The organism is Flagellimonas lutimaris, assembly GCF_003581615.1.
GTDB lineage: Bacteria > Bacteroidota > Bacteroidia > Flavobacteriales > Flavobacteriaceae > Flagellimonas > Flagellimonas lutimaris.
In genome coordinates this window covers 420,427-478,097 of the sequence record NZ_QXFH01000077.1, presented here as the reverse complement: position 1 = coordinate 478,097, position 57,671 = coordinate 420,427, and the positions used below count along the sequence as shown (strand labels likewise).

At 39.2% G+C, this 57,671-nt stretch carries 50 protein-coding genes and 1 tRNA gene (2 of these 51 only partly in view); 18 read left to right on the top strand and 33 right to left on the bottom strand.

Going from position 1 to position 57,671, the window contains the following annotated elements; translation table 11 throughout:
• Positions 1 to 1,016, bottom strand: partial view of a YfhO family protein gene (locus D2V08_RS16325; protein WP_119609478.1) — the start only. Its footprint begins 1,417 nt before the window's first position; only the first 1,016 of its 2,433 coding nucleotides appear in the window; it begins with the start codon at positions 1,014 to 1,016; its stop codon lies beyond the left edge, outside the window.
• Positions 1,017 to 1,040: 24 nt separating this feature from the next.
• Positions 1,041 to 1,301: a DUF4834 family protein gene (locus D2V08_RS16320; RefSeq protein WP_119609476.1), complete on the bottom strand. Its 261-nt coding sequence runs from the start codon at positions 1,299 to 1,301 to the stop codon at positions 1,041 to 1,043.
• Between the two features lie 87 nt (positions 1,302 to 1,388).
• On the opposite strand from D2V08_RS16320, the gene D2V08_RS16315 reads away from it, so the two are divergent.
• The 4 genes from D2V08_RS16315 to D2V08_RS16305 all read left to right on the top strand — a co-directional run bounded on the left by D2V08_RS16315 (position 1,389) and on the right by D2V08_RS16305 (position 4,452).
• Positions 1,389 to 2,351 carry a transporter gene (locus D2V08_RS16315; RefSeq protein WP_119609474.1) on the top strand — a complete coding sequence of 321 codons (963 nt, stop codon included), beginning with the start codon at positions 1,389 to 1,391 and terminating at the stop codon, positions 2,349 to 2,351.
• Positions 2,352 to 2,438: 87 nt separating this feature from the next.
• Positions 2,439 to 3,557, top strand: a complete 1,119-nt coding sequence (locus D2V08_RS16310; protein ID WP_119609472.1) for a GTP cyclohydrolase — start codon at positions 2,439 to 2,441, stop codon at positions 3,555 to 3,557.
• Positions 3,558 to 3,717: 160 nt separating this feature from the next.
• On the top strand, positions 3,718 to 3,894 hold the full coding sequence (locus D2V08_RS17420) for a hypothetical protein (RefSeq protein ID WP_182835580.1): 177 nt from the start codon (positions 3,718 to 3,720) through the stop codon (positions 3,892 to 3,894).
• 198 nt (positions 3,895 to 4,092) lie between these two features.
• Positions 4,093 to 4,452, top strand: a complete 360-nt coding sequence (locus D2V08_RS16305; protein WP_119609470.1) for a RidA family protein — start codon at positions 4,093 to 4,095, stop codon at positions 4,450 to 4,452.
• Positions 4,453 to 4,744: 292 nt separating this feature from the next.
• On the opposite strand, the gene capB is transcribed toward D2V08_RS16305, so the two are convergent.
• The 3 genes from capB to D2V08_RS16285 form a co-directional block, all read right to left on the bottom strand.
• Positions 4,745 to 6,004 carry a cysteate-C-fatty acyltransferase gene (capB, locus tag D2V08_RS16295; protein ID WP_119609466.1) on the bottom strand — a complete coding sequence of 420 codons (1,260 nt, stop codon included), beginning with the start codon at positions 6,002 to 6,004 and terminating at the stop codon, positions 4,745 to 4,747.
• 126 nt (positions 6,005 to 6,130) lie between these two features.
• A complete protein-coding gene (gene capA, locus D2V08_RS16290; RefSeq protein ID WP_119609464.1) occupies positions 6,131 to 7,171 on the bottom strand; it encodes a cysteate synthase in 1,041 nt (346 codons plus the stop codon).
• Positions 7,172 to 7,242: 71 nt separating this feature from the next.
• On the bottom strand, positions 7,243 to 9,381 hold the full coding sequence (locus D2V08_RS16285; protein ID WP_119609462.1) for a S9 family peptidase: 2,139 nt from the start codon (positions 9,379 to 9,381) through the stop codon (positions 7,243 to 7,245).
• Between the two features lie 60 nt (positions 9,382 to 9,441).
• Here D2V08_RS16285 and D2V08_RS16280 point away from each other — a divergent pair, with 60 nt between their 5' ends.
• Positions 9,442 to 9,768 carry a YbaB/EbfC family nucleoid-associated protein gene (locus D2V08_RS16280; RefSeq protein ID WP_119609460.1) on the top strand — a complete coding sequence of 109 codons (327 nt, stop codon included), beginning with the start codon at positions 9,442 to 9,444 and terminating at the stop codon, positions 9,766 to 9,768.
• 64 nt (positions 9,769 to 9,832) lie between these two features.
• Here D2V08_RS16280 and D2V08_RS16275 read toward each other — a convergent pair whose 3' ends face one another.
• Positions 9,833 to 10,858: a threonine aldolase family protein gene (locus D2V08_RS16275; RefSeq protein WP_119609458.1), complete on the bottom strand. Its 1,026-nt coding sequence runs from the start codon at positions 10,856 to 10,858 to the stop codon at positions 9,833 to 9,835.
• An 8-nt stretch (positions 10,859 to 10,866) separates the two neighbouring features.
• Positions 10,867 to 13,269, bottom strand: a complete 2,403-nt coding sequence (locus D2V08_RS16270; RefSeq protein WP_119609456.1) for a zinc-dependent metalloprotease — start codon at positions 13,267 to 13,269, stop codon at positions 10,867 to 10,869.
• Positions 13,270 to 13,494: 225 nt separating this feature from the next.
• Between D2V08_RS16270 and prfB the strand changes: the two genes are divergently transcribed.
• The 5 genes from prfB to fumC all read left to right on the top strand — a co-directional run bounded on the left by prfB (position 13,495) and on the right by fumC (position 19,971).
• Positions 13,495 to 14,596 (top strand): peptide chain release factor 2 gene (gene prfB / locus D2V08_RS16265; protein ID WP_119609454.1). Its coding sequence is split into 2 segments (ribosomal slippage): positions 13,495 to 13,557 and positions 13,559 to 14,596, totalling 1,101 coding nucleotides; the frame shifts between segments, so codons are not numbered across the junction.
• Between the two features lie 10 nt (positions 14,597 to 14,606).
• Entirely contained in the window at positions 14,607 to 14,948 is a 342-nt protein-coding gene (gene arsC / locus D2V08_RS16260; protein WP_119609452.1) for an arsenate reductase (glutaredoxin), read from the top strand.
• Between the two features lie 68 nt (positions 14,949 to 15,016).
• On the top strand, positions 15,017 to 15,502 hold the full coding sequence (locus D2V08_RS16255) for a hypothetical protein (RefSeq protein ID WP_119609450.1): 486 nt from the start codon (positions 15,017 to 15,019) through the stop codon (positions 15,500 to 15,502).
• Positions 15,503 to 15,603: 101 nt separating this feature from the next.
• Positions 15,604 to 18,084 carry a TonB-dependent receptor gene (locus tag D2V08_RS16250; RefSeq protein ID WP_119609448.1) on the top strand — a complete coding sequence of 827 codons (2,481 nt, stop codon included), beginning with the start codon at positions 15,604 to 15,606 and terminating at the stop codon, positions 18,082 to 18,084.
• Positions 18,085 to 18,573: 489 nt separating this feature from the next.
• Positions 18,574 to 19,971, top strand: a complete 1,398-nt coding sequence (gene fumC / locus D2V08_RS16245; protein ID WP_119609446.1) for a class II fumarate hydratase — start codon at positions 18,574 to 18,576, stop codon at positions 19,969 to 19,971.
• 77 nt (positions 19,972 to 20,048) lie between these two features.
• On the opposite strand, the gene D2V08_RS16240 is transcribed toward fumC, so the two are convergent.
• Complete coding sequence (locus D2V08_RS16240; protein ID WP_119609444.1) at positions 20,049 to 20,939, bottom strand: DUF8428 domain-containing protein; 891 nt, start codon at positions 20,937 to 20,939, stop codon at positions 20,049 to 20,051.
• A 169-nt stretch (positions 20,940 to 21,108) separates the two neighbouring features.
• Here D2V08_RS16240 and D2V08_RS16235 point away from each other — a divergent pair, with 169 nt between their 5' ends.
• Both D2V08_RS16235 and D2V08_RS16230 read left to right on the top strand, forming a co-directional pair.
• Positions 21,109 to 21,903 carry an MBL fold metallo-hydrolase gene (locus D2V08_RS16235; RefSeq protein WP_119609442.1) on the top strand — a complete coding sequence of 265 codons (795 nt, stop codon included), beginning with the start codon at positions 21,109 to 21,111 and terminating at the stop codon, positions 21,901 to 21,903.
• A 65-nt stretch (positions 21,904 to 21,968) separates the two neighbouring features.
• Positions 21,969 to 22,655 carry a hypothetical protein gene (locus D2V08_RS16230; RefSeq protein WP_119609440.1) on the top strand — a complete coding sequence of 229 codons (687 nt, stop codon included), beginning with the start codon at positions 21,969 to 21,971 and terminating at the stop codon, positions 22,653 to 22,655.
• Positions 22,656 to 22,666: 11 nt separating this feature from the next.
• Here the strand turns inward: D2V08_RS16230 and ettA are convergent, their stop codons facing one another.
• From ettA to D2V08_RS16215, 3 genes are all read right to left on the bottom strand, one after another.
• Positions 22,667 to 24,358: an energy-dependent translational throttle protein EttA gene (gene ettA, locus D2V08_RS16225; RefSeq protein WP_119609438.1), complete on the bottom strand. Its 1,692-nt coding sequence runs from the start codon at positions 24,356 to 24,358 to the stop codon at positions 22,667 to 22,669.
• Between the two features lie 33 nt (positions 24,359 to 24,391).
• Positions 24,392 to 24,574 carry a CAL67264 family membrane protein gene (locus D2V08_RS17415; protein ID WP_041801594.1) on the bottom strand — a complete coding sequence of 61 codons (183 nt, stop codon included), beginning with the start codon at positions 24,572 to 24,574 and terminating at the stop codon, positions 24,392 to 24,394.
• Positions 24,575 to 24,640: 66 nt separating this feature from the next.
• The gene (locus D2V08_RS16215; RefSeq protein ID WP_119609436.1) at positions 24,641 to 25,624 is read right to left on the bottom strand and encodes a Gfo/Idh/MocA family protein; all 984 of its coding nucleotides are present in this window, start codon (positions 25,622 to 25,624) and stop codon (positions 24,641 to 24,643) included.
• A gap of 62 nt (positions 25,625 to 25,686) precedes the next feature.
• On the opposite strand from D2V08_RS16215, the gene D2V08_RS16210 reads away from it, so the two are divergent.
• On the top strand, positions 25,687 to 27,315 hold the full coding sequence (locus tag D2V08_RS16210; RefSeq protein WP_119609434.1) for an acyl-CoA carboxylase subunit beta: 1,629 nt from the start codon (positions 25,687 to 25,689) through the stop codon (positions 27,313 to 27,315).
• A 3-nt stretch (positions 27,316 to 27,318) separates the two neighbouring features.
• On the opposite strand, the gene D2V08_RS16205 is transcribed toward D2V08_RS16210, so the two are convergent.
• From D2V08_RS16205 to menC, 5 genes are read right to left on the bottom strand one after another with little or no spacing between them, the layout of a single operon-like run.
• Positions 27,319 to 29,052: a tetratricopeptide repeat protein gene (locus tag D2V08_RS16205; RefSeq protein WP_119609432.1), complete on the bottom strand. Its 1,734-nt coding sequence runs from the start codon at positions 29,050 to 29,052 to the stop codon at positions 27,319 to 27,321.
• A 45-nt stretch (positions 29,053 to 29,097) separates the two neighbouring features.
• Positions 29,098 to 30,444 (bottom strand): M24 family metallopeptidase, encoded by a 1,347-nt coding sequence (locus tag D2V08_RS16200; RefSeq protein WP_119609430.1) that lies wholly within the window; start codon positions 30,442 to 30,444, stop codon positions 29,098 to 29,100.
• A 32-nt stretch (positions 30,445 to 30,476) separates the two neighbouring features.
• Positions 30,477 to 31,550 (bottom strand): AMP-binding protein, encoded by a 1,074-nt coding sequence (locus D2V08_RS16195; protein WP_119609428.1) that lies wholly within the window; start codon positions 31,548 to 31,550, stop codon positions 30,477 to 30,479.
• A complete protein-coding gene (locus D2V08_RS16190) occupies positions 31,528 to 32,466 on the bottom strand; it encodes a CPBP family intramembrane glutamic endopeptidase (protein WP_119609426.1) in 939 nt (312 codons plus the stop codon). Before D2V08_RS16190 ends, D2V08_RS16195 begins: the two co-directional genes overlap by 23 nt.
• Entirely contained in the window at positions 32,457 to 33,509 is a 1,053-nt protein-coding gene (gene menC / locus D2V08_RS16185) for an o-succinylbenzoate synthase (protein WP_119609424.1), read from the bottom strand. Before menC ends, D2V08_RS16190 begins: the two co-directional genes overlap by 10 nt.
• Positions 33,510 to 33,554: 45 nt before the next feature.
• Between menC and D2V08_RS16180 the strand changes: the two genes are divergently transcribed.
• Positions 33,555 to 34,349, top strand: a complete 795-nt coding sequence (locus D2V08_RS16180; RefSeq protein ID WP_119609422.1) for an SDR family oxidoreductase — start codon at positions 33,555 to 33,557, stop codon at positions 34,347 to 34,349.
• 2 nt (positions 34,350 to 34,351) lie between these two features.
• Here D2V08_RS16180 and D2V08_RS16175 read toward each other — a convergent pair whose 3' ends face one another.
• From D2V08_RS16175 to D2V08_RS16135, 9 genes are all read right to left on the bottom strand, one after another.
• The gene (locus D2V08_RS16175) at positions 34,352 to 36,313 is read right to left on the bottom strand and encodes a sensor histidine kinase (RefSeq protein ID WP_119609420.1); all 1,962 of its coding nucleotides are present in this window, start codon (positions 36,311 to 36,313) and stop codon (positions 34,352 to 34,354) included.
• A 532-nt stretch (positions 36,314 to 36,845) separates the two neighbouring features.
• Positions 36,846 to 37,601 (bottom strand): LytR/AlgR family response regulator transcription factor, encoded by a 756-nt coding sequence (locus tag D2V08_RS16170; RefSeq protein WP_119609418.1) that lies wholly within the window; start codon positions 37,599 to 37,601, stop codon positions 36,846 to 36,848.
• A 33-nt stretch (positions 37,602 to 37,634) separates the two neighbouring features.
• A complete protein-coding gene (gene menA / locus D2V08_RS16165; protein ID WP_119609416.1) occupies positions 37,635 to 38,543 on the bottom strand; it encodes a 1,4-dihydroxy-2-naphthoate octaprenyltransferase in 909 nt (302 codons plus the stop codon).
• A gap of 2 nt (positions 38,544 to 38,545) precedes the next feature.
• Positions 38,546 to 39,145: an SPOR domain-containing protein gene (locus tag D2V08_RS16160; RefSeq protein ID WP_119609414.1), complete on the bottom strand. Its 600-nt coding sequence runs from the start codon at positions 39,143 to 39,145 to the stop codon at positions 38,546 to 38,548.
• Positions 39,146 to 39,295: 150 nt separating this feature from the next.
• Positions 39,296 to 40,126: a CvfB family protein gene (locus D2V08_RS16155; RefSeq protein ID WP_119609412.1), complete on the bottom strand. Its 831-nt coding sequence runs from the start codon at positions 40,124 to 40,126 to the stop codon at positions 39,296 to 39,298.
• A gap of 81 nt (positions 40,127 to 40,207) precedes the next feature.
• Positions 40,208 to 40,549, bottom strand: coding sequence for a DUF2853 family protein (locus D2V08_RS16150; RefSeq protein ID WP_119609410.1), 342 nt, complete (start codon positions 40,547 to 40,549; stop codon positions 40,208 to 40,210).
• Positions 40,550 to 40,588: 39 nt separating this feature from the next.
• Positions 40,589 to 42,328, bottom strand: a complete 1,740-nt coding sequence (gene menD / locus D2V08_RS16145) for a 2-succinyl-5-enolpyruvyl-6-hydroxy-3-cyclohexene-1-carboxylic-acid synthase (RefSeq protein WP_119609408.1) — start codon at positions 42,326 to 42,328, stop codon at positions 40,589 to 40,591.
• Positions 42,329 to 42,383: 55 nt separating this feature from the next.
• Positions 42,384 to 43,445, bottom strand: a complete 1,062-nt coding sequence (locus D2V08_RS16140; RefSeq protein WP_245980609.1) for a chorismate-binding protein — start codon at positions 43,443 to 43,445, stop codon at positions 42,384 to 42,386.
• Complete coding sequence (locus D2V08_RS16135; RefSeq protein ID WP_119609406.1) at positions 43,426 to 43,848, bottom strand: PaaI family thioesterase; 423 nt, start codon at positions 43,846 to 43,848, stop codon at positions 43,426 to 43,428. Before D2V08_RS16135 ends, D2V08_RS16140 begins: the two co-directional genes overlap by 20 nt.
• Before the next feature lie 62 nt (positions 43,849 to 43,910).
• On the opposite strand from D2V08_RS16135, the gene D2V08_RS16130 reads away from it, so the two are divergent.
• Complete coding sequence (locus tag D2V08_RS16130; protein ID WP_119609404.1) at positions 43,911 to 44,555, top strand: alpha/beta hydrolase; 645 nt, start codon at positions 43,911 to 43,913, stop codon at positions 44,553 to 44,555.
• Between the two features lie 7 nt (positions 44,556 to 44,562).
• Here D2V08_RS16130 and D2V08_RS16125 read toward each other — a convergent pair whose 3' ends face one another.
• Both D2V08_RS16125 and D2V08_RS16120 read right to left on the bottom strand, forming a co-directional pair.
• Positions 44,563 to 45,489, bottom strand: a complete 927-nt coding sequence (locus D2V08_RS16125; protein WP_119609402.1) for a hypothetical protein — start codon at positions 45,487 to 45,489, stop codon at positions 44,563 to 44,565.
• 77 nt (positions 45,490 to 45,566) lie between these two features.
• Positions 45,567 to 46,823 carry an NAD(P)/FAD-dependent oxidoreductase gene (locus tag D2V08_RS16120; RefSeq protein ID WP_119609689.1) on the bottom strand — a complete coding sequence of 419 codons (1,257 nt, stop codon included), beginning with the start codon at positions 46,821 to 46,823 and terminating at the stop codon, positions 45,567 to 45,569.
• 133 nt (positions 46,824 to 46,956) lie between these two features.
• Here D2V08_RS16120 and D2V08_RS16115 point away from each other — a divergent pair, with 133 nt between their 5' ends.
• Entirely contained in the window at positions 46,957 to 48,513 is a 1,557-nt protein-coding gene (locus tag D2V08_RS16115) for a M28 family peptidase (RefSeq protein ID WP_119609400.1), read from the top strand.
• Between the two features lie 54 nt (positions 48,514 to 48,567).
• On the opposite strand, the gene D2V08_RS16110 is transcribed toward D2V08_RS16115, so the two are convergent.
• The 3 genes from D2V08_RS16110 to D2V08_RS16100 all read right to left on the bottom strand — a co-directional run bounded on the left by D2V08_RS16110 (position 48,568) and on the right by D2V08_RS16100 (position 51,077).
• Positions 48,568 to 48,834, bottom strand: a complete 267-nt coding sequence (locus D2V08_RS16110) for a hypothetical protein (protein ID WP_119609398.1) — start codon at positions 48,832 to 48,834, stop codon at positions 48,568 to 48,570.
• An 18-nt stretch (positions 48,835 to 48,852) separates the two neighbouring features.
• Positions 48,853 to 50,808, bottom strand: a complete 1,956-nt coding sequence (locus D2V08_RS16105; RefSeq protein ID WP_147374170.1) for a hypothetical protein — start codon at positions 50,806 to 50,808, stop codon at positions 48,853 to 48,855.
• Between the two features lie 193 nt (positions 50,809 to 51,001).
• Positions 51,002 to 51,077: transfer RNA gene (locus D2V08_RS16100), tRNA-His, on the bottom strand.
• Between the two features lie 387 nt (positions 51,078 to 51,464).
• Here D2V08_RS16100 and D2V08_RS16095 point away from each other — a divergent pair.
• Positions 51,465 to 53,435: an ATP-binding protein gene (locus D2V08_RS16095; RefSeq protein WP_245980608.1), complete on the top strand. Its 1,971-nt coding sequence runs from the start codon at positions 51,465 to 51,467 to the stop codon at positions 53,433 to 53,435.
• Here D2V08_RS16095 and bshB1 read toward each other — a convergent pair whose 3' ends face one another.
• The 3 genes from bshB1 to D2V08_RS16080 are packed head-to-tail and all read right to left on the bottom strand — an operon-like array spanning position 53,436 to position 56,779.
• The gene (bshB1, locus tag D2V08_RS16090; RefSeq protein WP_119609392.1) at positions 53,436 to 54,158 is read right to left on the bottom strand and encodes a bacillithiol biosynthesis deacetylase BshB1; all 723 of its coding nucleotides are present in this window, start codon (positions 54,156 to 54,158) and stop codon (positions 53,436 to 53,438) included.
• Between the two features lie 6 nt (positions 54,159 to 54,164).
• Positions 54,165 to 55,334 carry a trans-sulfuration enzyme family protein gene (locus tag D2V08_RS16085; protein WP_119609390.1) on the bottom strand — a complete coding sequence of 390 codons (1,170 nt, stop codon included), beginning with the start codon at positions 55,332 to 55,334 and terminating at the stop codon, positions 54,165 to 54,167.
• 35 nt (positions 55,335 to 55,369) lie between these two features.
• Positions 55,370 to 56,779, bottom strand: coding sequence for an MATE family efflux transporter (locus tag D2V08_RS16080; RefSeq protein ID WP_119609388.1), 1,410 nt, complete (start codon positions 56,777 to 56,779; stop codon positions 55,370 to 55,372).
• A 235-nt stretch (positions 56,780 to 57,014) separates the two neighbouring features.
• Between D2V08_RS16080 and D2V08_RS16075 the strand changes: the two genes are divergently transcribed.
• Positions 57,015 to 57,671: the 5' portion of a M14 family metallopeptidase gene (locus tag D2V08_RS16075; RefSeq protein ID WP_119609688.1), read on the top strand. Its footprint extends 639 nt past the window's final position; 657 of the gene's 1,296 nt are visible here — the first part of the coding sequence; its start codon is at positions 57,015 to 57,017; its stop codon lies beyond the right edge, outside the window.

Sequence of the window (57,671 nt, the reverse complement as noted above, 5' to 3'; positions counted from 1 at the left end):
TGGTCTCCCCAATACAGAGGCAAACTGCTTGAAAACTCTATAGCCTTGGTCGGTGTTAATCCTTGATTGGTTAAATATTCATATGCTTTGGAATCCTTGCCTAAATCTTCACCGCCCGAACCACCGAACAAACGTGGCGCAAACAGGTTCAACGATTCGGCGATTCCGTAGCTGTATTGGGTAATGTAATCATAGTCCAAACCTGTGGAAACCGCTTTATCACTTCCATCAGGGTTTACGGTGATTTCCGATTTTCCACGAGTACTCCAATCAGCGTACTCCTTAGTCGCCATTAAGCTTGTGGCATTGGTAAAAATGGACAGCACTACGGCCAAAATCAAAATTCCGACCGAAGCAAAAAAGTGTTTCAGTTCTTTTTCCTTAATGGCATAAATCAGGTACACCAAGCCCATCACTAGTACCAAAAGCATAAAATAATATGTCATTTGGTAGTGGTTGGCGCTAATTTCCAGCGCCATCGCCAAAGCGGTCAGTATAAATCCTAAAATGTATTTTTTTCGAAAAACGAGCACTATCCCTCCCAAAACCATCGGGATATAGCCCAAAGCGTGTGCTTTAGCGTTGTGTCCCACCCCAAGAATAATAATCAGGTAGGTGGAGAACCCGAAGGCCAACGCTCCCAACGCGGCCAACCGAAAATCAACCTTAAGGCATAGCAATAGTATATAAAACCCTATAAAATAGAGAAAAAGATAATCTGCAGGTCTGGGTAAAAACCGAATCAAACGGTCCAATTCCTTTACATAGTTATGCGGATAATTGGCCCCTAATTGATAGGTAGGCATTCCACCAAAAGCGCTGTTGGTCCAATACGATTCCTCGCCTGTAACATCCTTATAAGAATCGCGTTCATGAGCCATTCCCTTGTACTGGGCAATGTCCGACTGATAAATGGCTTTTCCTTGCAAAACTGGGTAAAAGTAGACCAACGAAGCAAGGATAAACAAACCGATAACACTAATATGGGTGATAATGGCTTTTGGAGAAAGATTCATGGATAGGTTTTGATTCCGCAAATATTAATCAATTTCCTCAAAATCTATGTATTCTCCAACTTTTTTTGAGGGATTGGATTTTCGGAACGGTTTTTTGGTAATTGTGGTCTCCCCTTCCTTCTTTTGTGCGTTATCAAAATCTTGAGGGTTTCCGAACTGTTGCCCAAAACGCTCGCTTGTTTTTTTAACTGCATAATTCAAGAGCTTCGGCGCCAACCACTTCAAAAGTAATTTGAGGCCGTAGTATACTAATATGACAATTAAAATCGTTTGTAATAAAACCATATAACCTTAGTTATTGTATCAAATTTACACTGTTAGTCCCGTAAACTCATCAAACGTATCTTAAAATAGTATTAAAAACCCAGTTATATGGACATTTCCATGATCAAAAAGTTATTATTTCTTTTCGTTCTAACCCCAACATTTATTTTAGCCCAATATACCGATGTTATTAATTCCAACCGACCTGGACGTGCGGCCAGTGCCTACGCGGTGGGCAAAAATGTGGTACAGGCCGAAATTGGAATGTTGTACGAACAGCAGGACAATGCCGATTTAAACTCGGACTCCAACATTTTTGGAGCCGATTATGCTTTTAGATACGGTTTACTTTTTGAAGAATTGGAAGTTATTGCCGAAGGTTCCTTTATTACACAAAACATTACGTATCCCGATTTAGGAATTGAGGGCAAACTGACCAATTTTTCCAGAAACCGAGTCGGTTTAAAATATTTGTTTTTTGATCCCTATAAGGACCCTGAGCGAAGCAAGCCGAACTTATACAGTTGGAGAGCCAACAATGTATTCCAATGGAAAAATTTGATACCTGCCATCTCCGTATATGGAGGAGCCAATTTTGTTCTTGGAGATAATCCATTTTACCCTGGTGAACCCACCATCTCCTACCGAGGGGGCATCCAAACACAAAGTAGACTCTCCCCTAGGTTTGTTTTGATTTCCAACATAGCCTACGACCGGATTACCACTGATTTTCCAGAATGGCGCTATGCCCTATCCGTTACCCATGCTTTTCGTGATCCACGATGGAGCGTTTTCTTTGAAGGTCAGGGAATTTCTGGTGACCGCTATTCCGACATCATTCTACGAACCGGTGTGGCACGCTTGATCAATCCGAATTTTCAGGCAGATTTTCATTTAGGCTCCGGGTTTAAAAACGACCCATCCCGTATTTTTGTGGTGCTTGGCTTTTCTTACCGTTTGGATTTTCATAAGGATGAACTTATCCCCATCAATGAGCAACAATCGGGCATGAACGGAAAAATTAAAAAGAACGCCAACAAGCGTAAATCAAAAAAACGGAAAAAAAATTAAGGTACACGAGGAGATTTTTATCTTTTAGTCAAACTTCATTTTTCTACTGCAAGTAATATTCCTAATATTGGGCATTAATTTGCAACTATGGTTTCCGTTAAACAAGTTCAGTCCAAATCCGACCTTAAGCGTTTCGTAAAATTCCCTTTTTCGCTCTATAAAGATTCCCCGTATTGGGTGCCTCCCATCATCAAAGATGAAATGGCTTCTTTTGACAAGGATGAAAACCCCGTTTTTAAAACAGCAGAGGCGCAATTCTTTTTGGCCTACAAGGACGGTAAAATCGTGGGGCGCGTGGCTGCCATTATCAATTGGTTGGAAGTTAAAGAACAAGGCCTAAAAAAAATGCGTTTTGGTTGGTTCGATTTTGTAGACGATCTTGAAGTATCCAAAGCCTTGTTGGACAAAGTCCAAGAAATAGGTATGGAAAACCAATTGGAATATATGGAAGGTCCTGTGGGCTTTTCCAATTTAGACAAAGTAGGTGTACTTATCGAGGGTTTTGATCATATTGGAAGTATGATAACTTGGTACAATCACCCCTATTACCAGTCACATTACGAAAAACATAGTTTCACCAAGGAAAAGGAATACCTTGAAAGTAAATTTCCAGCTGCCAATGCAGATCCAAAATTGTTTGCCAAGGCGAACTTGTTGATCAAAAAACGCTATGGTCTCCGAGAAATGAATTTTGAAAAGAGTGCTGACATTATGCCTTGGGTGGATAAAATGTTCGACCTCTTTAATGAGTCCTATGCCAAGCTATCTTCTTTTGTAAAGATAACCGATATCCAAAAAGAATATTTCAAGAAAAAATATATCAGTTTTATAAATCCGGAGTACATCAAATTTGTAGTGGATTCGGATGATAATTTGGTGGCTTTTGCCATTGTTATGCCTTCTTTTTCAGAAGCATTACAAAAAGCAAAAGGCAAATTGTTCCCATTTGGAATTTTCCATTTGCTTAATGCCCGAAAAAATAGCAAGGATGCCATTTTCTACTTGATCGGTATTCATCCAAAATATCAAAACAAAGGGGTGACCTCCATTATTTTTAACGAGTTCCACCATACCTTTAAAAAACGTGGGGTGGTCAATTGTATTAGAACTCCCGAACTAGAGGATAATCTTGCCATACATCAAATGTGGAAGCATTTTGACCCCAAGGTTATAAAGCGTAGGCGCACTTATGTAAAGAGTTTATGAATACTAAAGGGTTGAAGTTTACCTGTTGTTCAAAACCAAACATGCTCACCCGTGTTTAAATAAGCAATCATCATATATCTAAATATATAATTCTTGCCATTCCTTATTTATTTACTGATTTTCATTAATTTACTTCAAATAATCCAGAAAATTATTCAAAATGGCAGAGAATAAAGATGACAAAAGTACATGGGCAATTGGAGGAGGTATCCTTTTGGGACTTGGCGTAGGTTTCTTTTTTCTTGGTTCTGGCGCCGTTTTGGCATTTGTAGGCTCCATGATTGCCGGGCTGGGCATTGGGCTTATCATTACTTCCATCCTATCCAGTAGAAAATAACTTTCTTTTCAAATATACCGCCTTGTTCATCCAATAAAACCGCCATAACTATTTTTAACAAATACCATTATGAAAAAACCAATCAACCTCATGAGCAAATTATTCTTAATTATAATAGCACTCTGCTCGCTCACTTTTACTTCTATAAGTTGTAAACAGCAGTAGAAAGAAGAATCCAAAGAAGTTGAAGATGAAATTATGGTTGAAGCAGAACAACCTGAATATTTTTTGCTGCGACCAGAAATCGAAACAGCTTATGGATACTCGCATGCCGTAAAAATTGGTAACGACATCAAAATTTCTGGAGCTGTAAGTATGGATGATGAAGGTAATCCTATAGCTTTAGGTGATTTAGCTCAACAAATAAAAAATTGTTATATGGATTTGGAAAAAATACTGACTCATTTTGGGTGCACGTTTGATGATGTAGTGGTCGAAAATATTTTCACCACCGATATGCCTACTTTCCTAGAGCATTCTGTATATCGAAATGAAATCTATACCAAACAATTCCCAACAGGTTCATGGTTAGGTGTTAAAGAATTGGCTTTGCCATAGTTAATGATAGAAATTGAATTGGAAGTCCATAAATTGGAATAAACCTGCTCTGTACTTGTCCAATTCGAATTTTGAGAGTAGACATATTCATGGACATCCAAATCAAATCGTCTTTAGGGAATATATTAGTGATATTCTGAATAAGGCAGAAGATACGAGATTCCAAATAGCATCGAAACTACAAAAAGATGGTGTACAACATTGATTGTGTCATTGTTCATGCAATAATTGCATAAGATGCCAATAAAGCTTTTTAACTATCCCTTTACCAAAAAATAATTAATGTTTTGTTCTACTCTCCCATTGCCGCAGCCACAGCAGCAGACAATCTTTTATAGGTGCCGTTTTCCAATCGTTCCCTAATTGCGGAGAATGCATCCAAAGTTTCAGCAATATCCTCCATAGTATGTGTTGCCGTCGGAATTAAACGTAGTAGTATCAATCCTTTCGGGATTACAGGATATACTACAATGGAACAGAAAATTCCGTGATTTTCGCGTAAATCCTTTACCAAGGCCATTGCTTCGGGAATACTACCATTCAAATAAACAGGCGTTACACAACTCGTTGTGGTTCCTATATCAAAACCTCTTTCCTTTAGTCCATTTTGAAGCGCGTCCACGTTCTCCCAAAGCTTAGCTTTAAGTTCGGGCATGGTGCGTAGCATATCAAGTCGCTTAAGTGCTCCTTTTACGTATACCATCGGCAAAGACTTGGCGAACATTTGAGAACGGAGGTTGTACTTCAAATATTCGATAATTTCTTTATCAGCAGCTACAAATGCTCCAATACCTGCCATTGATTTGGCAAAAGTGGCCAAATACACATCAATTTCGTCTTGCACGCCTTGCTCCTCTCCTGCTCCTGCACCTGTTTTACCAAGTGTTCCAAATCCGTGAGCATCATCTACCAAAAGTCTAAACTGGAATTTCTTTTTAAGGTCTACGATTTCTTTCAAGATTCCTTGCTCTCCACGCATACCAAAAACACCCTCGGAAATCACTAATATTCCTCCTCCAGTTTCATTGGCCAGTTTAGTGGCGCGCTCCAAGTTTTTTTCCAAACTTTCGGGGTCGTTGTGCTTAAAGGTAAAACGTTTACCCATGTGCAGGCGAACACCGTCGATAATACAGGCATGACAATCTACGTCGTAAACAATAATATCATCTTTTGCTACCAAAGCGTCTATTACGGACATAAATCCTTGGTATCCAAAATTTAATAAATAAGCGGCATCTTTATTAACGAACTCTGCCAGTTCGTTCTGTAATTGTTCGTGGAAATCGGTGTGACCACTCATCATTCGAGCTCCCATTGGATAGGCAGCTCCGTGCTCCAATGCGGCTTCTCCATCCACTTTTTTGATTTCAGGTAGGTTGGCGAGCCCAAGATAGTCATTGATACTCCACGTTATTACGTCTTTCCCTTGAAACTTCATTCTGTTGGAAATAGGTCCTTCCAGTTTTGGAAAAACAAAATAACCCTCAGCTTGTGAGGCCCATTTTCCTAAAGGCCCTTTGTTCTCAATGATTCTATCGAATAAATCTCTCATCTACCTTAAATTTAATTCAAATGCAAAAGTATAGATTTTTATGAACCTTGCATAACGAAATATGTACATAAAAAAAAAACGACAATGAAAAACATTGCCGTTCTTGAGGTGTTATAGGGTATTGGTTTATTTAATATAATTGATTTCTTCAGGTACTTCAGCATCCTGAATGTCGAAAAAGCCTTGGTTTTCCATCCATTCGTTGCTGTATACTTTACTCATGTACCTTGAACCGTGGTCTGGGAATACCACAACAACATTACTATCTTCTGTAAACTCCCCTTCCGTGTTCAATTGATACAATGCCTGAGTAGCTGCACCACTGGTGTAACCAGCAAAAATACCTTCGGTATGGGCCAATTTACGAGCCATATGGGCACTTTCGCCATCAGTTACTTTGATATATCTGTCGATACTATTGAAATCGGTAGCGTCTGGGATTAAGTTTTTACCTAATCCTTCAATTCGGTATGGATATACCTCATTGTGATCAAACTCTCCGGTTTCGTGATATTTTTTCAATACAGAACCATAAGCATCAACACCCAATACTTTAATGTTTGGGTTTTGCTCTTTAAGATAACGAGCAATACCTGATATAGTTCCTCCTGTTCCACTACAAGCTACCAAATGGGTAATCTGACCATTGGTCTGCTCCCAGATTTCTGGTCCGGTACTGGAATAGTGAGCATCAATATTGAGCTCGTTAAAATATTGGTTGATGTAAATGGAGTTAGGTGTTTCGCTATGCAATTGTTTGGCCACTTCATAATAAGAACGTGGGTCATCTGCACTGACATGGGCCGGACAAACATAAACTTTGGCTCCCATGGAACGTAACATATCTATCTTGTCTGGGGATGATTTTGAACTTACAGCCAAAATACATTTGTATCCCTTAACAATACTCACCATGGCAAGGCTAAAGCCTGTATTGCCAGATGTGGTCTCAATAATGGTACTACCCGGCTTAAGAATACCTTTACGCTCGGCTTCCTCAATAATATGAATTGCAATTCTGTCTTTTGAGGAATGTCCAGGGTTAAAGCATTCCAGTTTAGCATAGAAATTTCCAGTAAGTGGGGCGGTAATTCTGTTTAGCTCAACTAAGGGGGTATTTCCAATTAGGTCTAGGATATTGCTGTGCGCATTTATCTGTTTCTTCATAACTGGTATTAGGTAGGAAAATTTCTTACGCAAATAAGAAAATTATTCCGTGCAAATGTAACATTTTATTTTTAAAAAGCTTTTCCTTCAAGGTCTAAAATGAAGGCATATTCCTTTGCTGTTTCCTTTAAAGCCTCAAATCTGCCCGACGCTCCTCCGTGTCCCGCATCCATGTTGGTATCCAAAAACAATAGGTTATCATCGGTTTTATACTCCCTCAACTTTGCCACCCACTTAGCGGGTTCCCAGTATTGCACTTGAGAATCGTGCAAGCCTGTGGACACGTACATATTGGGGTATTCCATGGCTTCAACATTGTCGTAAGGGGAATAGGATTTAATGTAATCGTAATATTTCTTTTCGTTTGGATTCCCCCATTCATCATATTCTCCGGTGGTCAACGGAATGGTGTCATCCAGCATGGTAGTGACCACATCTACAAAGGGTACTCCCGCAATAACTCCATGATACAGTTCTGGTGCCATGTTAATGACGGCTCCCATCAAAAGACCTCCCGCAGAACCGCCCATGGCATATAAATGCTCTGGACTGGTATATTTTTCATCAATCAAATATTGAGAAATGTCGATGAAATCGGTGAACGTATTTTTCTTTTTGAACAATTTACCATCTTCATACCAAGGTCTACCCAAATATTCACCTCCTCGAACATGGGCAATGGCGTATATAAATCCTCTATCCAACAAACTCAATCGTATAGATGAAAAATAAGGGTCGATGGTGGCACCGTAAGAACCGTATCCGTATTGCAACAACGGACTGGTTCCATCCAAAGGAGTGTCTTTGTGGTAGATTACTGAAATTGGTACTTTTTTACCATCCCTGGCTGTGGCCCATAGACGTTCGGTCTTGTAATTGTTCTTGTCAAACTTACCTCCTAAAACTTCTTGCTCCTTCTTTATGGTTTTAGTCTTGGTCTCCATATCAAAATCGATAATAGCGAATGGAGATCCCATTTCGTTGTAATAGTAACGAAGAACCTTAGTTTCAAAATCAAGGTTAACGGAGGGTCCTGCAACATAGGTTTCACTATCAAAAGGCAAATAATAACTATCGGAACCGTCCCATTTGGCAATCTTCATCTGGTTGAGACCATTATTACGTTCTGTAACCACATAATAATCCCTAAAAATCTCTACATCTTCCAATAAAACATCTTCTTGATGCGGAATAAACTCCTCCCAATGTTCAGATGATGTATTGTTCTCATCAGTTTTCATCAACTTAAAGTTGGTTGCACCGTCTTTATTTGTCAAAACATAAAAATCACCTTCAAAATGAGAGATGCCATATTCTACTCCTTTTTCTCGCGGAGAAAATACTTTAAACTCTCCATCGGAATCATCCGCATTCAAAATTCTATATTCAGATGTCAATGTGCTGCCAGAACCGATTACGATATATTTTCTGGATTTTGTCTTGTAAACAAAGGTGTTATAGGTAGAATCTTTTTCATGAAAAATCAATTCATCATCTTCCGAAGAAGTTCCCAGAACATGCTTAAAAATTTTATCGGAACGTAAGGTAACCGGGTCTTTTTTGGAGTAGAACAGCGTTTTGTTATCGTTGGTCCAAACAGAGCTCCCTGTAGTATTTTCAATAATATCAGGATAGATTTCTCCTGATTTCAAGTTTTTTACCTGAATATTATACTGCCTTCTAGAAATGGTATCCGTTCCAAAGGAAGCCATAGTATTATCTGGACTGATAGAAACACCACGCAAGTTAAAAAACTCATGGTCTTTGGCCATTTCGTTGCAATCAAACAACAATTCATCCTCGGCATCCAAGCTTTCCTTCTTTCTGGAATAAATAGGATACTCCTTACCCTCCTCATATCGGGTGATATACCAATATCCATCCAATTTATAGGGAACAGAGGAGTCATCTTCCTTGATCCTTCCTTTCATTTCCTTAAAAAGCTCCTCTTGAAACTTTTTGGTATGGGCGGTCATTTTTTGATAGTACTCGTTCTCGGCATTCAAATAATCAAGGACTTGCTGGTCCTCCCTATTGTTCATCCAATAATAATCATCGATTCTAACATCACCGTGCTTCTCGAGTTGGGTCGGATGTTTGGGTGCTACCGGGGGAGCTATACTCATGGATTCGTCTTTGTTGTTTTTGCAAGCGGTCGCAAAAATAAGGCATAAAACCAGAATATGAGTTCTTGAAATAGTTTGTTTCATGGGTCAGTGTTTTAACCAAATTACTACTTTTGACAATACACTTGTTAAATAAAGAAAATTATGTTTGGAGATCTTATGGGAATGATGGGTAAAATTAAAGAAACCCAAAAGAAAGTGGAAGCCACAAAGGAGCGTTTAAATACCGTGATGATTGATGAAGAGTCTACCGACGGATTCTTGAAAGTGACACTTACCGCTAACCGCGAAATAAAGTCTATTTCCATTGATGATTCGCTATTGGAAGATAAAGAGCAATTGGAAGATTATCTAGTACTGACACTGAACAAGGCCATTGAAAAAGCGAGCAAAGTAAATGAAGCTGAATTAGCAGCCGTGGCCAAAGAGGGCATGCCGAACATTCCTGGAATGGATGCATTTATGAAATAATAAATGTCAGGTCGAGCGCAGTCGAGACCCCTAATACACTTCTCGACTCCGCTCGAAGTGACAATCATCCTATACTTTTCAAGACTTTTAAGAAATGCTGGTGCATGCCATCGGTATAATCCAAATGGGTGACGATGCGCAATTTTCCTTGTCCCATCCCAATGATGGATACTTGATTTTTGGTCAATTGCTCCAAAAATGCCTCAGATGACAATTTGGATTCATCAATTTCAAAAATGATGATATTGGTCTCAATCGGCTCCACTTTTTTAATGAAATCCAAAGATTGGAGCACCTCCCCTATTTCGTCCGCTTTTTTGTGATCTTCCGCCAATCGTTCTACATTATTTTCAAAGGCGTAGATGCCTGCTGCAGCCAAATATCCCGATTGACGCATACCGCCTCCAAAAATTTTACGGATGCGCAAGGCTTTGTCAATATCATCTTTACTTCCAACCAAAACGGAACCCACAGGGCATCCCATACCTTTACTTAAACATACGCTGATGGTATCAAACAACTTTCCGTAAGCTTTTGGGTCCTCCCCCTTTTTTACCAAAGCGTTCCAAAGTCGGGCACCATCCAAATGATATTTTAGATTGTGCTCGTCACAGACTTTTCGGATTTTTTTCAATTCCTCAAAATCCCAACAGGCTCCCCCTCCTTTGTTCGTAGTGTTTTCTATACAAACCAATGAGGTTAATGGGCTATGGTAAAAATCGGGTGGGTTGATGGATGCTTCGACCTGTTCGGCCGTCATCATTCCGCGGTCACCGTCGACCAATTTACAAGACACCCCACTGTTGAAGCTAACTCCTCCCCCTTCGTAATTGTAGACGTGTGCATATTTATCACAAATCAACTGGTCTCCAGGTTGGGTGTGGATTTTTATCGCAGTTTGGTTGGTCATGGTGCCACTGGGGAAAAACAGTGCTGCTTCCATGCCAAAATATTCAGCTACCTTGGATTCTAATTCGTTTACAGTAGGGTCGTTTTTAAAAACATCGTCCCCTACTTTAGCATTCATCATGGCCTCCAACATTCCTGCTGAAGGCCTTGTGACGGTGTCACTTATTAAGTTTATTTCCATAAAATAATTTAGTCCATGCAGTCCATACCAATGGGCGACCCATCCGGTATTTTGGAAACTGGAATCAGTTTAAATTCAGAAGGCTTTTTCATGAAAGCATCAATTCTTTTTACCATTTCGGCAGAAATAGCGTTTTTGCCATTACTCAGCAATTTTGTCTTTAAATTGTTCAAAGCTTCATTGGCAATGGCATTTACTTGTGGGTGTACATCATCATGAGCTGCCAAGTTCATAATATGATAAAGCACTCTAAAATTGATAGTATTCTGCACTTCTTCTTCGTAAGCATCACGGTGAGACAAGTCAAAAGTACCTTTTATGGTTTCATCCAATACTTCTTGTAACCCCATTTGTCCTTTATCCAAGCTCTTTTGCTGAATCAATCGTGATGCACGTTCTGGATGCAGCAATAATTCCAATGTCATATCTGCAGCAGTCTCAGCAACGGAAAGTGCATCAAAACTCACGCCTGTTCTTCCTTTAAAAGATTCCCTGGAACGACCAAAACCAATCGCTCTCGGAGGAAAAAGGTCCAATTTATCCTTGGGAACAGCAATAACTTCAGCATCCAATGTTTTAAGGATTGATTCCATAGCTGCTTCCTGAATAGTTTCATTTATGGGTTTAACAGGCGTTTGACCTCCATCTTTAACAGCATAATTGTAATCCAAACCTCCTATTACTTTGGAAACGGCTTCGGTTTGATATCTGTGGAAGAAATAAAGTGGTACAAAAACATCTTCCAAAACTGAATAAGCCTCACCACTTCTAATATTATCTACTGAAAAATTCTCGATGGCCTTTTCTCGTATCTCTAACATACTTTCCAACTCTTGACCAGCATTTTTCCCATTATCCCACAAGTGAGCCAATGCATGTGCACCTCCTTTTGGACGGGCATCTTGATCGGATATGTAACGTAGTCCATCGTCTTGGGCTTTCTTTAAAATAGCATTCAAGGCCTCTTCTTCATCGGTATTACTGGGAAAATCGGAATATGCAAAGGCAACAATAACCTTGTCCCATTCCCCAATTCCTGTATCATAAGCATTATCAAATTTGATTTCACCACCTTCCAACTCAAACTGTGGGTGAGGGTAATCCATTACGGAAGCTCTATTGTTGGTGCTAGCTGCAAAATTATGTGTGAAACCAAGTGTATGTCCGATTTCGTGTGCGGAAAGTTGACGGATTCTCGCCAAGGCCAATTCCAACATTGGCTCATAATTATCGTCTCTTTCTTCAAATGGTTTGTTCATTAATGCTTGAGCAATCATAAAATCTTGACGGATGCGAAGACTTCCCAAACTAACATGGCCTTTCAGAATTTCTCCTGTTCGTGGGTCAACAACACTAGCTCCATAGCTCCATCCTCTTGTGGAACGGTGTACCCATTGCACCACATTGTAACGAACATCTAGAGGGTCAGCATCATCTGGAAGCATTTTCATTTGGAATGCATTTTTGTATCCTGCAGCTTCAAAGGCTTGGTTCCACCATTTACCTCCGTCCAACAAAGCAGAACGCACTGGTTCTGGAGTACCGTTATCCAAATAATATATAATTGGTTCTACTGCTTCGCTTACTTCGGCGTTCGGGTCTTTCTTTTCTAAACGGTGCCTTCTAATAAATCTTTTTACCAACGATTCTTGGACAGGAGTTGCGTAATCAAAATAAGAAAAAGGGTAGCCTCCACTGCGCGTATCAAAAAGTCGCTTCTCAAAATTATCGTCAGGAAGTTCGATCAATGAATGGTGCTGTGCTACAGTGACCAAACTAGCCGTTGGTGCTACAGAACGAATCCAAGCACCCTGTGGGTCCCCCTTAAAGGTAAGGGCTACATCAAACTCTACATTTTTTGGGAAAGCTTTGGTGCGGTCAAAGGCCAAAGCACTTTTCGACTTGTCCAGGCTATAGGAGCCTTGCTTAGCTCTTTTTAATCTATTGGAAACCCCATGGGCATCTCGCATTAAAAAATCGGTAAAATCTATAAGGTAACTTCCCTTGGATTCTTCGACAATTTCGAAACCCTCCAAAATAGATTTTGCAAAGGCCTGCTCTACAGATTTTCTTTCCAATTCGTTATCGGTGATGGCCCTAAATTTTTGATTGGGCTGAACCAAAAGCAGTTTTTTCCCTGCTTTTTTGAAATACACAACCTGTTCATTACCCAATTGTCCTCGGTCAAGACCAATATCGTTGCTTCCTATTCCGCTGCTAAGGGAATAGACATATAAAAAATCTGTTTCCAGGTCATCTACCTGAAGGTAGATTTTGTCGCTGGAATCATCATAATAAAAATTGAAAAAACCATTGAATTTTTGAAAGTCTTTTGCCTTTTCAAAGGTTTGTGCCCCTAAGGAGGTGCACACAAAATAAAATAAAGCGATGAGCGTAGTAGTGTTCTTCATAACCTGGTTGAAATATTGAGCTTAAAAATATGGAAATCATTTTAAATATCCCTGTCAAAAAATCATATGTATCAATAAGTGAAAATTTGATGAAATTGAATCAAAATTTTTATGTATTTCGTTTTTTTCTACCCTCTATCTAATATTTTGATTTTATAAATAGTATTCCATCTAACGCAAGGTCATGTGCAGAAAGAAACTTATTTTTACCTCAAAATAGAATACATGGTAACCACAGATCAGCAGAAAGATCTTATTGAGCGCCTTGGTGCGTTAAGGAGGTATCTTTGACATTGATGCCAAACTTATTGAAATAGAAAACGAGGAAGAAAAAACCCTCGCTCCAGGTTTTTGGGATAATCCGCAAGAAGCCCAAAAACAAATGCAGTCTATTAAATCCAAAAAGAACTGGGTAGAAGATTTTGAGGAAGCCAAAACATTGATTGGCGACCTTGAGGTGCTTATGGAATTTCAACAAGCTGGTGAGGTTTCCGAAGAAGAAGTCACCAAACAGTTTGACAAATCCCAATTGGCCATTGAAAAACTGGAGTTCCGCAATATGCTTTCGGACGAAGGTGACGAACTTACAGCCGTACTGCAAATTACGGCAGGAGCTGGTGGTACGGAAAGCTGCGATTGGGCCTCCATGCTTATGCGTATGTATATGATGTGGGCCGAAAAGAACGGCTATAAAATTAAAGAACTCAACTACCAGGCAGGGGATGTAGCCGGAATCAAGACCGTTACATTGGAAATTGAAGGTGAATATGCCTTTGGATGGCTCAAAGGTGAAAATGGGGTACATCGTTTGGTGCGCATCTCCCCTTTTGACAGTAACGCTAAAAGACATACTTCCTTTGCTTCCGTTTATGTGTATCCACTGGTGGACGACAGTATTGAAATTGAAGTAAACCCATCAGATATTGAAATTACTACAGCACGTTCCAGTGGTGCTGGAGGGCAAAATGTGAACAAAGTGGAAACCAAAGTTCAATTAGTGCATAAACCTACTGGAATTCAAATCTCGTGTTCAGATTCACGTTCACAGCACGATAACAGGGCTACGGCCATGAAAATGTTGAAATCTCAGTTGTACGAAATAGAGCTTCGTAAAAAACAAGAGGCTCGAGCCGAAATTGAATCCTCAAAAATGAAGATTGAGTGGGGGTCACAAATTCGTAACTACGTGATGCATCCCTATAAATTGGTCAAAGATGTGCGCACAGGAGAAGAAACCGGCAATGTGGATGCCGTAATGGACGGAGACTTGGATGCCTTTTTAAAAGCCTATTTAATGATGATGGGGCAAAAAGAAGAACAGGAATAACAAAAGAATCATGATTAAAATATACCATAATCCACGATGCAGAAAATCCAGAGAAGGATTGGCCATTCTTGAAAAATCTGGAAAAGAGTTCGAAGTTGTAAAATACTTGGATGATGTTCCTAGCAAGGAAGAATTGCAAACAATAATTGAGTATTTGGGGATTTCTCCAATTGATTTGGTTCGAAAGACCGAAGCCATCTGGAAAGAGAAGTTTAAAGGTAAAACCTTATCGGATGATGAGGTGATTACCGCTATGGCCGAAAACCCAAAATTGATAGAACGGCCCATTGTTGTCAATGGGAAAAAGGCTGTCGTGGGCAGGCCTCCAGAAAATATTTCCAAATTGCTATAATCCTGATATCCAATTACATTTAACATAGGTTCCAAGCATAAATTAAACCTAAATAGTATCTTTATCCCATGAAAAGTACGCAAACCCTGTTCTATATTACCTTACTAATTGGTGTTTTGGCCTTTAACGACCTGTCTGCACAATACGGTTATGGATCACCCTACGGCAGACGTAGTATGTACGGTAGAGGTCGGAGCGCAATTCCGCAAGCAGGTCCTGTGGAAACTCAAAAAGACGAAACTCCTCCTACCGCCGAGGAACTTGTGGACGGACAAATGCCTTCTATCACGGAAGCATTAGGTTTAGACCCTTTTGAAGAGGCCATTGTAAGAACTACTCTTGTTCAATCTGTACAGCAACGAATAGAACTTCAAATATTGGAGTTGGAACCTCTTAAAATGAAAGAGGAGGTTGAAAAAATAAAAAGGCGTCAAGACGCAGAATTAAAGGCAGGTCTTCCCGAGGATAAATATGAAGCCTTTATGGAACTCCAAGAAAATCGATTCAAGGCCAAGAAGAAAAAGAAGAAGAAGAAAAAGAAAAGCAGGGATTAACAATTCTTTAAGGTCATTCGCAGGATCAAATATGTTGTTGAGGGGTAAATATTTTATGCCCTCTTTTTTTCAAACAATTTTTGCATAGTAAAAATCAAACTATGCAAAGGATTATCATTCCTATACTACTTTTAACCTTGTCCACTTTTCAAGGTATAGCCCAACAAAGACAAAGACCTATTAAAATTTCGGGAAAGGTAATAGATTCAGATTCTGGACAACCTCTGGAATATGCCACATTTGTATTGCAGAATGCCGAAAACCCAGACCAAGTTACCGGAGGAATAACAGATATCTCGGGTAATTTTGAAGTAGAGGCAGGTCCTGGAACCTATAATATCAGTGTTGAATATATATCTTACAAAACTTATTCGCTAAAAGGGCAAACCTATAACTCAAACACAAACCTAGGTTCCATTACCTTATCGCCAGATGTTGCCCAGCTCGCAGAGGTTGAGGTCGTCGGTGAAAAAACCACTGTAGAGGTACGGTTGGATAAAAAAGTATACAATATTGGAAAAGATATTACCACGAGTGGCGGTAACGTAAGTGATGCATTGGGCAACATACCATCTGTTTCCGTTGATGTAGAAGGAGGTATAAGTTTAAGAGGTAATGATAATGTTCGTATCCTTATTAATGGTAAGCCATCCGCTTTGGCTGGTTTTGGTTCAACCGATGTACTACAGCAACTACCAGCCGATGCTATTGAAAAGGTAGAGGTGATCACCAGTCCTTCTGCTCGTTATGATGCTGAAGGAACGGCAGGTATTTTGAATATTGTACTCAAAAAAGAGAAAACTTTGGGGGTCAACGGTTCCGTTAATCTTACGGGAGGAATCCCTTTTAATGCTCGGGCCACTACCAACTTTAATATCAGAACTGAGAAGTTCAATATATTTAACACTCTAGGTTATTTTCACAGAGAATCTCCAGGAGGTGGTTACAATGATAATACCTATCTGTCCGAACAAAGTGAATTTGATAGAATTTACGAAGACAGGGATATTAGTCGAAATGACGATGGTTTCAACATAAACTTGGGAATGGAGTATTTCTTAACAGAAAAATCGTCCATTACAGGTAGTTTCTTCTATAGATGGTCAGATGAGAACGATTTGACAGAAAATGATAACCAACGATTTTCTGATGGAAGCCTTAACAGTAGAACATTTAGAACAGAAGACCAAGCTGAGAAAGACAATAGCCGGCAATTCTCTTTTAATTACACCAATAACATTGATGACAACGGACAAAAATTGACCGCAGATTTTCAGTATTCCTATGATAATGAAGATGTATTGACGGAAATCCGAGAAGACCGCTCCATTCCAACTGACAGTCTAATTGCTCTGGAAAATATTTACGAGAAGCAAAAACAAGATGACATTTTGGCCCAGATTGATTACGTATTGCCTATGGGTGATGCGCAATTTGAAGCGGGCTATCGTGGTACCTTTAAAAAAGAAGTAAACGATTACCAGTTGGACACTCTTGATCAAGGAACGGGTAATTTCATTACCAATCAAGACCTCACCAACATATTTACGTATCACGAAAATGTAAATGCCCTTTACACCCAATACGGTAACAAATACGGCAAGTTTTCCGTTCTACTTGGTTTACGTTTGGAAAATACTGAGTTAAGAGGTGAAGTAGATGCCAGTATTGATAGTCAGGCCTTGGAAGAACTTGTAGGTGAAGATGTTGATCTTAACTTTGATAAGAACTATTTAGGACTTTTCCCAACCGTGAATTTGGTTTACGAAATTTCGAAAACCCAAAATATTTCTCTTGGTTATAACAGGAGAATAAACAGGCCTAGGGGTTGGTTTATTAACCCATTCCCATCTAGATCCAGTAGAACCAACGTTTTTCAGGGAAATCCAGATTTGGACCCTGCCTTTGCCAATGCATTTGACCTTGGTTACATGAAAAGATGGAAAAAGATAACATTCACCTCTTCTGTTTACTATCAACGAGAAACACAATCTTTTGAATTTATTACAGAAAATACCGGTCAATTTACTTCAGATGGTATCCAGATTATCCGAAGGGTTCCCATCAACTTGTCTACTAACGAACGTATTGGTGCGGAGGCTGGAATAATTTATAGTCCTGCTAAATGGTGGCGAATGAACGGAAGTTTTAACTTCTTTACTTTCTCCTCGGACGGATCATTCAATGGTGTTGATTATGGAACGACCAACTCAAGCTATTTTACCCGTTTGAGCTCCAAGTTTACATTACCTGGAAAAATAGAGCTACAGGCCAACTCCTTTTATATTGGGCCTAGGCAAAATGCACAAACAGAATCGGACCCGATATTCTCTTTAAACCTAGCAGTAAGTAAAGATCTGTTTGACGACAAGGCCACACTTTCATTAAATGTTAGTGACTTGTTCAACTCAAGAAAACGCCGATCATTTACACAAACACCTACTTTTACATCGGACAGTGAGTTCCAATGGAGGCAAAGACAGGTTAACTTATCTTTTATATATCGATTTAACCAACCTAAGGAGCAACGTCAGCGAGGCGGAAGACAAGGTGGTGGAGATGATGACGAAGGACAATATTAAGGGTAGTAATCTAGAAACAGAAACCAACCAACCTCTATACAATGAAAAAAGGAAGCCATTCGGCTTCCTTTTTTTTTATGTTTTAAATTGAAACGATAAGAAACTGTTTCAGTATAAACAGTTCTTTAGTTTGGTGTTGACTAAAAAACAAAAAGAAGCCGAATGGCTTCTTTTTTTATTCTTCTAGTTGGGCCTGTTTGGCCTCTTTTCTCTCTTTAAACATTTCCCTTAGGTTACCAATCAACCAATAAGGTACTACAAAGGTCAACAAGAATATCATCAACCAAAAACCGATTGTTAAAATTGTTAGAAAAGCTAAAAAACCTAAATATTGGTCAAAATCGAACATCTTTAATCCTTTTGTTTTAACAAAGATACTTTCTTCTAATCAAAAAAAACAAATAGATGAGCAAAAAAAAGTGTATTTATTCCAATCAACTACCATATAAATGGCCTATATCCTACCTTTGTAAGACAAAATTTTAAACTATGAGTTTTAGGATTGAAAAAGATACCATGGGCGAGGTAAAAGTACCTGCCGATAAATATTGGGGAGCCCAGACCGAACGTTCCCGCAATAACTTTAAAATTGGTGCCCCTGCATCCATGCCTTTGGATGTGGTTTACGGGTTTGCCTATTTAAAAAAGGCCGCAGCCTATGCCAATCAAGAACTAGGTGTGCTAAGTCTAGAAAAAAGAGATTTAATTGCCCAAGTTTGTGATGAAATTCTTGATGGCAAACACGATGATCAATTTCCACTGGTCATTTGGCAAACGGGTTCCGGCACCCAAAGCAACATGAACGTAAATGAGGTAATTGCCAACCGTGCGCATGAAATTGCTGGGAAAAAGATTGGTGAAGGTGAAAAAACCATCCAGCCCAATGACGATGTAAACAAGAGCCAATCCTCCAACGATACCTTTCCAACAGGAATGCATATCGCGGCTTATAAAAAAATAGTTGAGGTTACCATTCCGGGGGTAGAACAGCTCAAAAATACTTTGGATAAAAAATCCAAGGGGTTTAAGGATGTGGTCAAAATTGGTAGAACTCACCTAATGGATGCCACTCCCCTCACCTTGGGACAGGAGTTTTCTGGTTATGTTTCGCAATTGGACCATGGTTTGAAGGCACTAAAGAATACCTTGGCACACTTGAGCGAACTTGCCTTGGGCGGTACTGCCGTAGGTACTGGTTTAAATACGCCAAAAGGATATGATGTTCTTGTTGCAAAATATATTGCTGAATTTACCGGTAAGCCTTTTGTAACCGCAGAAAACAAGTTTGAAGCACTGGCAGCACACGATGCCATTGTAGAAAGCCATGGTGCCTTGAAACAATTGGCTGTTTCTTTGAACAAAATTGCGAACGATATCCGTATGATGGCTTCTGGTCCACGCTCGGGAATTGGTGAAATTATAATCCCGGCCAACGAACCAGGAAGCTCCATTATGCCTGGAAAAGTAAACCCTACCCAATGTGAAGCACTGACCATGGTTTGTGCACAGGTTATGGGTAACGATGTTGCGATTAGTGTGGGTGGAACGCAAGGTCATTACGAGCTAAACGTATTTAAGCCAGTAATGGCGGCCAACATTTTACAATCGGCCCAATTGATCGGTGATGCGTGCGTGAGTTTTGATGTGAACTGTGCTTCTGGCATAGAACCAAATCATGAAATCATTAATACTTTATTGAACAACTCATTGATGTTGGTTACCGCTTTAAATACCAAAATAGGGTATTACAAAGCTGCAGAGATTGCCAATACAGCACATAAAAACGGTACTACACTTAGGGAAGAGGCCGTTAATCTTGGTTATGTGACCCCCGAAGAATATGATGAGTGGGTGAAACCAGAGGATATGGTTGGTAGCCTTAAATAAGGGTTTAAACTTAGAGAACATAAAAAGGCCCATCCAAAATTGGATGGGCCTTGTATTATGGTGATAGTGTGTGTTTCTTATTTCAATTCGAAGCTGGAAGTACCCAACAATTTCAATTTGCTGTCATAAACATTTACCATATAGTTTCCTTTCTGGAAATCTCCACTTGGTTTGTTTATGTAATCGCATACATCCAAAGCATCGTTTTCGTAGTAGAAGTTAGTTCCTTTACTATAAGTAAGAGAGCTTCCTTCTTCCGTAGTTTTTGTCAAACTTTCACCTAAGACATTACCTTGTGGACCAAGAACTTCGATATAGAATTCTCTGTCACCAGCTTCAGCAATTACGTTATCGGCAATAGTAAAACAAACTTTAAATTTATCGGTAGCTCTAGCTCTAGAAGTTGAAACCAATTTACCACTGTTTCTTTCTTTAATGGCATCAACACTGATAGTGTTTAGGTTAAGAGCAGAACCTTTTTCAACGGCATCAGCCAATTGAGTGTTCTGGATAATCAAAGAATCGTTGAAAACAGTTTGTTGTTCCAATTCAGCAAAAGTACTGTCTCTTTGCATGGCCAACAAACTGTTGGATTGTGTCAAGGAATCTACTTGCTTCAATAATTCTTCTCTTTCTTTTTTAAGAACACTTACTTGTCTTCTGTAACGTGAAAGTGTAGCAATATCAGCTTTCATGCTGCTTACAGAATCGATATACTTTGCAATGTTGTCTCTAGCTGCAACCAACTCTTCATTGGTGGCATTGCTTTCCAAAATAGCTTTGTCGTATTCAGACTTCAAGTTGTTCAAATCCTCAACAACCAATTCTTTCTCTTGTGTAAGAGCTTCTGTTGTTTGTTTTTTATCTTGGTAAAGACTCACAGTGTAAATAATGGTTCCTAAAAGAACTACACCCAACAGACCGGCAATTACTTTCAATCCGTTATTGTTATTTTTTGTTTCAGTCATAACTTTTTGTTTTAATTGATTCTCGTTTAAGGTTTTTAATCAATCGTGTTTGGTTTATATACGCATCAGGTTTCTATTTGGATTATTTGGATGAAAAATATTCTTGATAAAAAATTATGATTCTGTCTTTTATCCCTTATTTTTAAAAGGATATAAAAACAAGTAACCCATGAAAAAAAATATCATTCTTACTGTCAGCGCATTACTATTGCTCTTTGCTTCTTGTAAAGAGAAAAAGGAAAAACAAGAAGAAACTGCGGAGATGGAAACCAAAATTGAAGTAGAAGCTCCTGCTCCAGCCGAAATAATTCCCATTGAACATGCCACAGCTGTAATTGAATGGGACGGCAATACCATATATATTGATCCTGTTGGCGGTAAAGCCGCTTTTGAGGGTCAAAAATCACCGGACATTATCTTTATTACTGATGAACATGGTGATCATTATAATACCGATACATTAAATGAATTGGACTTGGAAGGAGTAAAAATCATAGCTCCAGAAGCAGTAGCTATTCAAATGCCTGAAGAATTATCTTCCAAGACCACCACAATGAAAAATGGCGAGACTAAAGAAATAGCTGGTTTTTCCGTAAAAGCCATCCCCATGTACAACTTGCGTGAAGAGGCTAAAGATTTTCACACTAAAGGAAGAGGAAATGGTTACGTGTTTACTTTTGGTAATGAACGAATTTATTTTTCTGGAGATACCGAAGATATTCCTGAGATGCGTTCGCTTGAAAATATTGACAAAGCTTTCATTTGCATGAACCTGCCTTACACTATGACCGTTGAGAGTGCTGCCGATGCTGTATTGGAATTTAAACCAAAGCAAGTGTATCCATATCATTTTAGAGGAAGACCAGAGGTCAGTGATGTTGAAAAATTCAAAACAATTGTAAACGAAGGGGATTCCAGCATTGAAGTGGTTCAACTGGATTGGTATCCCAACGAAGATTATTAAATCTGTGAAATAATAACACGATTTCATCGTTAGAAGAACAAACTTAATAACCAAAAAACTTGAATATGGCTCCCAAATCCCATGTTTTAGTAGTCTTGGCAATATTTTTTGCCGTCCAAGCTACCTATTCAAATCAATGTGATAATTTTTACGCTAAAGTGACCTACGCCCTAAGCCATGGTAAAAAAGCCATGGAAGCCACTAACTTTGAGCATCAGATGTATTATGCTGAAAGGGCTCTAACAGCTCTGGAAAAATCAGAAACTTATATGGCCGAGTGCAGTTGCGAAAAAGCCAAGAACAAAACCTTGGACGCAATGGAAACCTTGGAACAAGCAATAAAGCCCGCCGACTGGGAAGCTGGTAGGTTCTTTACCAAAAAGGCCATAGGTGAAATCAATGAATTGATCACTATTATTGATCAATGTACACTTGGCACTTCTACAACTACTGAAGCCACGGTAGAAATGACCACTTCTTATGAAGAAAACCCTGTAGCAGAGGAAACTGAAACGGAATCTGTAAACTCCATGGAATTGGAAATGATCAAGGTGTTTGAAAAACATGCCGATGATAAACTCCAATCAGCAGAGCAAGCTATTGAACAATTGATAGAATTATCCAATTCGATTGGCTCAACTCCTATAAACAACAATCAAGACCCCAATAGTTTGTCAGCACACCAAAAAGCCTATTTGGAGAAAGCCAAAAAAATATTGGAGGAAGGAATCAAAAATTTAGGAGGGGAATAATATTTTCTCCATCAACGAATCAATTTTTTGTACTTGATACGCTTGGGCATGATATCCGTTCCCAAGCGTTTCTTTTTGTTCTCCTCGTAATCAGAGAAAGAACCTTCAAAGAAATATACCTGAGAATCGCCTTCAAAGGCAAGGATGTGCGTACAGATTCTATCCAAGAACCATCTGTCGTGGGAAATAATCACTGCACAACCTGCAAAGTTTTCCAAACCTTCTTCCAAGGCACGGAGCGTATTCACATCCAGATCGTTGGTAGGCTCATCCAAAAGCAGCACGTTACCCTCTTCTTTTAAGGTCATTGCCAAATGCAGGCGGTTACGTTCTCCACCTGAAAGCATATTCACTTTTTTGTTCTGCTCACTGCCCGAAAAATTAAATCGACTTAGATAGGCACGGGAATTCACTTGCTTCCCTCCCATCATGATCAATTCTTGGCTGTCACTAAAGTTTTCCCAAATGGATTTTTCAGGATCAATATTGGAGTGCGACTGATCAACGTAAGCCAATTTAGCCGTATCACCAACAATAAACTCACCTTTATCGGGAGTTTCCTCTCCCATGATCATTTTAAAAATTGTCGTCTTACCAGCACCGTTCGGTCCAATAATGCCGACAATCCCTGCCTGTGGCAAATTAAAGTTCAAGTTTTCGTACAGCAATTTGTCTCCAAAAGCTTTGCTTACGTCCTTGGCCTCAATCACATTGGTTCCCAAACGCGGTCCATTGGGGATGTAAATCTCCAACTTCTCCTCCATCTGTTTTTGATCTTGGCTCAGAAGTTTATCGTAATTCTTTAAACGGGCTTTTTGCTTCGCCTGTCTACCTTTGGCACCTTGTCGAACCCAATCCAACTCTCGTTCCAACGTTTTTTGACGCTTGGACGCTTGTTTACTCTCTTGCTCCAAACGTTTCGCCTTTTGGTCCAACCAGCTCGAGTAGTTTCCTTTCCAAGGAATTCCTTCCCCACGGTCCAGTTCCAAAATCCACCCAGCCACATTATCCAAAAAGTAGCGGTCGTGCGTTACCGCAATCACCGTTCCTTTATATTGTGCCAAATGGTGTTCCAGCCAATGTACGGATTCAGCATCCAAGTGGTTGGTAGGCTCATCCAATAAAAGCACATCGGGTTCTTTCAACAACAAACGACATAATGCCACCCTTCTGCGTTCCCCACCGGAAAGCACACTTATTTTTTTATCGGATTCTGGAGTACGAAGGGCATCCATCGCAATCTCCAGTTTTGTATCGAGTTCCCAAGCGTTAGAGGCATCTATTTTATCTTGGAGCGCTGCTTGTTTGTCCATCAACTTTTGCATCTTGTCCGCATCCTCATACACTTCGGGCAGACCAAACATATCGTTGATTTTATTATACTCATCTAAAATGGCTACGGTCTCGGCTACGCCTTCCTTTACTACTTCCAGAACGGTTTTATCTTCATCCAATTGAGGCTCTTGCTCTAAATAACCTACAGAATACCCGGGCGAAAAAACAACATCCCCTTGATAGTTTTTATCTACACCCGCAATTATTTTCAGCAAGGTGGACTTACCCGAACCATTGAGACCCAAAATTCCAATTTTAGCCCCATAGAAAAAGCTTAGGTAAATATTTTTGAGTACCGGGGTATTGGCCGTTTTAAAGGTCTTGGTAACCCCAGACATTGAAAAAATGACTTTTTTATCGTCTGACATCTACTATAAATTAAATTGTTTTTGAAAAAGAGGCTATACTCTACCTTTTAGGGCATTAAACACCCATGCTACGGCAAAAAATCCAATTCCAACAGCAGCAAAGCCCCATCCTGCTACTTCATCATATTTAAAAGCTCCAAGTGCAATCATTCCCAAACCTACCAAAATCATAATCCATGTGGCATAGGCCAGCACCGTGTTCTTATTCATTCCCATTATATATATTTCTGAAGAATTTCAAATATCGTAAAAATAGAGATAATGTAAAGTTATTATTAAGGATTATGTTTCAAAAGGAAAGCTTATACCGCATATTTCCCTAACCGTGTCCAATAACTCTGATAAATCCAAGCTATTTTGATGCGACCAAAGGTCACTCTCAATTTTATGCTCCTTCAAACATTTATGAACCTCCAAAATTTCGTGATAATAACCAAACCCTGTCAATGGCAGCTCAAACTTATTGGTTTGCTCATCTTTGACCAAAGTATATCCATCGGCATGGTGCCATCTTGGGTTCAAAAACAATTCTCCCTCGGTACCGGATATTTCGGCTTCCATTCTGGAGTTACTGGTAAGCCCACTGTACAATACGGACTGGGCGCTTTCATAGTCAAAAATCATACTGGTTTGGAGTTCCGTACCATTCTCATGAAACTTAGAAGTTGCCATAATCTCATCTGGCATACCCAACAACAAATAAGATAGAAAAATGGGGTAAATACCTATATCCAATATACTGCCCGAAGCTAAATTGGGATTCAATAATCTAGAGTCCAAACCTTTGTCTAAACCGTAAAATGCAAAATCTGCATATAGGTATTTGAGTTCCCCAATATCCCCAGCATCAACCAACTGTTTTACTTTCTGGATGGAGGGATTAAATCTAGACCACATGGCCTCCATCAAAAATGCATTGTGCTTCTTGGATGTATTTACCTGTTCAACCACCTCTGGCCTATTGACGCCCATCGGTTTTTCACACAAAACCCCAATACCGTTTTCAAGTGCTTTTACGGACAAATCTTTATGAAAATTATGAGGCGTAGCTATATACACCACATCCACTTTTCCAGATTGGAACAATACATCATAATCTCCAAAAGTATGTTTTACTCCGTATTCATCGGCAAATTCCTTAGCCCGTTCCATTGATCGTGACGCCACAGCCGTGACTTCCGCATCATCAACCAACAGTAAATCTGACACAAATTTTCTAGCTATGTTTCCCGGGCCAACAATGCCCCATCGTATTTTGGTTTCCATATACTTCAAAAGTAATGATTATAACTCCTTATCTTTAACCAAAGAAACGAATTTACATTAGAATGGACATAAACTTCAACAAGAACGAAGACCATAATAAACTAAAACTTTCCGATTTAAAGCGCAGACTGGCCAAAGTGAAGCTCGGTGGTGGAAAAAAACGTATTGAAAAACATCATGCCAAAGGCAAGATGACCGCACGGGAACGCATTGATTATTTACTAGATGATGGCGCCCAATCCATTGAAATAGGCGCTTTTGCTGGCGAAGATATGTACGAAGAGCACGGTGGATGTCCATCTGGCGGCGTAGTTGTAAAGGTAGGGTATGTAAAGGGCAAACAATGCGTTGTTGTGGCAAATGATGCTACCGTAAAAGCGGGTGCATGGTTCCCTATAACCGGAAAGAAAAATCTACGGGCACAAGAAATTTCCATTGAGAACAATCTTCCGATTATTTATTTGGTGGACAGCGCAGGGGTGTATTTGCCCATGCAGGATGAAATATTTCCCGATAAAGAACATTTTGGACGTATTTTCAGAAACAATGCCGTAATGAGTAGCATGGGAATCACCCAAATTGCCGCTGTTATGGGAAGTTGTGTAGCCGGTGGTGCTTACTTGCCTATCATGAGTGACGAAGCTTTGATCGTGGACAAAACGGGAAGCATATTTTTGGCAGGAAGCTATTTGGTAAAAGCTGCTATTGGTGAAAGTATTGACAACGAAACCTTGGGTGGAGCAACAACCCATTCGGAAATTAGCGGGGTAACCGACTACAAGGCCAAAGATGATAAAGATGCTCTTAATAAAATAAAGAATATCGTTGATAAAATAGGTGATTTTGATAAAGCAGGATATAATCGCGTAGAAGCTAAAAAACCTGCTGAAATCCCAGAAGACATCTACGGTATTTTACCCGCATCCAGAAGTGACCAATACGATATGCTAGAAATCATAAAACGCTTGGTGGACGATTCTGAATTTGAACAATACAAGGAAGGCTATGGCAAAACCATTTTAACGGGATATGCCAGAATTGATGGTTGGGCCGTGGGCATTGTGGCCAACCAAAGAAAGGTGGTCAAGACCAAAAAAGGTGAAATGCAATTTGGCGGGGTAATTTATTCTGATTCCGCGGACAAGGCTACCCGATTTATTGCAAATTGCAATCAAAAGAAAATCCCCTTGGTGTTTTTGCAGGACGTTACCGGTTTTATGGTAGGTAGTAAAAGTGAGCACGGAGGTATTATAAAAGATGGTGCTAAAATGGTGAACGCCGTGAGTAATTCAGTGGTGCCAAAATTTACCATTGTAATAGGTAATAGCTACGGTGCTGGTAATTACGCCATGTGCGGTAAGGCCTATGACCCCAGATTGATTGTGGCTTGGCCAAGTGCCGAACTTGCGGTGATGAGCGGAAATTCAGCGGCTAAAGTCCTTATGCAGATTGAGAAGGCTAGCTTGGAAAAAAGTGGCAAACCCGTTGATGCTGAAAAGGAAAAAGAACTTTTTGACCAAATAAAACAGCGGTATGATGACCAAATATCACCCTACTATGCCGCAGCTCGACTTTGGACAGATGGCATAATTGATCCACTGGATACCCGTAAATGGATTTCTATGGGGATAGAGGCAGCGAACCACGCACCTATTGAGAAAAAGTTTAATATGGGCGTACTACAAGTGTAACTTCTACTTACTTTGAGCCACCCTTGAGGTTAGGTTAAAATCAAACAAATGCTGGTTGGCACCTTTTGTTCCCAACCGATATACCTTTATTTCCTTGCTTTGCAACTTGCTACCATAATTCCGGTAGATAGTTACTTTAACATAGGATGGCGTTAATTGTTTGTTTCCGTGATAAGTGGCATTTACCTTCCAGATACCAGGCAACTCGTCATCTAAGATAAAATCGGCCATAGAATAACCGAATTTCTTTTCGGACCTGATTCGTTCAGGCATTTCTGCCAAAGTATGCTTCCAGTTGAAATATTGGTTATCCGGATTTACAAACTGCAGGTCGAATTCCGCTTCGGAATCGTTCCATTCAAATACCAATCTTGTGGAAAAGTCATCTTCCTCGTATTTCTTCCTGTTTTTAATCTTTAGTGTACTGTTCTCCAATTTGAACAAGTTCTTGATCTCTCGCTTCATGATAATGCCCAATTCCATACTATCGATTGGTAGCATTCCCTCATCCTGAAGATAGGCATGTCTGGCGTACAAAGTAGTGGCCGATTTTGGCTCGCCAACGTTACGATAGCTATTGGCCATATCAATAAAGCTTTGAGCATAATCTGGACGTAACCAATATATTTTTTTATAGATGTCATGGGCCCTATCGTATCTTTCCTCACTTTCTAAGGTATAGGCCAGCGCTTTTAACAATACTGGGTTTTTATCCATTGCATCAATAAACTCCTCCATAATTTCATTGGCAAAGTCCTCTTCTCCTTGTTGTTCATAAAAATATGCATAGGAGTCCAAAAGAAAATGTGGATGACTGCCATAGGCAGCTCTATTGGTATTGTAAATGGTTTTTGCTTCTGCCAACGAGTTACTTTGACGAAGCTGTTTCGAATAATTGGGCAACGTCTGCTCAGTTATATTTTCGGCAACATCACCTTCCTCTACAAAGTTATTGCGGAGCTTTGCGCGATCATAAGGTTTACCGTTCTCCCTAGGGGTAATAGTTCCTGTTTTGGTATTGATTACAACAACGCCCCCTAAACCAATGGTACCATAAAGAGAGGTCGCGATCAATGAAGGAATAAAAGCCATCCTTTTTATATTTCCAACGAACTGAAAGCAATCCACTTTACTTAAAACCATGCCATCCACATCAAAAACCGCTTTTCTTGGGAAATTTATACTTTGAAGCCCTCTCATGGATACAATAAGTTCACCCTTTGGGCTGCAGTATGATTTTACTCCAGCAAATTGACCTTGAATGGCCAAACTTAAGTTGAGTTCTTGATTTAATTCTTCCTCATCGAGAATTCTCATTGAAAAGACTGAGGTTTCCTTATCCATAAAACCAAAAGCTGATTTTATAATATTTGGATTGGAATCATATTCCAATTTCATTTCCTTTTGTCCTTTTAAAATGGATTTGGATACAGTTACCTCATCCAATTCTTCTACCCTAATGTTCATTTTTACATTAAGTATTCGGGTAACATCTTCTACCATAATAGTTATGGTATCCATACCCATATAAGTGTATTGAAGTTCTTCCCTCGGTTTGGCCATAATTTTATATTGGCCCTCTGCATCCGAGGTCGTTTTACTGCCCGAAGCCAAATTGGCGATCTGGACATTGGACAAGGGTAATTTACCGTCGGTAACACGACCGGTAATCGTTTTTTGACCATGGGTCAAACCAGAAAACAATAGGAATAATCCTGTAAAAAATAGTAATCTCATAGCAAATTGAAAATTAGGCGATTACTAAATTTACAAAAAAAATAATCAGTTCCCTAAATGTGATTTTGGTCTTGGAATAAGCAATAATTCGGTTTGTCTGCCATTGATATACCTGAAGCCATCTTCACCAAAAAAACCAGGTTCCTCCAACATAATCCTAATGTCCCTGTTCCATTCCGGAATGTTCACCGTTGCATTCAGTTCAATGGCATAAGCAGTATTTGGGTTTAAAGGATAATTTTCACCATCATCCTTCATAACACCATCTTGCGAATCCCACATACCAATCGTAGTCCCTGCGGAGTGCCCATAAGTCCCAAGGGGATGTGTATAAATGGCTGGTTTTAGCCCAGCATCTTTTGCATCTTGCAATGCTTTTGCCAAAATATCGTTACCTACCCTTCCTTCAACCATGTTCTGGGTGAGAAAGTCTTGTACTCGGTTGCCATCGTACAAAGCATTTACCAAAAAAGATGGTGCTTCGGTTTCTTCCGGTTGTAGCACGTAGGCCAATTCTTGACAGTCGGTATTCAAACGCAAATAGGTAATTCCAAAATCACAATGCAACAAATCACCACGTTGAATTACTTCATCATCTGGTCTTCCTGAAAAAGAATAGAGATGTCCGACCAGCTCCTCACTGGTTCTTTGTACATCTACGGTAGGGTGAAACCAAGTCTCCAAACCTAAATCTGTTACTTTTTGACGCATCCACCACTCTACTTCGGTTGTGGTGGTGATTCCCGGGGTAATCACTTTTTCCGAAAAGGCTTCTTCGATAATATCGTGGGTAATATCCGTTAACTGGTTAAAAATCGTCATTTCCCTAGGCGTACGCGTCTCAATCCATCGCACCGCCAATTGTTCTGCAGATACTACTTTGGTTTGATATTTTTTGGGAAGATTAGCCATGAACTCGTCATAATCTGTTTTATCAAGACCATCGGCAACGTTGTGATCTTTAGAAAAATTCAAACCAATTTTATCTGGGTTTCGCTCCTCAATCAACTGTATCAATCTTTTCCACTGATTTGGTTCTTTTTCCTTGTCCCAAGCCGAGATGATACTCTTGCCTATATTGTATCTGGCAACAGCTAGTTTTTCTATGGTATTTTTATCCTTGTCCCTATAAAAAAGAAGTATGGTTCTTCTTCGTGCATTTAACCATTTCGCTGGCAGCATGGTTCGGAGCACAGGATCTTCGTTGTATTCTCTAGATATCAACACCCACATGTCCAATCCTGCATCATCCATTAATTTTGGAAGTAAATTATTGAAACGTTCTTCAAGAATTTCGTCTACTACCCTAGCGCGTTCAACTTCGGGGAGTATTTGTTGGGAAATGGCAATAAAAGGTAAAAGTAACAGTGCTAGCTTGATGGTTTTTCGCATGGTTGATTTTTTGAAATTTTAATGTACAAAACTTAGATAACTTGTTGTAATGTTTTTTTTCGATTCACCTTATTGGTTGATGTTTCCTTGAACAATTTTACAAAGTAAACTTTCTTGGGCACTTCGTATTTTGAAATATCTTTTAAGCTTTTAATATCTTGAAGTAATTCTTGTTCATTGATTGGTTCCCCCTCAACAACCAACACCAATTGTTGTCCTAAGGTCTCATCAGGAGTTCCAGCGACAAAAAAGCGTTGCTTTATCAGAGAGGATAATTTATTCTCAATCTTTTCAGGGACCAATTTAATGCCTCCCGAATTGATAATGGAATCGTACCGTCCTAGCCATTTAAATTCAGTATCATTTTCTAATTCCACTAAATCGTTGGTGACCACTTTCTCTTCTGAAATTTTAGGTGCATCGATTACAAGGCAATCCCTGTCGTCTTGAGATACGGAAACACTGGGGAGGGTTTCAAAATAGTTAGTTGAATCTTCAGCTATTCTTTTTACGGCAATGTGTGTAATGGTCTCTGTCATACCATACGTTTCATACGCCTCTACCTGTAGCTTGGCAAGCTGGCTACGTAAAACTGGGTCTACGGGTGCTCCGCCTATTATTAGTTTTTTAACCCTAAATAAATCGCTCAAAGAATTTTGAACTTGTAAGGGCACCATGGCCACAAAATCGTAGGTTTTTTTAGTGTTGGCCAAAGGAGTTGATGAGGGTTCCACATAATCCAATTGCAAGCCCAGCACCATGGCTCGGACCAACATCATTTTGCCAGCTATTCCAGTGCATGGCAGGCACAAGAGTACTTTTTGCTTCGGTTTTAGCCCAAAGTATTCGCCCGTTGCCAAGGCAGAATTGACCATATGCTCCTTTTTAAGCACTATGGTTTTAGGCCTTCCTGTAGATCCTGAAGTATGGACTTTAATTGTTGTCTCGCCTGAAGCCCAGTCCAATAAAAAATCTCCAATTGATTTTTGAAAAGGTTTTCCCTTTTCAACGAGGTCTTCGCCTATTTGAGAAAGATTTTCAAAACTATCCGGAATATCGTTTAATCTAAACTCTGAATGTATTTTATGCCAAGTCGGATGCTCCATCGGTCAATGCTACAAATTCTTCTTTGGTCAACACTTTTCCAAAAAGTCGATCTTTCCAGTTTTTCCAGCCATATTTTTTTGAGAAAACAAACAATAAGATAGGATAAACCACAAATACGGGAATCAGTACATCCCAGCCCAATACAGGTTGTGATATGTCTTTAAAGATTGAATCCGTTTGAAATGCCGTCCAATCCGAAGTGACCAACAAGGCCGTTATCAAATTATTGGCTGCATGGAATCCAAGAGCCAATTCCAAGCCTTCATCCATCAAAGTCAAAATTCCTAGAAAGAATCCTGTACCGATGTAATAAATCATGATTCCAAAACCTAGCTTTTCCACTTCAGGGTTCGCAGCATGCATCAAACCAAATAAGGTGGAAGTGAATACCAATGGAACCCATCTGTTTTTGGCCATGAGTCCAATTCCCTGCATCATGTGGCCCCTAAACAGATATTCTTCAAAGCTAGTCTGGAGTGGAATCAGTAATATGGCTATAATAGCCAGTGGAATAAATTTTATAAGATTAAAATTAAGTTCATACTTCTCAGGTGAAAAATAGATATCGATTCCCGTAAGCAAAATGGTAACACCGCCCCAAAGCACAAATGCGTATATGATTCGTTTCCAGTCAATTTTTTTTCGTGAGGTGGTCAAAGAGGTGATGGATTGTTGATGGACCAACAACGTCCAGCCCAAAACCACAAAAAAACCAACTACCAATGGTGCCAGTAACATAATCAACACCAAATTGGTTCCAAACTGATCAATAATCTTTTGTGTGAGTTCGTCAACGCTTACTGCGGAGTTTATGGTCACGATATAATTCCAAATCATAAAACCTATAAAACCTACTGGTAGTACCAAATACTTCCAGAGACCTTCGTTCCCCTTATATCCTTGTTCTATGTACATATTTCTTGTATTAAATCCATATCCCAGACATTTGATTGTCTGTAGAAAAGTTTACCCTCGGCCACTTGCAAAGGGCTTCCAATATTATTGGTGAACAGACTACCGGTTCCCAAACCTTGTGGCATTGTTGTGTTCAAAGCATACGTGAACTGTGCTATTGCATTTAATCCAATATTACTCTCCAGAGCACTTGTTATCCACCATCCAATATTTTGTTTTTCAGCTAGTGCTATCCATTCTCGGCTACCTTTTATCCCGCCTACCAAACTCGGCTTCAATATTATATATTGAGGTTGAATTGTTTGTAGCAGTTTCGCCTTTTCTGTTACATCAAAAACTCCGATTAATTCCTCATCCAAAGCAATTGGAAGTGGTGTTTTTTCGCAGAGTTTGGTCATTTCTTCCCATTGGCCTGCTTTTATGGGTTGCTCAATGGAATGTATCTTAAATGTGGATAACCTTTCCAGTTTTCCCATTGCTTCTGTTGGTAAAAAAGCTCCATTTGCATCCACACGTAGTTCTATTTCCTCTGGTGAAAAATTATCCCGAATCGCTTTAAGAATAGAGGTTTCTTTTTCAAAATCGATGGCACCTATCTTCATTTTAATGCACCTAAAACCGTCTTTCAGCTTTTGTTCCAATTGTTTGAGCATATAAGTCTCGTCTCCCATCCATATAAGTCCATTTATGGGTATCGGCGATTCCTTTTGGGTGAAACCCGAAGAGAAGAGTTCAAACGGATTTTTGGATTGTAACGACAAAAAAGCTTGCTCTACACCAAATTGAATGGATGGGTAATGCCTTAAATGATTCAACATTTCATCCTTTCCCAATTGAATATTATCACATACCCATGCCAATTGTTGTTCGTAATCTGTCACATCGTCCACACTCAATCCCCTTAAAATTCCACACTCCCCTATTCCAAATGCACCACCATCGTTAATGATGATGTACCAGGTTTCTTTTTGGGTCATGATTCCACGCGAGGTACCGCTGGGGACTTTAAAATTAAGGGTATACTTTTTATAGCTTGCTTTCATGAAGTATACCAAATTTAAGTATATTTTAAATCTAAAACAGCACTTATGTCAAGTATCAATGGAAAAACCATTTGGGTAACCGGAGCTTCTTCGGGAATAGGTAAAAGTTTGGTCATAACACTGAGTTCATATTCTTGTAATTTGATTATTTCATCAAGGCGTAAAGACGAGCTTATGAAAGTAAAAGAGTTGTGTGAAAGCCCTGAGAATATTTCCATTCTACCCTTAGACCTCAAAAACCATGAAGAGATGGAGAATCTGGCTCAAAAAGCCATTTCCTTTTATGGTAAGGTGGATATTTTGGTTAACAATGCTGGGATTAGTCAACGTTCCTTGATCAAAGACACCAAATTGGAAGTTTATGAGCAGCTCATGGATATCAATTATTTGGGTACCGTGGCACTCTCCAAAGCTATTTTACCACATTTTATCGCCAATAAGTATGGCCATTTTGTAACAGTGACCAGCTTAATGGGCAAATTTGGTTCGCCTTACCGTTCTGGTTATTGCGGGGCCAAGCATGCCCTGCATGGTTTTTTTGATGTGATGCGAATGGAGCATGAAAAAGACGGCGTGAAGGTTACGATGGTTTGCCCCGGCTTTGTACAGACCAATGTGGCCAAAAATGCATTAACTGCTGATGGCTCACCTCAAAAAGATGATGATGTTGCCACGCAAAACGGAATTACCCCTGAACTGGCAGCAAAAAAAATGATTTCCGCCATTGAAAAAGACAAATTTGAGGTATATGTTGGAGGAAAAGAAGTGAAGGGAGTTTACTTAAAAAGATTTTTCCCCAAACTACTGCACAAAATGGTATTGAAAAGCCAGGTACGGTAATATCAACTAAAGTTGAACCAAAAACGCACCCCTTCAACTTGCCTATCCACATTTAATTTGGATTGTAACTGGTTTACCAAACGATTGATGAGGCGAATACCCATGGACGAGTGTGCACGCTCATCGGTATCTTCTGGAAGTCCTATGCCATTATCGGTGTATTCAAAATAGCCTTGGTCTCCGTTTTTACGCAAATGGATATATATCTTACCGTCATCATCATTCTCAGGAAAGGCATATTTAAATGAATTGGATACGAGTTCGTTCAATATCAAACCAAATGGAATGGCACGATCAATGTCCAACTCGGTGCCTTCTGCATCGATGGTAATGCTAATATTGTGACCTCCTTTTTTGTAAACGGATTGTACGCTATTAATCAAACTTTCGATATAGCCTTGCATTTCTATCACCGAAAGATCATCGTTCTGATATAATTTTTGATGTATCAAGGCCATGGCCTTTACCCTACTCTTTCCTTCCTCCAATGCTTCAATTGCTGCTTTACTCCGGGTATTTTTTGTTTGTAGGCTCAATAAACTGGATACCATCTGGAGATTGTTCTTTACCCTGTGGTGTATCTCTTTAAGCAATGAGTCTTTTTCTACAAGTGAATTTTCAATGATATGTTTTTGCTCCGCGATCAAACGCTGATTTTTGATACTTTTAAGGTAGGCATACACCAACCCTGCAAAACCTAAAAGGGTAAATATCAAAGAAATGAACACCAAATTGATTCGTTCGTCCTTGGCTTTCATCTCGCTCCGGGCTAATTCGTTGATCCTCTTTTGCTCGTCTATGAGCCTTTGTGAATTCTCCAAATTCTTATTGGCAACAATGGTTACCAATTGCTGTTTTATTATGGTCGATTGCTTTTCTGCCAAGGAGTCTTCAATCCTTTCATTGCGTTTGTAGTACGCTGCTGCATTCTTGTAACTTTCTATTTTATCGTAATAGGCTGCCAATAGGCTGTTCCTTTTTATGGTTTGAAAAACATTGATGTTGTCAAACTCCTGATCAAGTATTGTTTTTGCTTTTGAGAAAGCATCTTCCTGTAGATTGGCTTCGGCTAAAAACAGGGAGTTTTCCACCACTTCGCTTTGGTCTGCATTGCTGGCGGATGTTTTTAAGACTTCGATGCTTTCTTCCAACAAGGGGATGGCCGTCTCATACTCACCCAATTCCACATGACATTTGGCAATACCGCCATCTATTCTGGCCTTGAGCAATTCGGCTTCAAAGATGTCGCTTTCACTGTTTTGAATGGATACATCGTTAAGGTAAACGTTCAAGTAGCCTTTGGCTTTGTTCAATTCTTTAAGGGCAGTTGGAGCGGAGTCGTCCAATCGAAGGTAGTTGCCCATTTTAGTGTGGTACTTGGCCAAACCATAGGAATCGTTGTCAGCTATGGTGGGTTTTACCTCTTGGGCATATTGTTGCCAAGCTTCCCTGTATAGCCCTAAATTGCTATAGATATCATAGAAAGCAATGTTTTCGGTAATACCCAGTTCACGCTTTTCTTCACGTACTTCTATTTGCTTATCATACAATTGAAGGTTAGCATAGTTATTGTCGAGTACGTCGAGTATTACCTTTTGGTATGCTACATCAAAGGAATCCTTGGTATCCATCAATTCCTTGGCGAGGACGGTACTCTTGTCGTATTCACCCAAATCATTATAAACCTGCGCTTGCATTATTTGGTAGAGACGGGATGCAATGGTATCCTCCGTTTTTTCGGCATTGGCCAGATAGATTTTGATGGTATCCAACCAATCATAGGCAGAATTCACATTGTACCGGTCCAAAGAATTGAAAAAGACCTGGAACCGCTGAGCGGGTTGGTCGGTATCCTGAAATTCTTTCAGGACACTTTCCTCATCTCCATCAATAGTCTGTGCCGTTGTTGTGGAAAGAAAAACAAAATATATCGTGGTAAATAAAAGTCTTACGTAACGTCCCATTAATTTAATTGATACAGTGACCACGCTTTGCGTTGCCCTATATTATTATCGTGCCCTTTTTTCCTTTATTGCCCCGATAACCAATTGAATTCAAAAAATAAAACAGTTAACTGAAATTCAATGTATGGGGTATATAAAGAACGTTAGTTTGGTTACAAAATTAAATCCCAAAGGAAAGAGTTGATCACTATTGTTGTGAAAGTGTTATTTTCTGTTGTGAAAAGATAAAGTTTGTATGTGAAGAAGCATTTTATCGATGTTTTATGCTTTTCATGGAATAAACCAAGCGGCACAAAGCGTATCAAATTGAAAAAGGCCCTGCTTTTTACAACAAGACCCTTTTACGAGAACACTATATGAAAATGAAAAAATTACTTTCTGAATTATTACACTACTAAAGTATGGGTATTGAAAGTGTGAAGAAAAATATTGTTGTGAACTCTTTAAAAGTTGTGGTTATCTTACAATTATAATATTCACAAAAAAAAGTGCCCATTGGGCACCTTATAATATTCTTTAAATTGAGGGAACATTAACTGTTCATTGATGAAAGAATAAACTCCTTAAAGTCCTTGGATATAGGGATAAGATTATTGTTGATCATAATATCTTTAGAATTGATGGCATCGATATGGTCTACATTTACAATGTATGATTTATGGGCCCTATAGAATTTGTTCTTTGGCAGTTTTTCCAAATAATCCTTCAATGGCGACCGAACCAAAAACTTTTTGTCCACCGTATTTACCTCCAAATAAACATTATCCGCTTTTATAAATTGGATGTCGGTAAATTGAATCCGGTAATAAAGATGTTGCTTCTTTACAAAGATAGAATCCTTTAATACAGAGTTGGAGGTTATCTCATCTGCAGCTTCTTGGTCTTCCATTTTACCGACTCCTTTTTTAGCATAGTTAAAATTGGAAAGAGCTATTTCTATCGATGTATAGAGGTCTTGCTGTTCAAAAGGTTTTACCAAATAACCGTCTGGCTTTACCGTTTTTGCATTTTCAACGGTAGCACGGTCCGAGTTGGAAGTGACAAATATGAAAGGTATGTTGTATGTTTCACGAATATGCTTACCGAGATCGATACCTGTTTTGTCGGATGCCAAGATAATATCAATCAACACCAAATCAACATGGTTGTTTTTTAATACATCAACTGCCTGTTCGTACACTATGACATTGTCAACAATTTCATAGCCGATTTCCTCTAGCATGGATTGCATATCATCTGCGATGATAACATTATCCTCTACGATTAAAATTTTTATCGGATGTTCCAAGTTCCTTAAAGTTTATTTGGTTGTTAATCAAATTTACAAAAAAATATTGACTGAAATGAAGAATAAAATAGCTAACAAAAAGGTACTCAACGCTACTTTCTTAAGTTCTGGATCTAAACTGGCTGGGTTTTTGGTCATCATTACTTTTCTCAAATGAATTAATAATGGCACAAATGCCAACATAAAAAATGAATATCTCCAGTCAAAACTTTCTATCCAAACAAACAATGAAAAGCAAATCAATGCTCCGAAAATCAAAAGGAAATGATATCGCTTTCCGTTTTCAAACCCCAGAGACACAACCATGGTAATCTTACCATGCTTTTTGTCGGAAACCATATCGCGCAAGTTATTCAGGTTTAGCACTGCTACACATAAAAGCCCAATGGAAATTGCAGGCAAAAGCGAAGTCCATCCAAGAGTTTTCGTATATAAAAACATACTTCCTAGAACACCTAACAATCCAAAGAAAAGGAATACGAAAAGGTCCCCCATACCCCTGTAACCATATGCGTTGGAACCTACGGTATATTTTATGGCCGCCCAGATACTTAAAAGACCAAGAACAAAAAAAACAAGTATATAGGTAAGGTTCTCTTGGCCAAAAGCTAAGTAAATAAGAGTCAAGGCAACCGCCATACTGATAAGAATAGAGATAATAATTCCTGTTTTGAGCGATTTTCGGGTGATGGAACCACTTTGTAGTGCCCTTGCCGGGCCTATTCGGTCTTCATTGTCGGTTCCTTTAACCCCGTCGCCGTAGTCGTTGGCAAAGTTAGAGGTGACCTGAAAACCAACCGTGGTCAAGAGGGCCAGTATAAATATATGCATCTCAAACCGACCTTCTAAAATGGCCAATGCAGTACCAACAATAATTCCCGATAAAGAAAGAGGAAGTGTACGAAGTCTAGCAGCTTGTATCCAAGCCTTTGTATTTCCCAAGATTAATACGGATCTTCTATTTTAACTCTTTGACCATCTTTGTAGGAGGCGACAAATGCATCATTAAAACCCATTTGAACCAATTGTTTTCTAAATTTCTGCGCTTCTTCCAGAGTTTCAAAATTACCAATGGAATACGCATAAAAAGGATTGGTTTTCACAAAGAGAGTATTAGTCAGTGCCTCGGAAGCCAAGGTTACGTTGTTTTCTACAAAAGACTTTACTTGAACAGAATATATTTTCTCCTTGTTCAAAAACTCTTTGGCCAAGTAAAATTCTTTCACCAAACTGAGCTCTTCGTTTTGACTTTTAAGATTATCAATCCGAGCTTTAATTACTTGCAAGCTATCCAAAGAATATAAAACATTACTTTGGTTTTCAAAAGATTGCTTACTGCTTAGCCCCGCCGTAAAGGAAGTAATGGCCAAAGTGCCTATCACAAAAAGTCCGACAAAACCCAAAAGAATATTCCGTTGCAGTTTTATTTTACGAAGGTCTTTATTCTTGTATTTTATTTGGTCTAGAAGTCTTTCGTTGATAATCTGGGCCTTATCTATATCCTTATGAAGGTCCAACAAATCGCTTTCTTCAATAAAAGGCATATTGTGAAGGGGTTATAATTAAATGCTATGCTAAAAACATAACAACCAATAAGTTAATCTGAATCTATACAAAAATAGAGTTTTTGCAGAAAGAAAAAAACTTTACGCCTGTAAAGCTTCAAATAATCTGGTCTCGTTGGATTCTTTTAATTAAATTAAGTGAATTCCATCATCTTGAATGTTGATTTTACGTTGGCGATATAAAATTCCAACCCCTTTTTTAAAAGCCTTTTTACTGAGGTGCAATGTCTTTTTGATGTCCTCTGGAGATGATTTATCGTGAAGAGGTAAAAATCCATTGTTTTCCTCCAATTTATCCAATATCATTTTTGCGGTTGGTTCCAACATTTTGGCACCAATTGGCTGTAGAGATATATCTATTTTTTTATCATCCCTAACATTTTTCACGTATCCTTTTAACTCATCTCCAACGGAAACAGGCTTAAAAATATCACTATCAAAAATGAGTCCTTTGTGCATGTTATCCACAATAACCTCCCAACCTAATGGGGTTTTACGATATACCAAAAGATTCACTAGGTCATTTTGATTATAATCCAAACTTTCATTTGAAAGAAACTTATCTACCCTACTCGACCCTGTAAGACGCATGCTTTCCTCGTCCATGTAACAATGAACAATATACTTGTTCCCGTCTTCCATTCTTTCTGACTGTTCCCTAAAGGGAACAAGCAAGTGTTTTTCCAGACCCCAATCCAAAAAAGCACCGTATGCTCCAACTTCGACCACTTCCAGATAAGCAAAACCATTACGGATTAGCTTGGGTTTTAAAGTTGTGGAAATGGGTCGTTCGGCATTGTCCAAATAACAAAACACTTTCATGTCTTGGTCTATTTCAAAATCTTCGGGCACATATTTGTTTGGCAATAGTATTTCCGTGCCCTCATCATCTCCCAAAAAAAGTCCTATGCTAGTGCTTCTTAACACCTTAAGGGTATTGTAGTTTCCCAATTCTATCATTTGGCAAAGGTAGCTGTAAATTATGGGTATAAAAAAAGCTGCCCCTAAATCAAGAGCAGCTTCCTTGGCGTTGTCGTAATCCTAATTATAAACCGATTCTTTTCCAAAGTGTTTGGCCAACATATAATAAATGACCGCACGGTGTTTGTTCTTTTCAGACTTTCCATAAGCATCTATAACGCTATTAATGGATTCCATCAAAGCTGGTGTTTCTGCCAAACCTAATTTTTTGATCAAAAAATTGTTCTTTACGGTTTCCAATTCCTTCTCATCGGAACCAGAAACTTTTGAGGCATCCAAATTATAAATGGCCGGTCCCAAGCCTATGGCCACTTTGGTCAACAAATCGATGTCTGGCGTTTGACCAAATTTACTTTTGATGTCCTCGGCGTACTTTTCTATTAATTCGTCTCTTTTACTCATAATTTTGTTAGTGTTCTTGTTTGACTTATAGCTAAAGTTCTAAGATATGAAATCGAAGTACCCAAGCAAAATTTTATTGTTTAAAACCCGTGGTGTGGCGACTTCCATGATTTTAGGTTTCGTAGATTTTAAATAGAATCCTTGGAGAGATTCTTCCAGTTCAGCTTCATTTTCGGCACTGATATGCTCAAAACCGTACATATCTGCCAAGTGTTTAGCAGATAATTCGTGACTCGTCTCAAAAAAGGTCTCAAACTCTTTTGTATCCTCTTTCCCTGGTAGTATTCTAAAGATTCCCCCGCCAGAATTATTGATAAGGATAATTCTAAAATCAGGACGTATATATGTGTTCCACAACGCATTACTATCATAAAAAAAACTTAGGTCGCCCGTTAGAAGCAATGTTGGTTCTTTGCTGTAAATAGAGCTACCCACGGCCGTTGATGTCGTCCCGTCTATACCACTTGTACCTCGGTTACAGAACACTTTTAACGACTCATCCATAGGAAAAAGTTGTGCATACCTAACCGTTGAACTATTTGCCAAATGTACTTGATACCCTTTGGGTATTTTTTTTATGATTTGGTCAAAAGCAACAAAATCGGAAAATGGGATTTTCTGAAGATAAGCCCCTCGTTTTTCTTCATACTTCTCCTTTTTGTTCTCCCAAAATGCCTTGAAATCACTTTCGCCCGAACCATTTTCCCCCATGTTTGTGAAAAACCGGTTGGGACTGATTTTGATATGTTTCGTCAAGCAATAAAAAGTATCGTTTGCTTTTTTAATGTCCACATGCCAGTGCTGTTTTGGCTTGTACTCGCGCAGAAAGGCTTTTATTTTTTTTGAAACAATCAAACCTCCAAAAGTCACCAAAAGCTCAGGTTGTAATTTTTTGAAAAGTTCATCGCTATTCTCTGATTTTTCAATGGGGGCAATAATACTATCTATGCTCTCAAAAAATTCAGGATGGTGCAAGTTGGATGTTGTCTCTGTAAACAACAAAGTATTGGGGTCTCTCGCCAAAGCTTCCAAAACCTTTGTTTCAATTGTATTCGGCTGATTCACCCCCACCAAAACCATTTTACGCGGACTATTATTCCAAACATTGGCTAATTCTTCCCAATTTTCCTCACTTGATGTATCTTCTTTCAAGCTTTTCTCGAAATCTTTAATCTGTACTGATGGCACTTCTACCCTACCATACAAAGGTTCTTCAAACGGGACGTTGATGTGAACGGGGTATTTTTCATCAAAAGCCACTGCAAGTGCTTTGGTTACTTCTCCTTCATTATATTTTTGAATTTCCTCTTGACTTTCATTCAACAGCGACTTACCATATTTTGAAATGGTATTTGTTACGTGAGAAACATCTTGTTTCAAATTAGCAGAATAGCCAATGTGCTTTTCCAGTACATTTTCTTGTCGGATGGTCTGTCCATCTCCAATATCAATTCGATAACTGGGCCTATCCGCAGAAACCACAATCAAGGGAATATCACTATAAAAAGCTTCAGCTACCGCCGGGTAAAAATTCAACATGGCGCTACCAGAAGAGCAAAGCACCGCCACTGGTTCCTGCAAATGCTGAGCCATACCCATGGCAAAAAAAGCAGCACAGCGCTCATCTACAATGCTGTAACAACTAAAGAAGGTGTTTTTGGTAAAACCGATGGTCAATGGGGCATTTCTAGACCCTGGCGAGATAACAATATTTTTAACTCCCCTTGATTTGAAATACAATACCAAGGTTTGCGCAGAAGGTATATCTGAGTACATCATGGACTACAAAAATACATCATCTGGATAGTAAATTGCTATAATGTACGGCATCATTTTACAGAATACCCAGCATGGTTTTGCTTTTGTTTTGGGTCTCAATCCATTCGCTTTCGGGGTCGGAGGCCTCCGTAATTCCCCCTCCCACAAAAATGGAAGCCGTATCGCCCTGTAATTCCATGCACCTTAAATTTACGAACAAGGAGAGCTCTCCTTGGGAACGTAGATTCAATTCGCCCAAAAATCCTGTATAAAATGTTCTTTTATAGTTTTCGTTCTTATGAATGAATTTCTGAGCTTCATCCGTAGGGATTCCACATACAGCGGGAGTAGGATGCAAAGCTCGGACAACTTCGCTAACCTTTAGGTTAGGCAACATAGTACCACGTACCTCTGAACGTAAATGCCAAAGGTTGCCTGCCCTTACCGATTCCGCTTCGTCAATTTCCAAACGTTCCATGGTATGGGCCAATTTATCCCCGATATACTCCGATACCATTTGTTGCTCCTCAATTTCCTTGTTGCCCCATTTAGGGGTTTCATCTTCAATAAAGGGCAAGGTAGCAGCCAAGGACATGGTCTTCAATTTTTTGTCCTTTACCTTTACCAAGGTTTCTGGTGTGGCACCGCACCATGTTCCAACTTTTGGGTGATGAATAAAATATGCAAAGGCATTGGGGTATTTACTTAGTAATGTTTTAAATATTTTGAAGGGCGGTTTTGTAATGCGCACTTGTATTTTTCTGGAAAGCACTACTTTTTGAAGTCTACCCGTTTCAATCTCTTGAATTCCTTTTTTCACCAATTCGATGTGTACCTCCTTGCCTGATTCATCCAAATTAATGTCTTTTATAGCTTCCGATTTTTCTGTTTGATATTTTCCTTCCCAAACCTCATCGGGTTGAAGCAAAACAACTTGATTGTCATCATTAAAGGGAGCAAACACAAATCCTTTTTCAGTAAAATCTTTGGAGGACCTTAGTTCATCGTTGGACTGAAAAACACCAAATACATCCGTTTCATTAGGTTTTCGATATACCACAAAGGGCAAACCACTGTCATAACAATCTTTTGCCCTATCCAAAATCTCCTGCAGTGTTTTAGTTTCTGGGTAGCGCAATGGTTGTCAGTTTACAATTGGAAATCAGATTACCCTCCTCGTCTGTAATTTTTATTTCCCAAAGCTGGGTAGTTCGTCCTTTATGAAGAATGGATGCCCTTGCATAAACAAATCCTTCTTTAATGGACCGCACATGGTTGGCCGCAATCTCGATTCCACGAACAACGAACTCTTTTGCATCCAGGAAAATAAAGGATGCGGCACTGCCCACACTTTCGGCCAACGCCACCGAGGCACCTCCATGGAGTACTCCATCAGGCTGATGCACCTTTGGTGTAACAGGCATTTTGGCCAAGAGGAAGTTTTCGCCAACATCAATATAGGTGATGTCCAATGTCTCCATTAGGGTTCCTTTGCAAATCTGATTACAAACTGATAGAATCTTCTCTTTGTGTTCGTTCATCCCTCTACTTTTTTGTAAAATTACACAAAGCTTTTGCAATATCTAACAAAGCCCTATCAATCATGTCCAACAAAGAAAAGACGGTAACCTACACCACCGAAAATACATACCTGACGCAGAACGAATTAGGTGCGAAAACCAAAAATGTCTGGTTGGTTTTTCATGGTATCGGATACCTAAGCCGGTATTTTGTTAAGTACTTTAATGGTTTGAATGCTGAGGAAAATTACATTATTGTTCCTCAAGCTCCATCCAAGTATTATCTAAAGAACGAATACAAATATGTTGGTGCAAGTTGGTTGACCAAGGAGAACACCGCTACCGAAGTAAAAAACGTCCTCAATTATATTGATGCTGTTCTTGAGGCTGAAAATCTTCCGGGAAATGTAAACCTCGTCCTTTTTGGATTTTCACAAGGGGTATCTGTAGCTACTCGCTGGTTGGCAAGAAAAAAGACGGAATGTAAATTGATTGCACTATATGCAGGTGGGATTCCCAATGAACTTACTGCTGAGGATTTTGAGTTTTTGGACCAAAACGCCACTGAGATAAAAATCATTTATGGTGACCAAGATGAATACCTAACACCGGACCGATTAAAAGGTGAAAAAATCAAAATAGATAAATTATTTCATGGCCTAGCAGAGACCATTACCTTTAATGGTGGACATGAAGTTAAACCGCAAATTATCAATAACTTAATTTAGCTTCCGCTTAATTGGTGGTTTCCTCCTTAGGTGCTTCTTCTTCGTAATATTTGATAGTTCTGGTGATGTAAGTATTACTGGGAGCAACAATTTGTTTTACCCAATTACTTGGATCATGGCTATCAAATTGAAAAATATACTTGTCCGCAGATTCTGTATTTATCGTTTTCTTTACCACTTTGCTCAAAAACCCATCCGTATAGTGATAAAAACGTTTTTTCTGCGAAACAAATTCCTTTTCGACCATATCGTATAAAAAGTCTTCGCTGGTTACCAAATTACCCATGCTATTAAAAACTTCTTCAAGGGCTGTGTTGGGTTCACCATCAATATACTCCTTGGTAAGTACCACCTTTTGAGTATCATTGGGACCTTTTTTAGTAGAAGTCCTAACAGATTTTTGTAAAATTCCATTGGTAAATGTACTTACCGTATGTTCATTCTTTATTTCTGAATATTCAAAAGTGGTTTCATCTACTCCATCACCATTGGATGATATAATCCGAACCAACTTTCCTTCATCATCATAATAATATTGTTCTTGCTCTAAAAACTGTTTATCATAAGAAACTATCTTCTCAATAACTTTTCTGTTCGGAATCGTATCCACTTCGTAAAAGTTGGCCATGGAAGTGGATTCATCCAAGACATTATTCTTATAACTTTCCATACGTTTTTCTACCAGTTCACCATTATTGTATTTATAGTAAGTGATGTCTTGGTCGTTATCATTGTATTGGGTAACAGTCTTGGTCAACACACCATCCTTATTAAATTCGAATAATTCCTTGCCATAGTCCGCAGAAACCAAACATGACTCAACCCGTCCTTTAAGGTCAAAATCCTCTACAGTAAAGATTTGTACCTCTTGAGACCATATTCCAAGAATCTGGAAGAATGAAAAAAGTAATAATATGGTGTAGTGTTTTTTCATGCGGTAAAATTACTCGTTAAAAACGCAACTGAAAAATCTAAACCGCATATATCCTGCCACAATCAGCAAGAAATGTCCTAAAATCTACGTTGGGGGTCAAAAGGTGAAATGTCCATCGAGGTTTTATCACCAGAAATAATTTCTGTGACCAATTTACCTGTTGCAGGTCCCATGCTCCATCCCATCATGGCATGCCCGGTAGCAATGGTCAAATTATCAATGTTTTTGGGTCTGCCTATGTAAGGAAGTCCATCGGGCGAAACCGGTCTTAATCCACATTTCGCATTGCTTTTGGCTTCTTCGGGTATTTGGAGGCCTTTGTAGTACCCTTCGACTCCCTTTGCAATGGCCTCTACCCTTTCCTTTCGGATCGTATGATTTATTCCAGAAAATTCCATGGTGCCTGCAAAACGAGTGAATCCTTCCATTGGGGTGACGGCAATCTTTTTTTCCATTAAAATGGCAGGCATGGTAATATTTGTAGGCTTTTCCATATTGATTCTATATCCCTTACCTGCTTGCAATGGTAATTTTAAATTCAATTTTTTAGATAAATCTGAGGTCCATGAACCCGCAGCAAAAACAACTTCATCCGCTTTGTAAGTTGCCTTATTTGTTTTTACTTCTGTTATCTTTCCTTCGGAAACAGATGCATCCGTTACTGCTTCATTTTTATGAATATCGACACCATGTTCAACTAGATATTCCAACATTCTTTTCATAATCTGTGGAGGAGTGGTATGCCGGTCACATTCCCAAAGAATGGAACCTTCAGCATTGATTTCCACATTTGGTTCAAGGTTCTTCAATTCATCCTTGGTGAGCAACCTGCCACCTAATCCCAACTTTTTTGCCTTCTCCACAACTTCCATTTCATGGTCGCGGGCTTCATTGGACTGGAACATCATCAATAAGCCTTTATCTCCAATTTGAAACTTTCCCAAATCGCCAGAAGCTTGTATGCCTTCATACAGTTCCCTACTCAAAAGATTGATATCCCTAATCACGGGCATAGCCTGTTTTACTTTAGCTTTGGTAGAGGATTTTTTAAAATACCAAGCCCACTTGATAAAGTCTAGGTCTAACCGTGGTCTCATATAAAATGGACTGGAAGAATTGAACATGTATTTCAATCCCTGTGTAATCATACCAGGTGAAGCCAAGGAAACAATATGGCTCGGGGTAAGGTATCCTGCATTTACAAATGAAGCTCCCGAAGTAATGTCCGATTTGTCCAACACGGTTACCCTGTGTCCTGCCTTCTTCAAAAAATAGGCTGTGGAAAGTCCCACAATTCCACCCCCGACTACAATCACACTTTTGTTCTTGCCCATAAATACAAGTTTGTGGTATTCATTAAATGAAGCGCCAAGATACATAAAGGGTGGGAAAATGTTAATTGGCACATAGGGATTTCTTTATCAAACTTTTGACTATTTTTGGAAGATTTTGAAAATATACAGACGAATGAAAAAACTATCCTTATTGGTCTTGGGCCTAGCCTTAGCCTGTAATTCTTCTCAGAAGACCGTTTCTGAGGCACCACAGCCCAAGCCAATGGCAAGTCCAGTGGCCTATGCGGAAACGATTACACAGGAAGACCTAAAAGAACATTTATATACCTATGCTTCGGACGAATTCGAAGGAAGGGAAACAGGGACTCCTGGACAAAAAAAGGCCGTTGAATATATAAAGGCCCACTACGAATCGTTGGACGTGCCACCTGCCCAATCCAACGGCAATTATTTTCAAAAAGTTCCATTAGAAGTTTCCAAGGTTCCCGAGGGCACCATGAGCATAAACAATACAACTTTTGAATTGGGAGAAGACATACTTACATTCTCCGCAGCAAAGGGAAACTACACCAATATAGTGTATGCCGGTTATGGGATTGAAGATGGTGATTACTCCGATTATTCGGGTATCGATGTTACGGGAAAGTTTGTATTGATAAAAGCCGGAGAGCCCGTGAATGAAAATGGCATGTATGAAATTTCCGGGAATATGGAAAAGTCCGTTTGGAGCAATGCATCCGAAGCCATTGGTAAAAAGAGTGATATTGCCCATTCTAAAGGAGCCAAAGGAATCTTGTATTACGATATGTTGAGTTTTCCAAGGTTTCAGGGCTATTTCCAGTTTATGAAAAACAACAAAAGTGGAAGAATGCAATTGGCTTCCGACAATAGTGATGATATACTGATCTATTTGAACGATGCCGCCGCCAAAACCCTGAAAGGGGATATTGAGGAAGATCACGTACCCAAACCCATCACAACAGATATTAAGATGGATATTACCAGTGGCAATGATGAAATAAACTCGGAAAATGTGGTTGCATTTATTGAAGGAACGGAAAAACCAGAAGAATACGTAATAATCTCTTCACATTTGGACCATATTGGAGTTACTGCCGATGGACAAATAAACAATGGGGCAGACGACGATGGTTCGGGTACCGTAGCCTTATTGGAGATTGCCCAAGCCTTTAAAAAAGCCGCTGATGAGGGTAATGGTCCAAAACGTTCAATGGTTTTTTTACATGTAACAGGTGAGGAAAAAGGTCTTTTGGGGTCGAGGTACTATACCGATGTTGACCCAGTAGTTCCTTTGGAAAACACCGTGGCCAACCTTAACATTGACATGATTGGTCGAATAGATCCAAATTATACTGGCGCCAGAAATTATTTATACCTCATTGGTTCTGATAAATTGAGCACTGAATTACACAATCTGTCGGAAGAAGTAAATAAAAAGTACACGAACATTGAGTTTGATTACACCTATAATGATGAGAACGACCCTAACCGTTTTTATTATAGAAGTGATCACTACAACTTTGCGAAAAACAATATTCCAATCATATTCTATTTCAACGGTACCCATGCGGACTATCACCGACCAGGCGATACTCCCGACAAAATAAACTATGATCTCTTGGAAAACCGCTCAAGACTTATTTTCCATACGGCATGGGAAATAGCAAACAGACCAAGTAGATTGTTGGTAGATAAAGCGGCGGATTAATAAATCTTATTCGTAAAAAATATAAAGCCCTTATAAATAAAAGCTTTTTTTATTTTAAAAACTATAACTGTGCCCAAAAGTAACGGTGAGTTCATTCCTTTTACCCGTAGACAAACTTTTGAACAACTGAATAACATTCAAATGGAAATTGTGTTTCTCTTTAAACACATAAGAAAGGTTTGCTCTTAGGTTGGTTACACTAGTTCTAGCCGTTTTTGAATTGCTGGTATTGTAGGATGCACCAAAATTGGTATTCAACGTATTCTCCAAAAACTTGTTATTGACATTCAAAGTAGGCCCCCAAGTTGATGAGTTTTCCATGCCCACAGTATTAAGTGTTCAATTGAGTGCTGTGGTAATGTTTACATTTTTATTGGGCAATCCCATGGTATAGGAAACATTACCGTTATGAAACGTGGAGGCATTGCCAATCCTGACCACGCCATCTTCTGCATTGGATACATCCGCCAAAGCATAGTTTATATTGATATTTTGCTGTAAATCCTCCTTTTTGGAAAGAATGTAATTGATATTAATGTTGGCATTTTGTGATAATTGTTTATAATCCAAAACATCATATTGGTCATCCAATAAGTTGTCATCGTTGATTACTTCAAACTGATCTACCCTGGCATTGGTAAAAGTGGTAAAGTTGGAATACGAGCCTGTTATCGTCAATAATTCTGAAGCATTATATGTAGCGTTTAAAGAACCTACGGTCCTATTCATGGAACGCTCTTTTTGGTTTTTAAGATTATCTCTTTGATATCCAATATTGAATGCTAGATTTAATTTGTTATCGAACAAAACCGTACTGGAGTTTACCGTAATGTTCTCGAAATCGTTGTTAAAAAAATAAGCCCCAAGCGTTTCGTACCCTGGAGCAATACGTTCGTAGGCGACTCCCAAGGTGGATTTATCAAAACTATAGTCCAATCCTGCACGGAAAGCATCAAAATATTCGGTAGAAATTCTATCCTCCAAAAATAGTCCGGCCAAATTCGATGGCCTCGAATCCAATACTTCAGCTCTTAAATCTTGGGTCATACCGGATGTGGCATAAGTTGCATTGAGCTGTAAATTACTCAATAGTTTATACGACCCCTCCAGACTCAGCACCAAATTCTCCTTTGGTGCTATTTCTTGCTCATCAGGAACCGGTGCAATGGAGTTGATATCGTCTTTGGCATAAAATGCTATGACTCCAGCACTGTACTTCTCTTGCTCATACCCCACTTTTACCCCATAGCCCATACGTTGAAAAGCCGGAATGGTCTGTTCGTCCCCATCAAATTCGGTGGCCTTTAACATTCTGCCGGCCATAACGCTTACCTTCCAAGGACCATTGGGGGTCAGCTCTACCCCACCGCCGGTAAATTGATGTCCGTTCAAGGTATAGGGAGAAAAACTCATGGCAACACTTCCTGCATGACCTTGTACCCACTTGTATTTGGGGTGTAGGCTCAATCGATTAATATTAAATGGCAAATTGTAGTTCAACTGTTCCCCTTGATTGGAATAACTGTAACTGATGGGCATACTAAATTGATAGAAGGAGATATTAAGGTTGCCCTGTAAAAAATAAGTGAAAGGTTCCCGCCCCATCTCTTGGTTGGAATTATAAAAAATACCGTTGGATGATATCCCACCATCCAGTTTAAAGGCCTTGCCTTTTCCCAAGGTCTCCAAATCAAAGCCTCCCTTTAATGCCACTAATCCATTACCTCCATTAATTGGAATGCCTATATCTCCCAATAAAACCAAATTGGCATCGCCATATATTCCTCCTTGATGGGATATTTTTATGTTGTCCGCACCAAAAAATAATTCTATTGGAGTTCCATCATTCTCTGATTGCGGTATACGGATGTGCACAAATGCCGTAACCTCAGTATATTCAGGCATTATCTTAGCCTTATTAATGGCCATGGTATAGGTAATAGTCCCTATCTTCTTTTTAACACCTATTGGTAAGATTGCAAAGTCTTTTGATGAAATGAGGTCTATATAATTTTGAGTTTCTTCCAGTTTTTCAAAAACCGTTTGGGCTATACCTACTTGCTCATTTGTGATGGTATCCCTAGAAAAATTTCTATTGATATAGTTTTGGTCAAATTCACTTATTGCATGGGAAGAAATTGAAAAATAATTTGGTGAGTTATCGCCTAACCCATCAAAAACCCGACTAACAGTCTTTTTATTTAATAATGAATCTGTTTCTTTTGAAATACTTGCCTTAACTGACTGAAATGTTTGCAGAGTCAACAGGCAAAATAGTATTAACCTTTTGAACATAAAGAATTACCTTTTTTCTGGGGGAAGAGAAACGTATTAGTTGTTTGTTGGAAAAGTACTCGAAAAGAAATGTAATTCTTGTCTGAATTGACGGATGGCCTGTTTCAATTGACGAATGAGGAAAAATTCATTGACAGAAATACAAAAACAAAAAAAATCCCAAACCATAAGACTTGGGATTTTACAAACTTAAGGGTGGAAGACGGGATTCGAACCCGCGACCCTCGGTACCACAAACCGATGCTCTAACCAACTGAGCTACAACCACCATTTAAAGCGGATGCAAAAATACTTTTTTGTAATGATTCAACCAAAATATTTTTCAAATTCCATCAATTTATTATCACACACTAAATGTCTTCATCAAATCCCAACTTTTAATTCGCTGGCAATAAGTTTAAAAGGTAGGCAGTACAATTTACCGATAAAATGCACGTTTTTAAGACCAAACACACATTTTTGGGTGTTTCACAACAAATAATTTCTTAAAAGGTAGTGTAAAAGTAGTTTTACAACACATAATTTTCAACCAATTGTTGTCAGAAAAAAACTTCATAGACTCTGCAAAGAAACCATTCATCGGATTGGTCATATGTGCGTCTATGCTTTTTATGTCCTTTCCTGTTAATGCGCAATCTTTTAGTCAACATGATAGTTTGTCCTATAAGCTGCAGCGTTTGGAATCCACAAATAGATTTAACCCCAAAGATACCACACACATAAACTTATTGACCCGATTGGCTTTCTCCTATCGTTATTTGGATACCGACAGTCTTTACTCCATTGCAGAAAGAGCACTTAAATATAGTAAGGATATCGACTATACTCATGGTAAAATAAGAGCTCTGGATGCCCTAGGCAATTATTATTACAACAAAGGTAACCGAGATAAATCAATGCCAATGTTCGAGAAGGCCCTTGAACTTGCTACCGAAATTGATGACTTGGACTCCGAAATATCCATTATAAACGCTCTGGCTCAAAACTATAGTTTTGAAGGAAACTATGCCGAAGCCCTAAACCTAAACCTTAAGGGAATCGATTTGGCCAAAAAAATTGATAACCAAGAAATGCTCTCCATACTTAACGAGAACATTGCAGGTCTATATGCAGACCAAAAGGATTTTAAAAATGCCCTGATGTTCTATGATACGGTTCAAAAAATTAACCGGAGAATGGGAGACGAAGTAATCGATGCTGAAACGCAGAGCAATATGGCCTCTCTCTATAAGGACGCCAAAGATTTTAAAAATGCGATGTTCAACATCAATAGAAGCATAAACACTTTTGAAAAGAATAAAATTTACGATTGGCTTGCCTATGCATATGAGGTGAAAGGAGATATTTACCTTGATCAAGGAAAATATAAATGGGCACTTTATTGGTATGATCAGAGCAATATGCTTTTTAAGCATCAAATAGAAGACGATAGGATAAAAATTCAATTAATGAACGGTATGGCCAAGGTATATTTTGGACTGGAAAAAGATAGTCTTTCCTTAAACTATGCCAAAAAGGGTCTTACCCTTTCCAAAAAGATTAAATCAATACAAGGTCAAATCGATTGTTCCGAAACTTTGTACAAGGTGTACAAGAAAAATGGCGATGATGCCGAAGCATTGGCTTATCTGGAAACTTTTAAAAGTTTGTCCGATTCTTTGTTTAAGGATAAAAACAAGCAAAGTTTATCCCTTCTAGAGACAAAATTACAATACGAACAGGAAAAACAGGAGCTTATTGAGTCCAACAAGGCAGCACTTGCCAAGCAACGGAACTATATCTATTTTTCTGTAATCATTCTTCTCATCCTTAGTATTATAACCTTTGTGATTCGAAGAAGTGAGAACATCCAGAAAAAATTGAACAAGGAGCTCAAGGAAAAATCACTTGCGGTTACCCAAAGGGAAGCTCAGTTGCATGAAATAAATAAGACAAACACCAAACTTTTTTCCATTATCGGTCATGACCTTAGAGGACCTATAGGAGGATTACAAGGAATCCTTAAGATGTTTACCGATGGTGAGATTACCACAAAGGAGTTGGTCTCTTTTATTCCCAAACTAAAAACTGATGTAGAAAATATATCCTTTACCCTTAACAACCTTTTGTCTTGGGGCATGAACCAGCTCAATGGGGTTGTAACCAAACCAAAACGTGTTTCCTTGTCCAACCTTGTGGTGAACAACATCCAATTATTATCTGAAATTGCCAATAGTAAGTCCTTAAAAATAATCAATCAACTTCCGGATAACCCAAGGATATGGGCAGATAACCATCAAATTGATATCGTTGTCCGAAACCTTCTTAGCAACGCAATTAAATTTACCCCTGAGAATGGCCTTATTACCATTGATGCCGAGGAAAAATCAGGTATGTGGCAAATATCAATCCGAGACACTGGTATTGGTATGACCGCTGAAATGCAGCGTACCATTTTTAAAGATTCCTCTAACGTTACAACATACGGTACCAACAACGAAAAAGGTACAGGCCTTGGTCTGTCCCTTTGTAAGGAAATGGTGCATAAAAACAAAGGTGAAATATGGGTGGAAAGTGTTCCGCGCAAAGGAACTACCTTCTTCTTTACCGTACCTAAGGCTTTAAACAGGTACCAAAAAGCTTCTTGATCAGATTAAATTCTCTAAGCTATCCACACCTAGGTAGCGTTCTACTGTAAATCCTTCGGCGTGTTCTACCCCAATAATTCTACCTAAATCTCTGGCACGATAATTTACGCTATCCGTAAAGTTTTTGCTGCTGATAGGAGTTTCAGGTTCGTCACTATTAGGATCATAAAACTGGGAACTGTAAGCCATAATGGCTTCAGTTTTCTTCTCAATAAATCCAGTTACATCCACAATAAAATCGGGTTCCAAGCTTTTCCACTGGATATAATGATACACTAATTTAGGGCGCCATGCATCTTGCCATGCATCGTCTCCATCCATTTTAGTATCGATTTTTATCAAACCGCTCAAAAAGCAGGCATCACTTACCAATTTACTTCCTCTTGCATGATCAATATGGCGATCATCAATGGCATTGCACAATACAATTTCTGGTTTGTATTTTCGAATTATTTTGATGAGTTCTAGTTGATGTTCTTTATCGTTCACAAAGAAACCATCGGCAAACTCCATGTTCTCTCGAACAGCAACTCCCAAAATTTCAGCGGCCTTTGCTGCTTCTTTATCTCTAATTTCCGCAGAGCCACGTGTTCCGAGCTCCCCACGGGTCAAATCCACAATCCCTACTTTTTTTCCTTTGGAAACTTCCTTTGCAATGGTGGCACCTGCCCCAAGTTCGGCATCATCTGGATGTGCGCCGAATACTAAAATGTCTAATTTCATATACTTTTAAACCGTAACGGTCATGGATTTTACTTTGGCTATCGCCTGTTCAATATCTGCTATTAAATCTTCTGTCTCTTCAATACCCAAGGAAAAACGAATCAATGAATCTTTTATCCCTTGCTTTGCCCTATCTTCTGGACTCATCAACGCGTGCGAGGTTTGTGTAGGCGAAAGCATTGTACTTTCTATACCTGCCAAACTCATGGAAGGTTTTATCAATTTTAATTCCTTAAAAAATAAGGACGCATCTATTTCTGGCGTCAATTCAAACGACAACATACCTCCAAAACCTGACATCTGAGATTTGGCCAACTCATGACCGGGATGACTTTCCAGACCAGGATAATACACATTATCCACATCTTTATTTTGATTAAGATATGTAGCCATCTTCATCGCATTCTCATTTTGCGCCTTCACCCGGATTACCATGGTTTTTAAACTTCTTTCCAAAAGCCAAACCGTGTAATCGCTCAAACTCCCCCCAAAACAAATCCCTGTTTGCCATACCTTATCCATATGCTCTTTTGATGCTGCAACCACACCGGCACAAATGTCGGAGTGACCTCCCATATATTTAGTTGCACTGTGCACCACCACATCAATACCAAGATCAATTGGGTTTTGGTTGACAGGACTCGCAAAGGTATTGTCGATCATAGATAAGATTCCTTTCTTTTTGGCCAAATCGGCCACTCCTTTTACATCGGTAATTGTCAACAAAGGGTTGGATGGCGTTTCCAAATACAACACTTTAGTGTTGGGTTTGATTTCTTTCTCGAAATCTTCCACTTCCCACCCATTAGTAAAGGAATATTCAATCCCAAACCGTTCAAATTGGCTTACGGCAAAATGATAGGTTCCACCATAAATGGTCTGTTGCAGCACGATATGGTCTCCCGCTTGGAGAAAAGCCATCAATGCCGTACTGATAGCAGCCATACCACTGCCAAAAATCATAGCAGCCTCGGTATGTTCCAAGGCCGCCAGTTTTTTGCACAACGCTTCTTGGTTGGGCGTATTGAAGTATCTAGGATACCTTTTTACATCTACGTCTTCGAATTGGTAGGAGGTGCTCATATACAATGGAGAAACAGCTCCTTTAAACTCATTATCCTCCAACTCCCCTACGTGGGTACAAATAGTATTCAGTCCTTTTTTATCGTTATTCATGATGCTTCTTCTTTAGGATAAAGATACGAAACCCATCATACTTGGACTTTCTTCCATTTGCCTTTTTTAAACCAAACAATGGCCAATACCGCCAACAAAACTTCAGCCAACGTAATGGCCATAAATACACCTATTTCACCCCAACCCAAAACTATGGCCGAAACGTAGGCTATTGGCAGTTGGAACATCCAAAAAGAGATTAAATTAATCTTTGTAGGTGTTCGGGTATCCCCTGCTCCATTAAATGCCTGACTTACCACCATTCCGTAAGCATAAAAAATATACCCTGCGGCAATAACCTGAAGACAAAGTGCACCACTTTTAACCACGGCAGGGGTTGCATTGAACCAAGTAATAATACTTTTGGCAAAGAATAGATAAGCCAAGGAAACAATTCCCATAAATATAGCATTGTATTTCCCCGTTTTCCATACCGAAATAGCTGCCCTGTCGGGTTGTTTGGCTCCAAGGTTTTGACCAACCAAGGTAGCTGCGGCATTGCTCATCCCCCAAGATGGCATCAAGGTGAACATCATTACCCGAATGGCAATGGTGTAGCCTGCCAATACTTCGCTACCAAATTCCGACATGATACGCATAAGGAAAATCCAACTGGAAGTGCCAATCAAAAATTGGGCGATTCCACCCAAAGAAACCTTAATCAAATTGATCATTACCTTTAGGTTCAGTACCAAATCTTTGGCCATCAATTTTATCTTGCCCCAACCAAAGAACAGAATCCCCAATTGAAAAATTACTGCAGTTCCTCTACCAATATTGGTGGCAATCGCTGCACCCATAACTCCAAATTCTGGAATGGGGCCGAAGCCAAAGATGAACATAGGATCCAAAATAATATTGAGTCCATTGGAAAGCACCAAGGCCCACATGGCAATAGATGCATTCCCAGCACCACGAAAAATGGCATTGATCAAGAATAACAGCACCACGGTAATATTACCCCCAATCAAAAATTGGGTATAGCCGTAGCCTTCTGCAATCAAATCCCGTTCTCCGCCCATTAAGGCCAAAATATCCTTGGCGTAAATGATTCCAATTATTCCTATTAAAACAGAAATTACAACTCCCAAACTAATGGCTTGGACCGCTGCGATTCGGGCACCATCAACGTCTTTTTCGCCAATTCTACGGGCAACAACGGCAGTGGCGGCCATACTTAACCCAATGGCCAAGGCATATACCAAAGTAATAACCGATTCAGTTAGCCCAATAGTGGCAACAGCATTAACGCTTACCTTGGAAACATAAGCTATGTCCACCAAGGCGAAAATGGATTCCATAAGCATTTCCAAGATCATGGGGATGGAAAGCATGAAAATAGCCTTACGAATGCTACCTGTAGTATATTCTGTTTCCTTACCAGAAATAGCTATCCAGAAATATTTAATGAATTTTTTAAATGTATGTGTATGTTGATGATTCATTATCAAAGAATTATGTGTGAGAAAAGTGTTGAAATGTCAGCTGAACCGAGAAGTATTTCGGTTACTTGATTGGCTCCAAGCCAATGGTGACATCTATCGTGTACATAATTCTTATAACTTCATGATGATGCAAATATGCAAAAAAAACCGATATAATATTGATAATTTTTTATTTACTACTTCGTTCGTAGTTCCTACCTTCGTAACCAAACCAACTCAAAATAATTCAAAAACCATGCGTATTAAAAGTTTGATTACCATTGGAATACTGTTTTCCATGGTGCTCACATCATCCTGTAAAAAGAATCCTGAAACTGCTGAAACCGAAAAAAAATCGGGTTATCAAGGTCAAGGAAAAAGTCCTGTTGTACCAACGGTAGACAAGCCTATTCAAAAACAATGGAAAGGGATTTGGGCCTTTAATGATAGTACCACTTTTTTTTCCAATAAGTTTGAAGGTGCCCGTTTGAATGGAGTAGCCTACGACGGCGATGACCATTATACCATTTGGGTGACGGCCGAAAATACGCCCATAAATGTTAGTCCTTGGTATGCCTTTCAAGTTTGGTCTTCAGAGGAAAAAGAAATTACGGTTCAGCTTAATTATCAAGATTCCAGAAGCAGATACTATCCGAAAATCAGCACTGATGGTAGAAATTTTAAACCTATCGACAGCATCAATTTTAAGGCCATTAATCCTGGAGAAGGTGATTTTGGAATAAAAGCTGCACCAGAATTTGCAGAACTTACCATAAGTGTAAACGAAAATCCAACATGGATTACTGCGCAGGAACTTTACACCTCTTCGGTGGTGAAAGAATGGGTGGATTCCTTAAGCCAAAAACCATATGTAGTAAACTATCCTATTGGTCTTTCCAAAGAGAAGAGAACC

What these genes read in the sequence shown, in the direction of transcription:
- D2V08_RS16320 (WP_119609476.1), bottom strand. Translation starts at nt 1,301, where the DNA reads ATGGTTTTATTACAAACGATTTTAATTGTCATATTAGTATACTACGGC.
- D2V08_RS16315 (WP_119609474.1), top strand. Translation starts at nt 1,389, where the DNA reads ATGGACATTTCCATGATCAAAAAGTTATTATTTCTTTTCGTTCTAACC.
- D2V08_RS16310 (WP_119609472.1), top strand. Translation starts at nt 2,439, where the DNA reads ATGGTTTCCGTTAAACAAGTTCAGTCCAAATCCGACCTTAAGCGTTTC.
- D2V08_RS17420 (WP_182835580.1), top strand. Translation starts at nt 3,718, where the DNA reads ATGGCAGAGAATAAAGATGACAAAAGTACATGGGCAATTGGAGGAGGT.
- D2V08_RS16305 (WP_119609470.1), top strand. Translation starts at nt 4,093, where the DNA reads ATGGTTGAAGCAGAACAACCTGAATATTTTTTGCTGCGACCAGAAATC.
- capB (WP_119609466.1), bottom strand. Translation starts at nt 6,004, where the DNA reads ATGAGAGATTTATTCGATAGAATCATTGAGAACAAAGGGCCTTTAGGA.
- capA (WP_119609464.1), bottom strand. Translation starts at nt 7,171, where the DNA reads ATGAAGAAACAGATAAATGCGCACAGCAATATCCTAGACCTAATTGGA.
- D2V08_RS16285 (WP_119609462.1), bottom strand. Translation starts at nt 9,381, where the DNA reads ATGAAACAAACTATTTCAAGAACTCATATTCTGGTTTTATGCCTTATT.
- D2V08_RS16280 (WP_119609460.1), top strand. Translation starts at nt 9,442, where the DNA reads ATGTTTGGAGATCTTATGGGAATGATGGGTAAAATTAAAGAAACCCAA.
- D2V08_RS16275 (WP_119609458.1), bottom strand. Translation starts at nt 10,858, where the DNA reads ATGGAAATAAACTTAATAAGTGACACCGTCACAAGGCCTTCAGCAGGA.
- D2V08_RS16270 (WP_119609456.1), bottom strand. Translation starts at nt 13,269, where the DNA reads ATGAAGAACACTACTACGCTCATCGCTTTATTTTATTTTGTGTGCACC.
- arsC (WP_119609452.1), top strand. Translation starts at nt 14,607, where the DNA reads ATGATTAAAATATACCATAATCCACGATGCAGAAAATCCAGAGAAGGA.
- D2V08_RS16255 (WP_119609450.1), top strand. Translation starts at nt 15,017, where the DNA reads ATGAAAAGTACGCAAACCCTGTTCTATATTACCTTACTAATTGGTGTT.
- D2V08_RS16250 (WP_119609448.1), top strand. Translation starts at nt 15,604, where the DNA reads ATGCAAAGGATTATCATTCCTATACTACTTTTAACCTTGTCCACTTTT.
- fumC (WP_119609446.1), top strand. Translation starts at nt 18,574, where the DNA reads ATGAGTTTTAGGATTGAAAAAGATACCATGGGCGAGGTAAAAGTACCT.
- D2V08_RS16240 (WP_119609444.1), bottom strand. Translation starts at nt 20,939, where the DNA reads ATGACTGAAACAAAAAATAACAATAACGGATTGAAAGTAATTGCCGGT.
- D2V08_RS16235 (WP_119609442.1), top strand. Translation starts at nt 21,109, where the DNA reads ATGAAAAAAAATATCATTCTTACTGTCAGCGCATTACTATTGCTCTTT.
- D2V08_RS16230 (WP_119609440.1), top strand. Translation starts at nt 21,969, where the DNA reads ATGGCTCCCAAATCCCATGTTTTAGTAGTCTTGGCAATATTTTTTGCC.
- ettA (WP_119609438.1), bottom strand. Translation starts at nt 24,358, where the DNA reads ATGTCAGACGATAAAAAAGTCATTTTTTCAATGTCTGGGGTTACCAAG.
- D2V08_RS17415 (WP_041801594.1), bottom strand. Translation starts at nt 24,574, where the DNA reads ATGGGAATGAATAAGAACACGGTGCTGGCCTATGCCACATGGATTATG.
- D2V08_RS16215 (WP_119609436.1), bottom strand. Translation starts at nt 25,624, where the DNA reads ATGGAAACCAAAATACGATGGGGCATTGTTGGCCCGGGAAACATAGCT.
- D2V08_RS16210 (WP_119609434.1), top strand. Translation starts at nt 25,687, where the DNA reads ATGGACATAAACTTCAACAAGAACGAAGACCATAATAAACTAAAACTT.
- D2V08_RS16205 (WP_119609432.1), bottom strand. Translation starts at nt 29,052, where the DNA reads ATGAGATTACTATTTTTTACAGGATTATTCCTATTGTTTTCTGGTTTG.
- D2V08_RS16200 (WP_119609430.1), bottom strand. Translation starts at nt 30,444, where the DNA reads ATGCGAAAAACCATCAAGCTAGCACTGTTACTTTTACCTTTTATTGCC.
- D2V08_RS16195 (WP_119609428.1), bottom strand. Translation starts at nt 31,550, where the DNA reads ATGGAGCATCCGACTTGGCATAAAATACATTCAGAGTTTAGATTAAAC.
- D2V08_RS16190 (WP_119609426.1), bottom strand. Translation starts at nt 32,466, where the DNA reads ATGTACATAGAACAAGGATATAAGGGGAACGAAGGTCTCTGGAAGTAT.
- menC (WP_119609424.1), bottom strand. Translation starts at nt 33,509, where the DNA reads ATGAAAGCAAGCTATAAAAAGTATACCCTTAATTTTAAAGTCCCCAGC.
- D2V08_RS16180 (WP_119609422.1), top strand. Translation starts at nt 33,555, where the DNA reads ATGTCAAGTATCAATGGAAAAACCATTTGGGTAACCGGAGCTTCTTCG.
- D2V08_RS16175 (WP_119609420.1), bottom strand. Translation starts at nt 36,313, where the DNA reads ATGGGACGTTACGTAAGACTTTTATTTACCACGATATATTTTGTTTTT.
- D2V08_RS16160 (WP_119609414.1), bottom strand. Translation starts at nt 39,145, where the DNA reads ATGCCTTTTATTGAAGAAAGCGATTTGTTGGACCTTCATAAGGATATA.
- D2V08_RS16155 (WP_119609412.1), bottom strand. Translation starts at nt 40,126, where the DNA reads ATGATAGAATTGGGAAACTACAATACCCTTAAGGTGTTAAGAAGCACT.
- D2V08_RS16150 (WP_119609410.1), bottom strand. Translation starts at nt 40,549, where the DNA reads ATGAGTAAAAGAGACGAATTAATAGAAAAGTACGCCGAGGACATCAAA.
- menD (WP_119609408.1), bottom strand. Translation starts at nt 42,328, where the DNA reads ATGATGTACTCAGATATACCTTCTGCGCAAACCTTGGTATTGTATTTC.
- D2V08_RS16135 (WP_119609406.1), bottom strand. Translation starts at nt 43,848, where the DNA reads ATGAACGAACACAAAGAGAAGATTCTATCAGTTTGTAATCAGATTTGC.
- D2V08_RS16130 (WP_119609404.1), top strand. Translation starts at nt 43,911, where the DNA reads ATGTCCAACAAAGAAAAGACGGTAACCTACACCACCGAAAATACATAC.
- D2V08_RS16125 (WP_119609402.1), bottom strand. Translation starts at nt 45,489, where the DNA reads ATGAAAAAACACTACACCATATTATTACTTTTTTCATTCTTCCAGATT.
- D2V08_RS16120 (WP_119609689.1), bottom strand. Translation starts at nt 46,823, where the DNA reads ATGGGCAAGAACAAAAGTGTGATTGTAGTCGGGGGTGGAATTGTGGGA.
- D2V08_RS16115 (WP_119609400.1), top strand. Translation starts at nt 46,957, where the DNA reads ATGAAAAAACTATCCTTATTGGTCTTGGGCCTAGCCTTAGCCTGTAAT.
- D2V08_RS16110 (WP_119609398.1), bottom strand. Translation starts at nt 48,834, where the DNA reads ATGGAAAACTCATCAACTTGGGGGCCTACTTTGAATGTCAATAACAAG.
- D2V08_RS16105 (WP_147374170.1), bottom strand. Translation starts at nt 50,808, where the DNA reads ATGTTCAAAAGGTTAATACTATTTTGCCTGTTGACTCTGCAAACATTT.
- bshB1 (WP_119609392.1), bottom strand. Translation starts at nt 54,158, where the DNA reads ATGAAATTAGACATTTTAGTATTCGGCGCACATCCAGATGATGCCGAA.
- D2V08_RS16085 (WP_119609390.1), bottom strand. Translation starts at nt 55,334, where the DNA reads ATGAATAACGATAAAAAAGGACTGAATACTATTTGTACCCACGTAGGG.
- D2V08_RS16080 (WP_119609388.1), bottom strand. Translation starts at nt 56,779, where the DNA reads ATGAATCATCAACATACACATACATTTAAAAAATTCATTAAATATTTC.